The 55,918-nt window shown below is 65.6% G+C and carries 63 protein-coding genes and 1 pseudogene (2 of these 64 cut by a window edge); 53 read left to right on the top strand and 11 right to left on the bottom strand.

Annotated features, from left to right (window positions below; all coding sequences use genetic code 11):
• From AB0362_RS08715 to AB0362_RS08690, 6 genes are all read left to right on the top strand, one after another.
• Positions 1–1,446 carry the 3' portion of a nucleobase:cation symporter-2 family protein gene (locus AB0362_RS08715; protein WP_366235460.1) on the top strand. Its footprint begins 3 nt before the window's first position, so the window shows 1,446 of its 1,449 coding nt (coding positions 4–1,449); its start codon lies off the left edge, out of view; it ends in the stop codon at positions 1,444–1,446.
• A gap of 71 nt (positions 1,447–1,517) precedes the next feature.
• Positions 1,518–2,609 carry a BMP family ABC transporter substrate-binding protein gene (locus AB0362_RS08710; protein WP_300520106.1) on the top strand — a complete coding sequence of 364 codons (1,092 nt, stop codon included), beginning with the start codon at positions 1,518–1,520 and terminating at the stop codon, positions 2,607–2,609.
• A gap of 3 nt (positions 2,610–2,612) precedes the next feature.
• A complete protein-coding gene (locus tag AB0362_RS08705; protein WP_366235459.1) occupies positions 2,613–4,115 on the top strand; it encodes an ABC transporter ATP-binding protein in 1,503 nt (500 codons plus the stop codon).
• A complete protein-coding gene (locus AB0362_RS08700; RefSeq protein ID WP_366235458.1) occupies positions 4,099–5,346 on the top strand; it encodes an ABC transporter permease in 1,248 nt (415 codons plus the stop codon). The genes AB0362_RS08705 and AB0362_RS08700 overlap by 17 nt, the downstream gene beginning before the upstream one ends.
• Positions 5,343–6,611 carry an ABC transporter permease gene (locus AB0362_RS08695; protein WP_366235457.1) on the top strand — a complete coding sequence of 423 codons (1,269 nt, stop codon included), beginning with the start codon at positions 5,343–5,345 and terminating at the stop codon, positions 6,609–6,611. The genes AB0362_RS08700 and AB0362_RS08695 overlap by 4 nt, the downstream gene beginning before the upstream one ends.
• A 100-nt stretch (positions 6,612–6,711) precedes the next feature.
• Positions 6,712–8,301: an AMP-binding protein gene (locus tag AB0362_RS08690; RefSeq protein ID WP_366235456.1), complete on the top strand. Its 1,590-nt coding sequence runs from the start codon at positions 6,712–6,714 to the stop codon at positions 8,299–8,301.
• Positions 8,302–8,439: 138 nt separating this feature from the next.
• On the opposite strand, the gene AB0362_RS08685 is transcribed toward AB0362_RS08690, so the two are convergent.
• Positions 8,440–8,721, bottom strand: a complete 282-nt coding sequence (locus tag AB0362_RS08685) for a hypothetical protein (RefSeq protein WP_366235632.1) — start codon at positions 8,719–8,721, stop codon at positions 8,440–8,442.
• Between AB0362_RS08685 and AB0362_RS08680 the strand changes: the two genes are divergently transcribed.
• From AB0362_RS08680 to AB0362_RS08655, 6 genes are all read left to right on the top strand, one after another.
• Positions 8,630–9,085 carry a DUF3558 family protein gene (locus tag AB0362_RS08680; protein ID WP_366235623.1) on the top strand — a complete coding sequence of 152 codons (456 nt, stop codon included), beginning with the start codon at positions 8,630–8,632 and terminating at the stop codon, positions 9,083–9,085. The genes AB0362_RS08685 and AB0362_RS08680 overlap by 92 nt on opposite strands.
• A gap of 97 nt (positions 9,086–9,182) precedes the next feature.
• A complete protein-coding gene (locus AB0362_RS08675) occupies positions 9,183–9,506 on the top strand; it encodes a hypothetical protein (RefSeq protein ID WP_366235455.1) in 324 nt (107 codons plus the stop codon).
• A gap of 187 nt (positions 9,507–9,693) precedes the next feature.
• Positions 9,694–9,834 carry a hypothetical protein gene (locus AB0362_RS08670; protein WP_366235454.1) on the top strand — a complete coding sequence of 47 codons (141 nt, stop codon included), beginning with the start codon at positions 9,694–9,696 and terminating at the stop codon, positions 9,832–9,834.
• The gene (locus AB0362_RS08665; RefSeq protein WP_068046501.1) at positions 9,831–10,586 is read left to right on the top strand and encodes a phosphoglyceromutase; all 756 of its coding nucleotides are present in this window, start codon (positions 9,831–9,833) and stop codon (positions 10,584–10,586) included. Before AB0362_RS08670 ends, AB0362_RS08665 begins: the two co-directional genes overlap by 4 nt.
• A gap of 137 nt (positions 10,587–10,723) precedes the next feature.
• The gene (locus AB0362_RS08660) at positions 10,724–11,896 is read left to right on the top strand and encodes an ATP-binding protein (protein WP_317533412.1); all 1,173 of its coding nucleotides are present in this window, start codon (positions 10,724–10,726) and stop codon (positions 11,894–11,896) included.
• Positions 11,893–12,582 carry a response regulator transcription factor gene (locus AB0362_RS08655; protein ID WP_032380369.1) on the top strand — a complete coding sequence of 230 codons (690 nt, stop codon included), beginning with the start codon at positions 11,893–11,895 and terminating at the stop codon, positions 12,580–12,582. The genes AB0362_RS08660 and AB0362_RS08655 overlap by 4 nt, the downstream gene beginning before the upstream one ends.
• A gap of 67 nt (positions 12,583–12,649) precedes the next feature.
• Here the strand turns inward: AB0362_RS08655 and AB0362_RS08650 are convergent, their stop codons facing one another.
• Positions 12,650–13,402 carry a hypothetical protein gene (locus AB0362_RS08650; protein WP_179276371.1) on the bottom strand — a complete coding sequence of 251 codons (753 nt, stop codon included), beginning with the start codon at positions 13,400–13,402 and terminating at the stop codon, positions 12,650–12,652.
• A gap of 113 nt (positions 13,403–13,515) precedes the next feature.
• Here AB0362_RS08650 and AB0362_RS08645 point away from each other — a divergent pair.
• The 10 genes and pseudogenes from AB0362_RS08645 to AB0362_RS08600 all read left to right on the top strand — a co-directional run.
• Positions 13,516–13,755: pseudogene (locus tag AB0362_RS08645) on the top strand (hypothetical protein); the annotation flags it as partial.
• Complete coding sequence (locus tag AB0362_RS08640) at positions 13,752–14,918, top strand: hypothetical protein (RefSeq protein WP_317533413.1); 1,167 nt, start codon at positions 13,752–13,754, stop codon at positions 14,916–14,918. The pseudogene AB0362_RS08645 and the gene AB0362_RS08640, both read left to right, overlap by 4 nt.
• Before the next feature lie 12 nt (positions 14,919–14,930).
• Positions 14,931–15,773 (top strand): sugar phosphate isomerase/epimerase, encoded by an 843-nt coding sequence (locus tag AB0362_RS08635; RefSeq protein ID WP_283347893.1) that lies wholly within the window; start codon positions 14,931–14,933, stop codon positions 15,771–15,773.
• Between the two features lie 22 nt (positions 15,774–15,795).
• Positions 15,796–16,653: a thioesterase family protein gene (locus AB0362_RS08630; RefSeq protein ID WP_317533414.1), complete on the top strand. Its 858-nt coding sequence runs from the start codon at positions 15,796–15,798 to the stop codon at positions 16,651–16,653.
• An 18-nt stretch (positions 16,654–16,671) separates the two neighbouring features.
• A complete protein-coding gene (gene proC, locus AB0362_RS08625; protein ID WP_068282380.1) occupies positions 16,672–17,487 on the top strand; it encodes a pyrroline-5-carboxylate reductase in 816 nt (271 codons plus the stop codon).
• Positions 17,488–17,614: 127 nt separating this feature from the next.
• Complete coding sequence (locus tag AB0362_RS08620) at positions 17,615–17,851, top strand: helix-turn-helix domain-containing protein (RefSeq protein ID WP_008713658.1); 237 nt, start codon at positions 17,615–17,617, stop codon at positions 17,849–17,851.
• 219 nt (positions 17,852–18,070) lie between these two features.
• Positions 18,071–18,172, top strand: coding sequence for an AURKAIP1/COX24 domain-containing protein (locus tag AB0362_RS08615; RefSeq protein WP_003402602.1), 102 nt, complete (start codon positions 18,071–18,073; stop codon positions 18,170–18,172).
• A 144-nt stretch (positions 18,173–18,316) separates the two neighbouring features.
• Complete coding sequence (locus AB0362_RS08610; protein ID WP_317533415.1) at positions 18,317–19,444, top strand: NAD-dependent epimerase/dehydratase family protein; 1,128 nt, start codon at positions 18,317–18,319, stop codon at positions 19,442–19,444.
• The gene (locus AB0362_RS08605; protein ID WP_317533416.1) at positions 19,441–20,490 is read left to right on the top strand and encodes a lysophospholipid acyltransferase family protein; all 1,050 of its coding nucleotides are present in this window, start codon (positions 19,441–19,443) and stop codon (positions 20,488–20,490) included. Before AB0362_RS08610 ends, AB0362_RS08605 begins: the two co-directional genes overlap by 4 nt.
• Before the next feature lie 22 nt (positions 20,491–20,512).
• Positions 20,513–21,001, top strand: coding sequence for an N-acetyltransferase family protein (locus AB0362_RS08600; protein WP_317533417.1), 489 nt, complete (start codon positions 20,513–20,515; stop codon positions 20,999–21,001).
• A gap of 19 nt (positions 21,002–21,020) precedes the next feature.
• Here the strand turns inward: AB0362_RS08600 and AB0362_RS08595 are convergent, their stop codons facing one another.
• A complete protein-coding gene (locus AB0362_RS08595) occupies positions 21,021–21,956 on the bottom strand; it encodes an HAD-IB family hydrolase (RefSeq protein WP_068046474.1) in 936 nt (311 codons plus the stop codon).
• Positions 21,957–22,162: 206 nt separating this feature from the next.
• Here AB0362_RS08595 and AB0362_RS08590 point away from each other — a divergent pair, with 206 nt between their 5' ends.
• The 17 genes from AB0362_RS08590 (at position 22,163) to AB0362_RS08510 (ending at position 34,604) form a co-directional block, all read left to right on the top strand.
• Positions 22,163–22,444, top strand: a complete 282-nt coding sequence (locus AB0362_RS08590; protein ID WP_068046471.1) for a glutaredoxin family protein — start codon at positions 22,163–22,165, stop codon at positions 22,442–22,444.
• Between the two features lie 157 nt (positions 22,445–22,601).
• Positions 22,602–23,432, top strand: a complete 831-nt coding sequence (locus AB0362_RS08585; protein WP_317533418.1) for a redox-sensing transcriptional repressor Rex — start codon at positions 22,602–22,604, stop codon at positions 23,430–23,432.
• Positions 23,429–24,841 carry a glutamyl-tRNA reductase gene (locus tag AB0362_RS08580; RefSeq protein ID WP_317533419.1) on the top strand — a complete coding sequence of 471 codons (1,413 nt, stop codon included), beginning with the start codon at positions 23,429–23,431 and terminating at the stop codon, positions 24,839–24,841. Before AB0362_RS08585 ends, AB0362_RS08580 begins: the two co-directional genes overlap by 4 nt.
• Complete coding sequence (gene hemC, locus AB0362_RS08575; RefSeq protein WP_300517569.1) at positions 24,838–25,815, top strand: hydroxymethylbilane synthase; 978 nt, start codon at positions 24,838–24,840, stop codon at positions 25,813–25,815. The genes AB0362_RS08580 and hemC overlap by 4 nt, the downstream gene beginning before the upstream one ends.
• Positions 25,808–25,978, top strand: a complete 171-nt coding sequence (locus AB0362_RS08570; RefSeq protein WP_156516050.1) for a hypothetical protein — start codon at positions 25,808–25,810, stop codon at positions 25,976–25,978. Before hemC ends, AB0362_RS08570 begins: the two co-directional genes overlap by 8 nt.
• Complete coding sequence (locus tag AB0362_RS08565) at positions 25,975–27,537, top strand: bifunctional uroporphyrinogen-III C-methyltransferase/uroporphyrinogen-III synthase (protein WP_068046447.1); 1,563 nt, start codon at positions 25,975–25,977, stop codon at positions 27,535–27,537. The genes AB0362_RS08570 and AB0362_RS08565 overlap by 4 nt, the downstream gene beginning before the upstream one ends.
• 46 nt (positions 27,538–27,583) lie before the next feature.
• A complete protein-coding gene (hemB, locus tag AB0362_RS08560) occupies positions 27,584–28,558 on the top strand; it encodes a porphobilinogen synthase (protein ID WP_317533420.1) in 975 nt (324 codons plus the stop codon).
• Positions 28,555–29,178, top strand: a complete 624-nt coding sequence (locus AB0362_RS08555; protein ID WP_317533421.1) for a hypothetical protein — start codon at positions 28,555–28,557, stop codon at positions 29,176–29,178. The genes hemB and AB0362_RS08555 overlap by 4 nt, the downstream gene beginning before the upstream one ends.
• An 80-nt stretch (positions 29,179–29,258) precedes the next feature.
• Positions 29,259–29,432, top strand: a complete 174-nt coding sequence (locus tag AB0362_RS08550) for a hypothetical protein (RefSeq protein ID WP_317533422.1) — start codon at positions 29,259–29,261, stop codon at positions 29,430–29,432.
• A gap of 70 nt (positions 29,433–29,502) precedes the next feature.
• Positions 29,503–29,943 (top strand): hypothetical protein, encoded by a 441-nt coding sequence (locus tag AB0362_RS08545; RefSeq protein ID WP_317533423.1) that lies wholly within the window; start codon positions 29,503–29,505, stop codon positions 29,941–29,943.
• Between the two features lie 13 nt (positions 29,944–29,956).
• Positions 29,957–30,445: a hypothetical protein gene (locus AB0362_RS08540; protein ID WP_317533424.1), complete on the top strand. Its 489-nt coding sequence runs from the start codon at positions 29,957–29,959 to the stop codon at positions 30,443–30,445.
• Positions 30,442–30,693, top strand: a complete 252-nt coding sequence (locus AB0362_RS08535; protein ID WP_317533425.1) for a hypothetical protein — start codon at positions 30,442–30,444, stop codon at positions 30,691–30,693. Before AB0362_RS08540 ends, AB0362_RS08535 begins: the two co-directional genes overlap by 4 nt.
• A gap of 16 nt (positions 30,694–30,709) precedes the next feature.
• Entirely contained in the window at positions 30,710–30,991 is a 282-nt protein-coding gene (locus tag AB0362_RS08530) for a metal-sensitive transcriptional regulator (protein ID WP_032393890.1), read from the top strand.
• A 19-nt stretch (positions 30,992–31,010) separates the two neighbouring features.
• Positions 31,011–31,214 carry a heavy-metal-associated domain-containing protein gene (locus tag AB0362_RS08525; protein ID WP_269595737.1) on the top strand — a complete coding sequence of 68 codons (204 nt, stop codon included), beginning with the start codon at positions 31,011–31,013 and terminating at the stop codon, positions 31,212–31,214.
• 88 nt (positions 31,215–31,302) lie between these two features.
• Positions 31,303–32,520, top strand: coding sequence for a PQQ-dependent sugar dehydrogenase (locus tag AB0362_RS08520; protein ID WP_317533426.1), 1,218 nt, complete (start codon positions 31,303–31,305; stop codon positions 32,518–32,520).
• A gap of 111 nt (positions 32,521–32,631) precedes the next feature.
• Positions 32,632–33,807 (top strand): PQQ-dependent sugar dehydrogenase, encoded by a 1,176-nt coding sequence (locus AB0362_RS08515; RefSeq protein ID WP_317533427.1) that lies wholly within the window; start codon positions 32,632–32,634, stop codon positions 33,805–33,807.
• Positions 33,807–34,604 (top strand): cyclase family protein, encoded by a 798-nt coding sequence (locus AB0362_RS08510; protein ID WP_317533428.1) that lies wholly within the window; start codon positions 33,807–33,809, stop codon positions 34,602–34,604. The genes AB0362_RS08515 and AB0362_RS08510 overlap by 1 nt, the downstream gene beginning before the upstream one ends.
• A 31-nt stretch (positions 34,605–34,635) precedes the next feature.
• On the opposite strand, the gene AB0362_RS08505 is transcribed toward AB0362_RS08510, so the two are convergent.
• The 3 genes from AB0362_RS08505 to AB0362_RS08495 are packed head-to-tail and all read right to left on the bottom strand — an operon-like array spanning position 34,636 to position 38,243.
• The gene (locus AB0362_RS08505) at positions 34,636–36,603 is read right to left on the bottom strand and encodes an acyl-CoA dehydrogenase (protein WP_317533429.1); all 1,968 of its coding nucleotides are present in this window, start codon (positions 36,601–36,603) and stop codon (positions 34,636–34,638) included.
• A 43-nt stretch (positions 36,604–36,646) separates the two neighbouring features.
• Complete coding sequence (locus tag AB0362_RS08500) at positions 36,647–36,853, bottom strand: inositol 2-dehydrogenase (protein WP_317533430.1); 207 nt, start codon at positions 36,851–36,853, stop codon at positions 36,647–36,649.
• Between the two features lie 46 nt (positions 36,854–36,899).
• The gene (locus tag AB0362_RS08495; protein WP_317533431.1) at positions 36,900–38,243 is read right to left on the bottom strand and encodes a serine hydrolase; all 1,344 of its coding nucleotides are present in this window, start codon (positions 38,241–38,243) and stop codon (positions 36,900–36,902) included.
• A 72-nt stretch (positions 38,244–38,315) separates the two neighbouring features.
• Here AB0362_RS08495 and AB0362_RS08490 point away from each other — a divergent pair, with 72 nt between their 5' ends.
• From AB0362_RS08490 to AB0362_RS08475, 4 genes are read left to right on the top strand one after another with little or no spacing between them, the layout of a single operon-like run.
• A complete protein-coding gene (locus AB0362_RS08490) occupies positions 38,316–39,602 on the top strand; it encodes an adenosylmethionine--8-amino-7-oxononanoate transaminase (protein WP_317533450.1) in 1,287 nt (428 codons plus the stop codon).
• Positions 39,603–39,626: 24 nt separating this feature from the next.
• Positions 39,627–40,790: an 8-amino-7-oxononanoate synthase gene (locus tag AB0362_RS08485; protein WP_317533432.1), complete on the top strand. Its 1,164-nt coding sequence runs from the start codon at positions 39,627–39,629 to the stop codon at positions 40,788–40,790.
• Positions 40,787–41,485, top strand: coding sequence for a dethiobiotin synthase (bioD, locus tag AB0362_RS08480; protein ID WP_317533433.1), 699 nt, complete (start codon positions 40,787–40,789; stop codon positions 41,483–41,485). Before AB0362_RS08485 ends, bioD begins: the two co-directional genes overlap by 4 nt.
• A 46-nt stretch (positions 41,486–41,531) precedes the next feature.
• Positions 41,532–42,191 (top strand): hypothetical protein, encoded by a 660-nt coding sequence (locus AB0362_RS08475; RefSeq protein ID WP_317533434.1) that lies wholly within the window; start codon positions 41,532–41,534, stop codon positions 42,189–42,191.
• On the opposite strand, the gene AB0362_RS08470 is transcribed toward AB0362_RS08475, so the two are convergent.
• Positions 42,188–42,706, bottom strand: a complete 519-nt coding sequence (locus AB0362_RS08470; RefSeq protein WP_300517512.1) for a pyridoxamine 5'-phosphate oxidase family protein — start codon at positions 42,704–42,706, stop codon at positions 42,188–42,190. The two genes, AB0362_RS08475 and AB0362_RS08470, sit on opposite strands and share 4 nt — an antisense overlap.
• Positions 42,707–42,782: 76 nt before the next feature.
• On the opposite strand from AB0362_RS08470, the gene AB0362_RS08465 reads away from it, so the two are divergent.
• The 8 genes from AB0362_RS08465 to AB0362_RS08430 all read left to right on the top strand — a co-directional run bounded on the left by AB0362_RS08465 (position 42,783) and on the right by AB0362_RS08430 (position 51,148).
• Positions 42,783–43,211, top strand: a complete 429-nt coding sequence (locus tag AB0362_RS08465; protein WP_300517509.1) for a DUF1707 domain-containing protein — start codon at positions 42,783–42,785, stop codon at positions 43,209–43,211.
• Positions 43,212–43,282: 71 nt separating this feature from the next.
• Positions 43,283–44,602 carry a glutamate-1-semialdehyde 2,1-aminomutase gene (hemL, locus tag AB0362_RS08460; protein ID WP_317533435.1) on the top strand — a complete coding sequence of 440 codons (1,320 nt, stop codon included), beginning with the start codon at positions 43,283–43,285 and terminating at the stop codon, positions 44,600–44,602.
• Between the two features lie 52 nt (positions 44,603–44,654).
• Positions 44,655–45,317 carry a histidine phosphatase family protein gene (locus AB0362_RS08455; protein WP_068046369.1) on the top strand — a complete coding sequence of 221 codons (663 nt, stop codon included), beginning with the start codon at positions 44,655–44,657 and terminating at the stop codon, positions 45,315–45,317.
• Positions 45,310–45,897, top strand: a complete 588-nt coding sequence (locus AB0362_RS08450; protein WP_317533436.1) for a TlpA disulfide reductase family protein — start codon at positions 45,310–45,312, stop codon at positions 45,895–45,897. Before AB0362_RS08455 ends, AB0362_RS08450 begins: the two co-directional genes overlap by 8 nt.
• 8 nt (positions 45,898–45,905) lie before the next feature.
• Positions 45,906–46,715 carry a cytochrome c biogenesis CcdA family protein gene (locus tag AB0362_RS08445; protein WP_068046420.1) on the top strand — a complete coding sequence of 270 codons (810 nt, stop codon included), beginning with the start codon at positions 45,906–45,908 and terminating at the stop codon, positions 46,713–46,715.
• Entirely contained in the window at positions 46,712–48,331 is a 1,620-nt protein-coding gene (locus AB0362_RS08440) for a cytochrome c biogenesis protein ResB (protein WP_317810265.1), read from the top strand. Before AB0362_RS08445 ends, AB0362_RS08440 begins: the two co-directional genes overlap by 4 nt.
• A 3-nt stretch (positions 48,332–48,334) precedes the next feature.
• Complete coding sequence (gene ccsB / locus AB0362_RS08435) at positions 48,335–49,300, top strand: c-type cytochrome biogenesis protein CcsB (protein ID WP_094670925.1); 966 nt, start codon at positions 48,335–48,337, stop codon at positions 49,298–49,300.
• Positions 49,301–49,420: 120 nt separating this feature from the next.
• Complete coding sequence (locus tag AB0362_RS08430) at positions 49,421–51,148, top strand: AAA family ATPase (RefSeq protein WP_317810264.1); 1,728 nt, start codon at positions 49,421–49,423, stop codon at positions 51,146–51,148.
• Between the two features lie 13 nt (positions 51,149–51,161).
• Here the strand turns inward: AB0362_RS08430 and AB0362_RS08425 are convergent, their stop codons facing one another.
• Both AB0362_RS08425 and AB0362_RS08420 read right to left on the bottom strand, forming a co-directional pair.
• On the bottom strand, positions 51,162–51,359 hold the full coding sequence (locus AB0362_RS08425; protein WP_032393904.1) for a hypothetical protein: 198 nt from the start codon (positions 51,357–51,359) through the stop codon (positions 51,162–51,164).
• Between the two features lie 136 nt (positions 51,360–51,495).
• Positions 51,496–51,711, bottom strand: coding sequence for a BldC family transcriptional regulator (locus AB0362_RS08420; protein WP_037187021.1), 216 nt, complete (start codon positions 51,709–51,711; stop codon positions 51,496–51,498).
• 282 nt (positions 51,712–51,993) lie between these two features.
• Between AB0362_RS08420 and AB0362_RS08415 the strand changes: the two genes are divergently transcribed.
• Both AB0362_RS08415 and AB0362_RS08410 read left to right on the top strand, forming a co-directional pair.
• Positions 51,994–52,263: a DUF4229 domain-containing protein gene (locus AB0362_RS08415; RefSeq protein ID WP_068046413.1), complete on the top strand. Its 270-nt coding sequence runs from the start codon at positions 51,994–51,996 to the stop codon at positions 52,261–52,263.
• Positions 52,260–53,342, top strand: a complete 1,083-nt coding sequence (locus tag AB0362_RS08410) for a PLP-dependent cysteine synthase family protein (protein ID WP_269595751.1) — start codon at positions 52,260–52,262, stop codon at positions 53,340–53,342. Before AB0362_RS08415 ends, AB0362_RS08410 begins: the two co-directional genes overlap by 4 nt.
• Positions 53,343–53,348: 6 nt before the next feature.
• On the opposite strand, the gene AB0362_RS08405 is transcribed toward AB0362_RS08410, so the two are convergent.
• Positions 53,349–53,660 carry a hypothetical protein gene (locus tag AB0362_RS08405; protein WP_317784563.1) on the bottom strand — a complete coding sequence of 104 codons (312 nt, stop codon included), beginning with the start codon at positions 53,658–53,660 and terminating at the stop codon, positions 53,349–53,351.
• 5 nt (positions 53,661–53,665) lie between these two features.
• Positions 53,666–55,918 carry the 3' portion of an aminopeptidase N gene (gene pepN, locus AB0362_RS08400; RefSeq protein WP_317810262.1) on the bottom strand. Its footprint extends 207 nt past the window's final position, so the window shows 2,253 of its 2,460 coding nt (coding positions 208–2,460); the start codon falls outside the window, past its right edge; its stop codon occupies positions 53,666–53,668.

Raw genomic sequence — 55,918 nt, 5'->3', positions numbered from 1 at the left:
ACCAGGCCAGAGGACGCTCGCCCACCGGTGCTGCAGATGTTCGGCTACGGCCTGCAGCACATTCTCTCGATGTTCGGCGGCGTCATCGCCGTTCCGATCATTGTCGGTGGAGCGGCCGGACTGTCGGGGACCGATCAGGCACTGTTGATCTCCTGTGCACTGTTCGTCAGTGGCGTGGCAACTGTGCTGCAAACGATCGGCATCCCGTTCTTCGGCTCGCAACTGCCGCTCGTGCAGGGCATTTCGTTCGCGTCGGTCTCGACGGTTCTGACGATCATCGGTAGCGCGGAGGACGGGCGAACCGGACTGCGCACGGTACTCGGAGCCGTTCTGGTGGCCGCGCTGATCGGATTGGCCATCGCTCCGTTCTTCTCCAGAATCGTTCGCTTCTTCCCGCCGTTGGTGACCGGAAGCATCATCACCGTCATAGGACTGTCCCTGATGCCGGTGGCCGCGCGCTGGATCACCGGCCAGGAGATGGTGGGCGGAGCACCGAACCCGAACTATCTGGACCCCGGCAACATCGGGCTGGCGATGTTCACCCTCCTTGCCGTGTTGGTGATGACCAAGATCCCCGGACTGTCGCGGTTGTCGATCCTGCTCGGACTCGTCGTCGGCACCATCGCGGCCCTGATCGTCGGCAGGACCGACTTCGACGGCGTCGCCGACGCGTCCGTGGTGGCCGTCCCGACACCCTTCGCTTTCGGCTCACCGATCTTCGCGATCGGCGCGATCGTGTCGATGACCATCGTCATCCTGGTGATCATGGTCGAGACCACCGCCGACATCCTCGCCGTCGGCGAAGTGGTCGGAACCGATGTCGACTCCAAGCGCGTCGGCGACGGCCTGCGCGCCGACATGGTCTCCTCTGCCGTCGCCCCGATCTTCAACACCTTCCCGGCCACGGCCTTCGCGCAGAACGTCGGCCTGGTCGCGATGACCGGCATCAAGAGCCGCTTCGTCGTCGCGATGGGCGGTGGCGTGCTTGCGCTGCTGGGCCTTTCGCCGATTCTCGCGGCCGTCGTCGGGGTCGTCCCGTTGCCCGTGCTCGGCGGCGCAGGAATCGCCCTGTTCGGAACCGTCGCCGCCAGCGGTATCCGCACCCTCGGCAAGGTGAACTACGACAACAACTCCAACGTGGTCATCGTGGCGGTGACCTTGGCGTTCGGTCTCATACCTGTTGTCGCGAGCGACTTCTGGGACGAGTTCCCGGACTGGTTCGTCACGATCTTCCACTCCGGAATCAGTGCCGCCAGCATCGTGGCGGTGGTACTCAACGTATTCTTCAACGTGTTCAAGCCCGGTACTCCGCCGAACCCCTCGGTGGTGGCAGCGGGGCCGGCAGTGATGGTGCGTGAGGACGAAGCACGAATACTCCGTGAAGGCGGCAGCTTGCCCGACGATCTCTCTTCCGAGAAGGCCGTGCCCGACAAGACACCTGAGTGAAATCCTGCGCACCCTCGCCCGCGCGAGTAGCGTCCCGACCCAGACGAAGTACACCTAAATTGGAGGACATCTTGTCATTCGTTACCCGCACGAGTACGCGGAAGGCAGCACTCGGCGGCGTCGCGTCGCTCGGTGCCATCGCCCTGATCGCAGGCTGTGGATCTGCACCCGAAGACGAAGGATCGGGCGGAGGCGGATCGAGTGACTTCCTGCCCTGCATGGTCTCCGACAGTGGCGGATTCGACGACAAGTCGTTCAACCAGCTCGGGTTCGAGGGCCTGACCGAAGCCTCCGAGGAGCTCGGCGTCGAGCCACGCACCGTCGAGTCCGCGTCGCCCACCGACTACGGCCCCAACATCAACAACCTCGTCGATCAGGGCTGCAACCTCATCGTCACCGTCGGATTCGATCTGGCCGACGCCACCAAGGTCGCCGCCGAGGCCAACTCCGACATCGACTTCGCGATCATCGACGACTCCACCATCGATCTGCCGAACGTCAAGCCGCTGACCTACGACGCGTCGCAGTCCGCATTCCTCGCCGGCTACGCGGCCGCCAGCTACAGCACAACCGGAGTGGTCGGTACGTTCGGTGGCTCCCAGCTGCCGACCGTCACCATCTTCATGGACGGTTTCGCCGACGGCGTGAACTACTTCAACGAGCAGAAGGGCGAGGCAGTCCGCGTCATCGGCTGGGACGTGCCCTCGCAGAACGGCTCGTTCACCGGCGGATTCACCGCCAACGAGGTCGCCAAGAACACCGCCCAGGGTCTGATCGACCAGAACGCCGACGTCATCTTCCCGGTCGGTGGACCCATCTATCAGAGTGCGGCACAGGCAATTCGGGACTCATCGCGCCCGGTCGCCCTCATCGGTGCCGACGCCGACGTCTTCGAATCCGACCCGTCGGTCGGCGACCTGTTGCTCACCTCGGTGACCAAGGGCCTCAAGACCAGCGTGAACGAGGTCGTCGCCAACTCCGGTGCCGATGCATTCGACAACACCCCGTACGTGGGCACCCTGGAGAACGACGGCGTCGGAATCGCACCGTTCCACGACTTCGAGTCCGAGGTCGACCCCGCACTGCAGGGCGAGCTGGACACGATCAAGGCCGGCATCATCGACGGATCCATCACCGTCGAGTCTCCCTCGGCACCCAAGTAGTTCATGAAGCTCGAACTTCGCGGTATCACCAAACGATTCGGCTCGTTGGTTGCCAACGACCACATCGATCTGACTGTCGAATCCGGCGAGATCCACTGCCTCCTCGGCGAGAACGGTGCAGGCAAGTCCACGTTGATGAACGTGCTCAGCGGCCTGTATCGCGCCGAGGAGGGCCAGATCCTGCTCGACGACGTCGAGCAGAACTTCGCCGGACCGGGCGAGGCCATGACTGCCGGGATCGGCATGGTGCATCAGCACTTCATGCTGATTCCGGTGTTCACCGTTGCCGAGAACATCGTGCTCGGCAACGAAACCACCTCGCTCGGTGGACGACTCGATCTCGTGGCAGCGCGGAAGCTGGTGCGGGAGATATCCGCGAGGTTCGGCTTCGACCTCGATCCCGATGCTCTCGTCGACGACCTCCCCGTCGGCGTGCAGCAGCGGGTCGAGATCGTCAAGGCACTCTCTCGTGAGGCCAAGGTGCTCGTGTTCGACGAGCCGACGGCCGTCCTGACGCCGCAGGAAACCGACGATCTGATGCGGATCATGCGGGAACTCGCGGCGTCGGGCACCACGATCGTCTTCATCACCCACAAGCTGCGCGAAGTACGCGAAGTAGCCGACAAGATCACCGTCATCCGGCTCGGCAAGGTCGTCGGAGAAGCGAAGCCGACCGCCAGCAACACCGAGCTCGCTGCACTGATGGTGGGACGCGATGTGCAGCTGACCGTTTCGAAGGATCCGGCCACGCCGGGGGCCGCGGCACTGGTCATCGAGAACCTGTCGGTCTTCGACGCCCAGGGCAACAAGACCGTCGACGACGTCAGCCTCGAAGTCGCGGCGGGGGAGATCCTGGCCATCGCCGGTGTGCAGGGCAACGGTCAGACCGAGTTCGTCGAAGCCCTACTCGGGTTGCAGGACAACGTATCCGGACAGATCAGCCTCGACGGCCGATCGCTGGTCGGGTCGACGGTGCAGGACGTGCTCGACGCGGGCGTCGGCTTCGTTCCCGAGGATCGGACCGTCGACGGACTGGTGGGTGAATTCTCCATCGCCGAGAACCTGATGCTCGATCGTTCCAACAGCATGCCGTTCGTGCGGCGCGGCGCGGTGCAACGCGAGTATCTCGAGACGTTCGCATCGGAGAAGCTCAGCGAATTCGACGTGCGCGCACCGGGAATCGGTACCGCCGTCGGACGCCTGTCCGGTGGCAATCAGCAGAAGGTTGTGCTCGCGCGAGAGCTGAGCCGAGACCTGCGTCTGTTCGTCGCAGCGCAGCCCACTCGCGGAATCGACGTGGGATCAATCGAATTCGTACACAAGCGCATCGTCGCCACCCGGGATTCGGGGATCCCGGTCATCGTGGTGTCGAGCGAACTGGACGAGGTCGCCGCACTGGCCGACCGCATCGCCGTCATGTATCGAGGAGCAATCGTGGGAATCGTCCCCGGGGATACGTCCCGCGAAACACTCGGCTTGATGATGGGCGGTGAGCGTGGTGAGTGAGGCCGAACAGCCCCCCAAATCCCAGGAACCGTCGAAAGCGCATGTGGTGCTTCGGCAGATCTTCACCGGCAGTGCGATCATCTCGGTCCTCGCAGTGCTCCTCGCGCTGATCGTGGGTGCGGTGCTCATCGCCGCCACCAACTCCGGCGTCCAGGAATCGGCCGGGTACTTCTTCTCCCGTCCCTCGGACATGCTGACGGCGATCTGGGATTCTGTCTCCGGGGCGTACTCGTCGCTGTTCCAGGGTTCGGTCTACAACTTCCGTCGACCCGGATTCGAGAACGGCATCCGGCCACTGATGGAGACGCTGACCTTCGCCACCCCGCTGATCGTCGCCGGACTCGGTGTGGCCCTTGCCTTCCGTGTCGGCATGTTCAACATCGGTGGTCGAGGCCAGATGCTCATCGCCGCGGCGTGCGCCGGCTGGGTCGGGTTCGGCGTGAACCTGCCTGCCGGGTTGCACCTGTTGGTCGCCGTTCTCGCCGGTGTTCTCGGCGGCGCGGTGTGGGGCGGCATCGCCGGATTCCTCAAGGCGCGCACCGGCGCTCACGAGGTGATCGTCACCATCATGCTCAACTACATCGCGTTCTATCTCGTCGCGTACCTCCTGCGTACTCCCGGCGCTCTGCAGGCCCCGGGATCGAACAACCCCAAGACCGCGCCCATCGCGTCGACGGCGGTGTTCCCGAAGCTCTTCGGCGACCGATACAGCCTGCACCTCGGTTTCGTGCTGGTGATCTTCGTGACGATCGCGGTGTGGTGGCTGCTCGAGCGATCGAGCCTCGGATTCCGTTTTCGCGCCGTCGGTGAGAACCCGCACGCGTCCCGCGTGGCCGGTATGAACGTCAACCGGATCTACCTGTACGCCATGATCATGTCCGGTGCGCTCGTCGGTCTGGCCGGAGTGTCGCAGGTACTGGGCACCGTCACCACCGGCTTCAGCGCCGACATCGACGCAGGCATCGGATTCGACGCCATCACCGTCGCACTGCTCGGCCGATCGAAACCGTGGGGCGTGTTCGTCGCGGGAATCCTGTTCGGCGCGTTCAAGGCCGGCGGATTCGCGATGCAGGCAGGAGAGGGCATCCCCATCGACATCGTGCTCGTCGTGCAGTCCGTGATCGTGCTGTTCATCGCCGCACCGCCGCTCGTGCGAGCGGTGTTCCGATTGCCGAAACCAGGAGAAGAGAAACTCGCGAAAGCCGAGACCGCGAAGGTGGGTGCACTGTGACCACCTCGACCGACACCGCCGCTGAAGCGGTACTCGGCCGGAGCTGGAAGGTCCCGTCGATCCTCGGTCTCGTGACGCTGCTGGCCCTGCTGCTGTTCGTGGTCCGAAAGGGCTCGGGAACAAGCACATTCGCACTGGCGTCGGAGGACGACTTCTTCGCACTGCCGGCGGTTGGCGTGCCGTCGTACGGCACCGGTCTCGTCGTGGTCGTGCTGCTCGCCGTCATCACCGCGTACGCGGCGTTCCTCGCCTCGCAGTACCGCTCGGCGCCGCTGTGGCTGCTGGCAGTGTTCGCGGTGCTGTTCGTCTTCGGTTTCCTCGCCTGGGCAGCGGATGGCGAGACCATCCCGGTGCCCGGATTGCTCATCGGCGCAGTCGCTTTGAGCACGCCACTGATCTTCGGTGCCATGGGCGGCGTCATCTCCGAGCGAGTCGGCGTCATCAACATCGCTATCGAAGGTCAGCTTCTCGCAGGTGCTTTCGTCAGCGCCGTCGTCGCGTCGATCACCGGTTCGACCTACGTCGCACTGCTTGCCGCTCTGATCGCCGGAGCGCTGACCGCGTCGTTGCTGGCGGTGTTCTCCATCCGCTACTTCGTCAACCAGGTCATCGTGGGTGTGGTGCTCAACGTGCTGGTCGTCGGATTGACCAGCTTCCTGTACTCGGTGGTGCTGACCAAGAACGCCGAGACGCTCAACTCGCCACCACGGTTCGGGCGCATCGACATCCCGGTGCTCTCGCAGATTCCGATTCTCGGACCGGTCCTGTTTCGGCAGACACTCATCGTGTACCTGATGTACATCGCCGTCGCGCTCGTGTTCTTCGGCCTGTTCCACACCAAGTGGGGACTGCGACTGCGCGCCGTCGGCGAGCATCCACAAGCCGCCGACACCGTCGGAATCAACGTCGCACGCACCCGGTTCTGGAACGTCTGCCTCGCCGGTGCCATCGCCGGACTCGGTGGTGCGTACTTCACCCTCGGTTCCGTCGGTGCCTTCGGCAAGGAGATGACAGCCGGTGCCGGCTACATCGCTCTCGCCGCAGTGATCTTCGGCCGCTGGGATCCGGTACGCGCGACGCTGGCCGCACTGCTCTTCGGATTCGCGTCGAACCTGCAGAACGTACTGGGCATCATCGGCTCGCCCGTACCCAGCGAATTCATGCTGATGCTGCCCTACGTGGTGACCATTTTCGCCGTCGCGGGCCTGGTGGGCCACGTTCGCGGGCCGGCCGCGGCAGGCAAACCGTATGCGTCGCGAAGTTAGCGCCAGCACCACCTGACTCAGCGGTAGGGTCGCTGTCCGTTGTGACCGCTTTCACTGTAGGGTTCGGGCATTGTTGCCGCAGTTTTTTCGAAGGAGAGCCATGAGCTTCCGCAGTCCCTTTCCCGACGTCGAGATTCCCGACCTCAGCGTCTACGACTTCCTGTTCGGATCGATCGCCGAGTCCGACCTCGACAAGCCTGCACTGATCGACGGAACCTCGGGTGACGTCACCACGTACAAGACGCTGATCGGTCAGATCGACGCCATCGCGGGTGCTCTGGCCGCACGTGGACTCGAAGTCGGCGACGTCGTCGGACTCCACTCGCCGAACGTGCCCGCGTTCGCGTCGGTGCTGCACGGCATCCTGCGCGCAGGCGGAACCGCAACGACCATCAACGCGCTGTACACGGCCGAGGACATCGCCAAGCAGCTCACCGGCTCCGGCGCGAAGTTCCTGTTCACCGTCTCCCCGCTGTACTCGCAGGCCAAGGCTGCCGCGGAGAAGGTCGGCCTGGACGCCGATCACGTCATCGTGCTCGACGGTGCAGAGGGCCACCCGAACCTGCGGGACCTGCTCACCCAGGGTGCACCTGCCCCCGAGGTCTCGTTCGATCCGGCGACACACGTCGCAGTGCTGCCGTACTCCTCCGGTACGACGGGTGTGCCGAAGGGCGTCATCCTCACCCACCGCAACCTCGTCGCGAACGTGGCGCAGATGGAACCGCGCGTGGGCATCGACAGCAACGACGCGATCCTGGCGCTGCTGCCGTTCTTCCACATCTACGGCCTGACGGTGCTGCTCAACATCGCCCTCAAGCTGCGCGCGCACCTGGTGACGATGCCGAAGTTCGACCTCGTCGAATTCCTCCGCATCATTCAGGACCAGAAGCTGACGTACCTGTTCATCGCACCGCCGGTGGCCGTCGCGCTCGCCAAGCACCCGTTGATCGATCAGTACGACCTCTCCAGCGTGCACACCATCTTCTCCGGTGCGGCACCGCTGGACGAGGAGCTCGGCAAGGCCGTCGCGAAGCGTCTGAACACGCGGGTGCGTCAGGGCTACGGCATGAGCGAGCTCAGCCCCGTCAGCCACGCCATCCCGTTCGATCGCGACGACATGCCGCTCAGCTCGGTGGGTCAGCCGCTGGCGAACACCGAGAACAAGCTCGTCGACCCGGGCACGCTCGAGGAGATCGAGCTGCCCACAGAGGGATTGAGCAAGCCCGGTGAGCTGTGGGTCAAGGGACCGAACGTGATGGTCGGGTACCTCAACAACCCCACCGCCACCGCCGAAACCCTCGACTCCGACGGTTACCTGCACACCGGTGACATCGCCGTCGTCGATCCCGAGGGCGTCGTCTACATCGTCGACCGCCTCAAGGAACTGATCAAGTACAAGGGCTACCAGGTGCCCCCGGCCGAGCTCGAAGCTCTGCTGCTGACACACGAGGAGATCGCCGACGCCGCCGTCATCGGCGTGCTCGACGACGAGGGCGAAGAAATCCCCAAGGCATTCGTGGTCCGCCAGCAGGGTGCCACCATCGACGAAGAGGGCATCATCGCCTTCGTCGCCGAGCGCGTGTCACCGCACAAGAAGGTACGACGCGTCGAGTTCATCGACATCGTCCCGAAGTCCGCGGCCGGCAAGATTCTGCGCAAGGATCTGCGCGCCGCGGAGGCCGGAAAGTAAGACTCCGATTCACATCGACACCCCGTCCCACACTCAGTGGGGCGGGGTGTTGTTCGTGTGCAGTTGCTGGGGGACCTCACACCCTTTTTGTGGACTGCGCGGCTGTGATCCGAGCCGAGTGTGGGCGCGCGGTTGGCACTAGGTGTGTGAGGTTGCTGGAACCGGGTGGGTGTTCGCCGCGTCCAAGGGGTGGGTGGGTTCGACGAAGGGGAGCGGTGTGAGCGTGACGCGGTGGTGGGTGGCAGGTCTGGTCGGGGTGGTGGCGTCGGTCGCTGGATGTGGCGGGGCGACCGAGGATGCGCCGGTTGCGGAGTCGTCGACGAGCTCGGTGGTTGCGACACCGGTGGCCGACGAGCCGTGGGATCCCTGCGCCATTCCGGACAGTGCCGTCGAGGCTGCGGGGTTGGATGTGGAGAGCAAGAGTACGAATCTGTTCGGAGACGCGCCGCTGTCCGACGATTGGATGACCTGTATCTGGACGGATCCTGACCCCGGGTCGTGGTATTTCCTGGGAGTGTTCTCCTCTCACCACGACCTCGCTTATCTGCAGGCGAACGAGCAGTTCGGTGACTTCTCGGCACCCAATAGTGCTGGTGCTGTGCAGTTTCGGCGAACTGCGAGTTACGACGAGGTCAGCTGTGGTGTCGCGTACGAGGTGGTTGGGGGAATCGTGTACTTCATTCTCGACGGTAGGGCCGGGCGCGAGCCTCGGAGCGAACCGTGTTCGGAGATCGGTCGAGTCACGGAAGCTTTGCAGACCAACCTGCCGGCGCGGGCACGGTAGATCGAAAGGTATAGGTTCGATGGCATCTGGAAACGGCGATCTATTCGAGTCGATGCAGTATTGGAAGAACCTCTCGGAACGTGCAGAGGCAGGGTTGATGGAGATCCCGGAGAACGTTGCTGCCCAGTGTGATCAGGTCTGCGCTGAATACATCGACCATCTTGCTGAAATGCTGGGGAAGACCAAATTTCTCGTGGATCTCGAAGCCTTCGGCACGCTTCCGTCAGCCCAACAGCTGGGTCGCAAGTTCAAACGACTTGCCGATGGGGAAGAAAGGTCGGCGGCTGTGGCGATCAGGCAACACATCGAGGTCGTTCAATTGATGCGATCGGTGTTTCGACGCTATTTCGTCGAGACCGAACAAGTCGATCGGAGTGTGGGAGCTCGGATCGGCGATATCGGGTCGGGTCTGGGCGGATAGCCCGCAACCTCACACCCTTTCTGCACACCTCACACCGCTGATTCGACGTGAACCCCGGCGCGCGGTCGGCAAAAAGGGTGTGAGGTCCCGCGATTCCCGCGACCCCCGCAGCGAAGCGTCGAACATTGTCTGAAATGTCCGTATTGGGAACTCTCACAACACAATCGAGGCAACATTCGCGAATCGCATGACCTGGTCTGCGATCGTGTTGTTCGACCCCGTCATCCCCATTCCGATCACCCTCACCGCCGTCGTGATGATCGTCGTCGTCGCGGTCCTGGTCGCACGCGGGCCAACGCGAGTGGAACATGAGAAACTGACCACATGAGTATCGGAACCCTGATTCTGCTTCGTCACGGCGAGAGCGAATGGAATGCGTCCAACCAGTTCACCGGTTGGGTGGACGTGCGACTGACCGAGAAGGGCGAGGCCGAGGGCAAGCGTGCCGGTCAGCTCCTCGCCGAGGCAGGCATCCTGCCCGACCTGCTATACACCTCGTTGCTGCGCCGCGCGATCAGCACCGCCAACCTCGCACTCGACGCCGCCGACCGGCACTGGATTCCCGTCGTCCGCGACTGGCGTCTCAACGAACGGCACTACGGCGCACTGCAGGGACTGAACAAGGCCGAGACCAAGGACAAGTACGGCAACGAGCAGTTCATGCTGTGGCGTCGTAGCTACGACACCCCGCCGCCGCCCATCGAGATCGGCAGCGAGCACAGCCAGGACGCCGATCCGCGCTACGCGGACCTTGACAGCGTTCCGCTGACCGAATGCCTCGCAGACGTCGTCGAGCGCCTGATCCCGTACTTCGAGGAGACGATCGTCGCCGATCTGAAGGCCGGCAAGAACGTCCTCGTCGCCGCGCACGGCAACTCGCTGCGCGCTCTCGTGAAGTACCTCGACGAGATCTCCGACGCCGATATCGCCGAGCTCAACATCCCCACCGGCATTCCGCTGAAGTACGACCTCACCGAGGTAGACGGCAAGCTCAAGCCCACCAACCCGGGCGGCACCTACCTCGACCCCGAAGCAGCGGCTGCAGGTGCAGCTGCCGTGGCAAACCAGGGCGGTAAGTAGCTCCACCACGCCCAAACCGACGTTTTGTCGTAACTGCAGGTGAACGATCGAAGAACACTGCCGACGGGGACTATGACGACCAGGGAAATGCCTGCACCCTGCGTATGTGAGCTGTCCATCGAACGTACGATTCCGGTGTGAGTGTTGCATCGGCCGTACTACTGGCTATCGCCGCGGCCTTCGTGGGATACCTCGTCGGCGGTGTTCTGATCCCGTACCTCAACACTCGACACTCGGAGCGCCGCCGAGCTACGTCCGGCCTGACGATGTCGCAGGTACTGGACCTGATCGTTCTCGCATCGGAGAGCGGCATCGCCGTCGTCGATCAGTTTCACGACGTCGTCCTGTCGAATCCGCGAGCCGAGGAGCTCGGGCTGGTGCGTAACCGTCTGATCGACGACCGGGCGTGGGATGCCGCGCTCAAGGTCCTCGCCGACGGCAACCCCGTCGAAGTGGACCTCAGCTCGAAGAACCCGAGAACCGGCCGCGACAAGATCGCCGTCCGCTGCGTAGCCCGGTTGCTCAGCAAGGAAGACAAACGCTTCGTCGTGCTGTTCGCCGACGACGATTCCGAGCAGGTCCGGATGGAGGCGACGCGTCGGGACTTCGTGGCCAACGTCAGCCACGAACTCAAGACTCCCGTCGGCGCGATGAGCCTGCTGGCCGAGGCGCTGCTCGAATCCGCAGACGACCCGGACTCGGTGAGGCACTTCGGCGGCAAGGTCGTCGCCGAATCCAAACGGCTCGGCAACATGGTGACCGAACTGATCGCACTGTCCCGCCTGCAGGGTGCCGAGAAGCTACCCGACCTCGAGGTCGTCGATGTCGACACCGTCGTCAACGAGGCGATGGATCGATCCAAGCTCGCCGCCGAGAACGCCGGAATCTCCGTCACCACCGACCATCCGAGCGGCCTCGAAGTTCTCGGCGACCAAGCGCTGCTGGTGACGGCCCTGGCCAACCTCATCCAGAACGCCATCGCCTACTCCTCCGACGGTGCACCGGTGTCGGTGAGCCGAGCCCTGCGCGGAGACAACGTGGCGTTCGCCGTCACCGACCGCGGCATCGGCATCGCCAAGGAAGACCAGGAACGCGTCTTCGAGAGATTCTTCCGCGTCGACAAAGCTCGGTCGCGGGCAACCGGCGGCACAGGTCTGGGCCTGGCCATCGCCAAACACGTCGCAGCCAACCACAACGGCAGCATCTCGCTGTGGAGCAAGCTGGGCACCGGATCCACCTTCACCCTCCAGATCCCTGCGTACTTCGAAGAAGAAGACGACGCTTCGGTTACAGAAAGAGAGAATCAGTGACCAACGTTCTGATCGTGGAAGACGAAGAGTCGTTGGCCGATCCATTGGCCTTCCTGCTCCGCAAGGAAGGCTTCGAGGCCACGGTCGTCGGAGACGGACCGTCGGCACTCGCGGAATTCGATCGCGCAGGAGCAGACATCGTGTTGCTCGACCTCATGCTCCCCGGCATGAGCGGAACCGACGTGTGCAAGCAACTGCGTTCGCGCTCAGGCGTTCCCGTGATCATGGTGACCGCACGTGACAGTGAGATCGACAAGGTCGTCGGACTCGAACTCGGTGCCGACGACTACGTCACCAAGCCGTACTCGGCACGCGAACTCATCGCCCGCATCCGTGCAGTTCTGCGGCGCGGCTCCGACGCCGAGGTCGACGGTGGAGTCGATACCGGAGTGCTCGAAGCCGGACCGGTGCGCATGGACGTCGAACGCCACGTGGTGATGGTCGGATCCGAGCAGATCACGTTGCCGCTCAAGGAATTCGATCTGCTCGAGTACCTGCTGCGCAACTCCGGTCGAGTGCTGACCCGCGGACAGTTGATCGACCGCGTGTGGGGAGCCGACTACGTGGGCGACACCAAGACCCTCGACGTGCACGTCAAGCGACTGCGCTCGAAGATCGAAGCGGACCCGGCCAAGCCGGAACACCTCGTCACCGTGCGCGGACTGGGCTACAAACTCGAGGGGTAGTGCGCTGCGCGCAGTGGCGCGGTTAAGTGCCCTCTGCGGCACTCAACCACGCCACTGCCGGAGGCACTTATCGGCGCTGCGCCTCACGAGTGGCGGGATGCACCGCGATCAGACCCAGACCGCGGCGACGCTTGCACAGCGATGCCAGTTCGTCGTACGCCGCCTTGCCGAGTAGCTCGGTCAATTCCGGCTTGTACGACTCGAACACCTGCTTCGAGCCGACGTGCGCATCGGGCGAGCCCGAGCAATACCAGTGCAGATCGAGACCGCCTTCGCCCCAGCCGCGTCGGTCGTACTCACCGATCGTGGTCTTGAGAATCTCCGAGCCGTCCGGCCGCGTCACCCAGTCCTGGGTACGTCGGATCGGCAGCTGCCAGCACACGTCGGGCTTGACCTCGAGCGGCTCGATGCCCTTGCGGAGCGCCATCGAGTGCAGGGCGCACCCGATTCCGCCCTCGAACCCGGGACGGTTCTGGAAGATGCAGGCACCCTTGTAGCGCCGCGTCCGCAGCGACTGCTCGTCGTCGAGATCGTCGTATTCGACGTATCCCTTCTTGCCCAGACCCTTGTCCATGAGCTGCCAGTCCTGCGGAGTGAGCAACTTCACGGACTCGTCGAGCTTGCGTTTGTCGTCCTCGTCGGACAGGAACGCGCCGTGGGAGCAACAACCGTCGTCGGGGCGGCCCTCGACGGTTCCCTGACAGGCCGGAGTTCCGAACACGCAGGTCCAGTTGGACAACAACCACGTCAGATCCGCAGCGATGAGGTGTTCCGAATTGTCGGGGTCGGGAAACTCGACCCATTCTCGCGGGAAATCCATCTCGACCTCTGCAGCGAACGACTGCTGCTCACGACCTGCTGTCACAAACGTCGACGGTAGACCCAGTACCGTGGGCATGTGCGAATAGGGGTGCTCGACGCCGTAACGGACGCGGCTCGAGGCGACTCGTAGCGTTCGTAACGCGGATCGTTGTGGCCGACCGTGCAGAATTGGAAGGTGTCAGCGCCGACAGGTCGCCACCACTGGTGGCCGGGGCTCTGGTAGCGGAGGCGAGCATGCGGGCATCGACAGCGGAGTCACCCGAGATATGCCCGTGGGCGCTGAAGGAAGGTTTGATGTTGAGGAAGCTGGACCCCGAAACCGACGGCGATCCGGTGGTGAGCTCGAGATGAGCGACACCAACCCGGAGGACACCGGACAGATCTCGGTTGCCGAGCTGCTGGCTCGAAACGGTCAGAAGACGAACCTGAGCGCAGGCGGTCGCCGTCGCCGCGGCGTCAAGGGCGGCATCTCCGTCGCCGAGCTGACCGGTGAGATCCCCGTCGTACGCGACGAGCCCGGTAACCGCAGCGCCCCGGTGGTCGAGTCCCCGGCTCCCGACGCGTCCGGGCCCGAGACGCCCGAGACGCCCGAGGTCGCCCCGGCAGCGCCGCAGAGCAGCGATGCGGCCGAGGACGATGCACCCGCCGCCGTCTCTTCCCGGCCGCAACCGGCCAAGCCGCAGACCACTCGCCCCACCCCGTTCCAACCGGCAGGCAAGCGCGAGAAGCAGCAGCCCGAGCCGGAACTGCTGTCCGGCTCCACCACGGTTGCCGGTGACCTGCTCAACCGCTCGCACGACGACACCGAACGGTCCAAGCGCCCGGCTGCGCCCACGGCACCGGCGTCGGATCGGCTTCCGTACGGATCCACCGCGGCCGAGCAGGGCCGGGCCCGCAAGCCTGTGGGATTCCGAGCCTCGCGGCAGGTCGAGGTGGTCGAGCCGAACACCGACGTCGCTCCGCGTGCTGCGGTCATCGACGTCGACGACCTGGCCAAGACCGCGGTGTCTCCGCGCATTGCGCGCGCCGACGACACGACGGCCGAGTCGGCCGACGAGTCGGCGAAGGTCGATACGTCCGCCGCCACCGAGGTCGTCGATCTCGTGAAGCCGGAGATCGACGACGAACCGAAGACCGCGACCGACGTCGAGGCCGACACCGACACCGAAGACGCACCGGACGCGGAGGCCGACAGCGCTACTGCGGCCTCGCGGACCGACCGCCGGGCAGCGGCCGTCAAGGGCAAGGGCGGTGCCGTCCGGCAATGGCTGGTGCTGATCGGTCAGGCCGTGGTGTCGATCGCCGTCGGCGCGCTGCTGTTCAAGGGCTTCGAGCAACTGTGGGACGTGTTGCCGTGGGTCGCTCTGGTGCTGTCGGTGCTGGTCATCGTCGGGCTCGTCGCGGTGGTGCGGATTCTGCGACGCACCGACGATCTGATCTCGATCGTGATCGCGATCGCGGTCGGTGTCTTCGTCACGCTCGGTCCGCTCGCCTTCCAACTCAGTACCGGCTGAGTCGGCACACCGATGGGCGCGAAGCGAATTCAGGTAGGACTGTCCACGGCCTCGGTCTACCCGCAGAACACCGAGGCGGCGTTCCGATACGCGGCAGAGCTCGGGTACGACGGCATCGAATTGATGGTGTGGGCCGAGTCCGTCAGCCAGGACGTCGACGCGGTGGCCGCGCTCTCGCGGGAGTACTCGATGCCGGTGCAGGCCATCCACGCGCCGTGTCTGCTGATCTCGCAGCGAGTGTGGGGATCCGATCCGGTCACCAAACTCGCACGCTCGGTCGAGGCGGCCGAGAAGCTGGACTCGGCGACGGTCGTGGTGCACCCACCGTTCCGGTGGCAACGCAAGTACAGCGACGGCTTCGCCGATCAGGTCGCCGAACTCGAATCGAACTCGCACGTGGTGGTCGCCGTCGAGAACATGTTCCCCATGCGTGCCGACCGCTTCTTCGGGCGCAAGGAGAAATCCGCGCAGCGACTCGAACGACGCGGTGGTCCGGGCGCGGCACTGTCGGCGTTCTCGCCGTCCTACGACCCGACCGACGTCGGCCACGGGCACTACACCCTCGACCTCTCGCACACGGCCACCGCAGGCTCCGACGCGCTCGAGATGCTCGACCGGATGGGCGAGGGCATCGCGCACCTGCATCTGGCCGACGGCCGGGGCGCATCGGTGGACGAGCACCTGATTCCCGGCCACGGCAGCCAACCGTGCGTGGAGGTGTGCACCGAACTGGTGCGCCGCGGCTTCGAAGGGCAGGCGGTCATCGAGATCAACACACAGAACGCGCGGACGGTCCCCGAGCGTTCCTCGATGCTCGGGCAAGCACTGCAGTTCGCCCGCGCACACCTGTCCTGAGACCGCCGGTAAGTTGTCGGAAATGAGTTCCGCCAGCCCCTTCACCGCCGCCACCACCCTGACCGCGCTCGAGGTCGCCGCCGACACCGCGTCGTTCGCGGGCGCGATCGACTCCACCTGGACCATCGGTCCGAAGGTGCACGGCGGCGTGATGCTCGCCGTCTGCGCGGCAGCAGCGCGCAAGCACATCGTCACGACCGACCCGGACCAGGCCGAGATCCAGCCGCTCGCGGTGAGCGTCAGCTACCTGGCCGCTCCCGATCCCGGCGACGTCGCGCTGACGACGGTGGTACGCAAGCGCGGCCGTCAGGTCTCGCACGTCGACGTCGAACTCACCCAGGCCGGACGCGTTGCCGTGCGGGCGGTGGTGACCCTCGGTCGTCCCGATTCCGAGGAACCCCACCACGAGACGCCCACGTCTCTGGCGTCGATGGCAGCCGAGCCGCCGGCCGAGACCCTCGCGGTGGCGGGCGATCATCCGATGGCGTCGATCGTGCACGTCGCCAAGGGCTGCGAGATGCGGATCGACGCGGCGTCGGCGTCGTTCCTGACCGGCCAGCAGGGCGAGGCGGAGATTCGACTGTGGGTGCGTCCCTTCGCGGGCGACGAGGCCGACCTCGACACCGCAGTGCTGTTCGCACTGATGACCGGAGACATCTCGGCTCCGGTGACCATGAACCGCGGAATGTTCGGTTGGGCTCCGACCGTGCAGTTGACGACCTACCTGCGACGCCGTCCGGCACCGGGGTGGCTGCGGGTGGCGGCGACCAGCACCGTCATCGGCAGCACCTGGTTCGAGGAGGACCACGTGGTGCTGGATTCGACCGGTGCCGTCGTGGTGCAGAGCAGACAGTTGGCGATGGTGCCGCGCTCGAACTGACATGGCAGGCTTGGTCGTATGACGAGAATTGCAGTGATCGGCGGCGGACGGATCGGTGAGGCGTTGATTGCGGGACTCCTCGAGTCCGGCCACGCAGTGCGCGATCTGGTGGTCGCCGAGAAGTCCGAGGCCCGCGCCAAGGAGATCGCCAAGGAATTCGGAGTACTGACCACCACCGTCGGCGACGCATCCGAGGGAGCCGATGTGATCGTGCTGGCGGTCAAGCCGGCCGACGTCGAAGCGGCACTGACCGAGATCACGAAGATCGAACTCGACGGCGATCGCGAACAACTCATCGTCTCGCTGGCCGCAGGCGTTCCCACCGCCAAGTTCGAGCCCAAGCTCCCCGCCGGCTTCCCGGTCGTTCGAGTCATGCCCAACACCCCGATGCTGGTGGGGGAGGGCGTCAGCGTGTTGGCACCGGGCAAGTACGCCCGCGCCGAGCACCTCGAACTCGTGCGGTCGATCCTCTCGGCCGTCGGCAAGGTGGTCGTGGTCAAGGAGAACCAACTCGACGCCGTGACCGCCGTGTCCGGCTCCGGGCCGGCCTACTTCTTCCTCGTGGCCGAGGCCATGATCGACGCCGGAGTGGGCCTGGGATTGAGCCGCGACGTGGCGTCGGCGCTCGTGGTTCAGACGATGGTGGGGTCCGGAGCGATGCTCGATCGCTCCGACGAGAGCGCGAGCGAGCTCCGGTACGCCGTGACTTCTCCCGGCGGAACGACAGCCGCAGCAGTGCGTGAATTGGAGAGAAAGGGCGTCCGAGCAGCGTTTTTCGATGCCCTCGGTGCCGCGAATGCCCGATCCATTGAGATGGGCATCACAGCAGAATAAAAAATCTTTTCCCCACACCCGTCGCAGTAACCCCATCTGTCCCTATAGGCTCGGGGGCAGCACGTGCGTGTCTGTTCGGCAGGAGGGGAAGCCTGCCGCATGAGACGTGCCGGAGGTATGTGGATTGATGGCGTCTATAAACAAGCCGTCCAAGGGTTCGTCCCCGGATGGTCAACCGGCCCTGGCCGGAACGCAGTTCCTCACGGTCGCCGAAGTGGCGACGCTGATGAGGGTTTCGAAAATGACCGTGTACCGGCTGGTGCACGGCGGAGAATTGCCCGCTGTACGAGTGGGTCGATCTTTTCGTGTGCACGCCAAGGCGGTCCACGACTATCTCGAGACCTCGTACTTCGACGCAGGCTAGTAGTGCACGTGGGGCCGGTTTCGTAAGTCCTGGTTCACACCGGTAGGATTGGCGCTCGTCGTGCCAGCCAGCCGGTGTGCAGCCGTGGGCGAGTACGTGGCCCCAGCGCCAGCTCGGTGACCAAGGCTTTTGGCTCGAAGCCCTCAGGGCTTGGTTGTCAGGTAGGCGTACGCAAACGGCGTGCGCGAAAACGCTAGAGAAGAACGTGAGGACACCCGCATGGGTTCAGTGATCAAGAAGCGTCGCAAGCGCATGTCGAAGAAGAAGCACCGCAAGTTGCTTCGTCGTACCCGCGTGCAGCGCAGGAAACTCGGCAAATAAGCCTGCCGTCATCTGCTTCATGGGGAAGCCCGTCACCATCGGTGGCGGGCTTCTTCCGTTCGAAGAACGGGCTTTGCTTCTCACCCGCGCCGAGCCCGGTCGATCCAGTAGGCTTTGCAGCGGAACCGACGTTGGGGGTGCGCAGTGAGTCCGAGCGATCGTGGATCGTCTGCGCCCCGAGTGGTCCTCGTGACCGGAGCGAGCCGATTCCTCGGCGGCTACCTCGTCACCAGACTGGCCCAGAATCCCAACATCGAGCGCGTCATCGCCGTCGATGCAGTCTCGCCAAGCAAGGATCTGTTGCGCCGCATGGGACGCGCGGAATTCGTCCGCGCCGACATTCGTAATCCGCTGATCGGCAAAGTGATTCGCAATGCCGGCGTCGACACCGTCGTGCACGCCGCCACCGTCGCCAAGCCCCCGAAATCCGGCGGCCGCGCGACGATGAAAGACCTCAACGTCATCGGCGCGATGCAGCTGTTCGCGGTCTGCCAGAAGTCACCGACCGTCGAGAGGGTGGTACTGCGTTCGTCGTCCGCGGTGTACGGCTGCAGCGCGAAGGATCCGGTGAAATTCACCGAGGAGATGAGTGCTCGACGCCCCCCGAGCGGTGGGTACGCGCGGGACTCGATCGACATCGAGGGATACGTGCGCGGTCTCGGGCGTCGACGACCGGACATCGCGGTGTCGATCCTGCGCATGGCACCGCTGATCGGTCCACGACTGAACGGCACCATCTCGCGCTACATGACCTCGCCGCTGATTCCCAGCATCGTAGGTCGCGACGCACGCATGCAGTTGCTGCACGAGGAAGACGCTCTGGCTGCGCTCGAGCGCGCGACTCTCGGTGGGTCGGCCGGCACGTTCAACATCGGAGCCGACGGCACGATCATGCTGTCCCAGGCAATTCGTCGAGCCGGCCGCGTTCAGGTGCCGGTACCGTTTCCGCTGTTCAAGAGCGTCGGCCGCGCACTGATGGGCGGCATGATGCGCGAGTTCACCACCGAGCAACTCGACTACTTCCACTTCGGCTGCGGACTGGACACCACCCGTATGCGGTCCGTCCTTGGCTTCGAGCCGCGGTGGACTACGGTTCAGGCATTCGACGACTTCGTCCGAGGCGCAGCGCTGCGGCCGGTCATCAGAACCGAATGGGTGGACAGCGTCGAAGATCGACTGGTCTCGGCCGTCGAGACAGGCGCGTCCACGGCGCGGGCGCTGGCGGCACTGCGTAGTTCGGGAGCGGTGCGTAATTCGGGAGGGGACAGGTGAGCGAAGTGGCCAAAGTGATTCCATTGCACGGCGGCACGTCCGGCCGCTCGGCGCGAGCGGCTGCGGGCTCGCGTGAACGGCACCCCTCCGCCTACGCCGATCCGCGCGAGCCGACGCCGTTGCCGGCCCCGGCTCCTGCCGACGCGTCGGCAGTGACGCCCTCGCTCCCGACTCCGTTGCTGTCGATGATCGACGACACCAAGTCGACGATCGTCGACCAGATCTCCTCGGTCGCCGAGTTCGTTCGCAGGCGGCTGGCCGGTGACTACAGTGTCGACGAGTTCGGCTACGACCCGCACTTCGCCGACGCGGTCTGGCTTCCGTTGCTGCGGCCGTTGTTCGACAAGTGGTTCCGCGTCGAGGTCAAGGGCATCGAGAACATTCCGTCCGACGGCGGCGCGCTCGTCGTCGCCAACCATGCGGGCGTCGTGCCCGTCGATGCGCTGATGGCGTCGGTCGCCGTGCGAGATCACCACCCGGCGCACCGCCCACTGCGAATGTTGGCCGCCGACATGGCATTCGAGATGCCAGGCGTCGGCACGATCGCGCGCAAGGCCGGGCACACGCTGGCGTGCAACCCCGACGCCGAGCGTCTGCTGCGTACCGGCGAGGTCGCCGCCGTGTTCCCGGAGGGGTTCAAGGGCATCGGTAAACCGTTCAGCGAGCGCTACAAGTTGCAGCGATTCGGTCGCGGCGGATTCGTCTCGGCTGCTCTGCGGACGGGTGTGCCGATCATCCCGTGCTCCATCGTGGGCTCGGAAGAGATCTACCCCAAGATCGGCGACATCGCACCACTGGCCCGGTTGATGGGCGTGCCGTACTTTCCGGTGACGCCGTTCTTTCCGCACCTCGGCCCGCTGGGTCTGATCCCGTTGCCGTCCAAGTGGTACATCGAGTTCGGCAAGCCGATCCCCACCGACGGGTACGACTCCACCGCATTCGAGGATCCGATGGTGCTGTTCGAGTTGACCGACCACGTGCGCGAAACAATTCAGCACACGTTGTATCGACTGCTTGCCAAGAGGCGCAACGTCTTCCTGGGTTAGACGCTCGGGTTATCGTGTGGCCGTGCAAATTCGCGACACTTCCGCTGCCGATCTACCCGAGATTCTCGACATCCACAACGATGCGGTCGCCAACACCACCGCCATCTGGGACGAAGAACAGGTCGACCTCGCCGATCGCACGGCCTGGTTCGAGGGGCGGATCGCCGCGGGATACCCGGTACTCACCGCAGAGGTCGACGGCCGGGTGGCCGGATACGCGTCGTACGGGCAGTGGCGGGTCAAGAGCGGCTACCGACACTCGGTGGAACATTCGGTGTACATCCACCGAGACTTCTACCGTCGCGGGCTGGCCAGTGCGCTACTGAGCGAGTTGATCGAGCGAGCGAAAGCGAGCGACATTCACGTGTTGGTGGGATTCATCGAGTCCGAGAACACCACGTCGATCGCTCTGCACGAGAAGTTAGGGTTCGCCACCGTCGGACAGATGCCACAGGTGGGCGTCAAGTTCGGTCGGTGGTTGGACCTGACGCTGATGCAGCTCACTCTCTGATCGCCCGCGGTCGGACGGATCAGGCCTTGCGACGGCCGATCACCGCAGCGAGCCCGCCGCCCACCGCGCCCAACGCCAACGCCGTGGGCACACCGATCTTGGCGGCCTTGCGTCCGGTGCGGTAGTCGCGGATCTCCCAACCCCGGTTCTTGGCCAGCTCACGCAGATCGGTATCGGGGTTGATCGCCACGGCGGTGCCGACCAGCGAGAGCATCGGCACGTCGTTGTGGCTGTCCGAGTACGCGGTGCAGCGCTTGAGATTGAGACCTTCACGCACCGCCAGCGAGCGCACCGCGTGCGCCTTGCCGATGCCGTGCAGGATGTCGCCGACGAGACGGCCGGTGAACACTCCGTCCTTGCTTTCGGCGACGGTTCCGAGCGCGCCGGTCAGGCCGAGACGCTTGGCGATGATCTGGGCCAGTTCGAGGGGAGTGGCCGTCACCAGCCAGACCTGCTGACCGGCGTCGAGGTGCATCTGCGCCAGAGCCCGGGTGCCGGCCCAGATCTTGTCAGCGATCATCTCGTCGTAGATCTCCTCGCCGAGCCGGGTCAGCTCCGAGGTGGGACGGCCGGTGATGAACGAGAGCGCCTTCTCGCGTCCGCTGGCGACATCCTCGCTGTTCTCCTTGCCGCTGACCCTGAATTTGACCTGCTGCCAAGCGAATTGGGCCAGATCACCGCTGGTGAAGTACTTGCGGGCGGCCAACCCTCGAGCGAAGTGAATGATCGACGCGCCCTGCACCATCGTGTTGTCCACGTCGAAGAAGGCGGCAGCAGTCAGATCCCGCGGAACGGCCCCCTCGGACTCGATCTGCAACGCCAGAGCGGCATCGGCACTGGCCTGGCCTGCAACGTTGGCGCGAACCTCGGCGTCGCTCGGACCGAACGGATTGCGGATTCTGCGGATGCGGCGCTTGAACTGCTTGTCCTCGCGCGGATCGTTCGTATCGACCATGTCGATATCGGGCGTGTTCTCGATCGGCAGGTCTGTTCCCCCGTCACTCACTTCTGTCCACCTCCCAGTCGAGTCGCTCGCCGCAAGCCTAGTCGGGGTTGTCCGGACGACAGGCGAAGGGCAGCACTCGACCCCTGTCGTTCGGCCCCACGTGGGACCGGGGACTGTGACCTTCGTCTCCGTTACGGCCGTGTCACAGTGGAGGCATGCAGACGACCCCCACCGGCGTGGCTCTTCTCACCCGTGCAGGCTGCCATTCCTGCACTCACGCGCTCGAGGTCCTGAACGAGGTGTGCCGCGAATTCGACGTGGCAGTGACCGTCGTCGACGTCGACGAGGCGGCAGCGGAATCGCCTGACCTGCGTGCGGAGTACGGGGATCGAGTGCCCGTGGTGCTGCTCGACGGCATCGAACACAGTTACTGGGAGGTAGACGTGCCGCGGTTGCGGGCCGATCTGACCCGGGCAGGGCACCCTAAGAACGTGTGATTGCTCTCGCGTGTGCAGGTGAGGGCCGGTGTGCGCAACTTTGTTCATTCGTTCACAAGCAGTTACCGTGGTGTGAACAGCGTCCGTGAAATAGACACGAACGCAGGATCAGCGTGAAGATCGGCCGTCGTTGCCGTTCGGACGAGGAGCCCCAGACGTGACCGAAGAGCGCCCGTCGCCCAGCGGCGTAGAGCGGGTCATCCCTCAGGCTACGGTCACCCGTCTGGCGACGTACCTGCGGGTCCTCTCGATCCTCGCAGACGAGGGCGTTCTCATCGTCTCCAGTGAAGAACTGGCCACCGCAGCAGGCGTCGGATCGGCGAAACTGCGCAAGGACCTCTCTTTCCTCGGCCCCAACGGCGTCCGCGGAGTCGGCTACGACGTGGCTCGCCTGCGCGCCAAGATCGACAGCGCACTCGGACTCGACCGCGGCCACCGCGTCGTCCTGGCCGGAGTCGGCAACCTCGGGCAGGCGCTGGCCGGCTACGGCGGATTCGCTCGACGCGGCTTCACGATGGTCGGCCTCTTCGACAGCGACCCGGCGCGAGTGGGCACCGACGTCGACGGCCTCACCGTCCGGCACGTCGACGAACTCGTCGTCGCCTGCCGCGAACTCGAAGCGACCATCGGCGTCATCGCCACCCCCGACGAGGCCGTGCACAGCGTCGCCGAGAAGCTCGTCTCCGGTGGCGTCGAATGCATCCTGAGCTTCTCGCCCATGGTTCTCGACGTCCCCGAACACGTCGAGGTGCGGCGCGTCGACCTGGCCGTGGAGATGCAGGTGCTCTCCTTCAACAGCTCCCGCAACGTCTCCGGACCTGCCGATATCGCCGGTCCGGCCATCGTCACCGCGCCCCGACCGCAGCCGGTCTCGCCGCCCCCGCTCACGTCCACGGCACGTCTCGGCCGCAGTCACGGCCCGCGCATCGCCGGCAACCCAAGCCCAGTCAACAGTTCGACAAGAAACGGATCGGTGATTGCACCGTGAGTGTCCTTCTCGTCGGGATTTCGCACCGTAGCGCTCCCGTCGCAGTCCTCGAGCGTGTCGCCATCACGGACACCGATCGCCCGAAACTGACCGACAAGCTGATGGCCAGCGGAAGCATTTCCGAGGTCATGGTGGTATCCACATGCAATCGCGTCGAGATCTACGCCGTCGTGGACGCGTTCCACGGCGCGCTGACCGCCGTCGGCGAAGTTCTCGGTGAGCACTCCGGGCTCGAGGTCGCGGACCTGACCAAGCACGCCTACGTCCGCTACAGCGAGGCCGCCGTCGAGCATCTCTTCGCCGTGGCCAGTGGCCTCGACTCGATGGTCATCGGCGAGCAGCAGATCCTCGGCCAGATCCGCTCGGCGTACGCCGCCTCGGACGGGCAGCAGGCATCGGGCCGGGTGATGCACGAACTGGCTCAGCAGGCCTTGCGCGTGGGAAAGCGCGTGCACAGCGAAACCGGAATCGACGCCGCCGGAGCCTCGGTGGTCTCGGTCGCCCTCGACCGCGCCGCGGACCTGTTCGGCGGTTCCCTCGCGGGCCGCAAGGCCGTCGTCCTCGGGGCCGGTGCGATGGGCGGACTCGCCGTCGCTCACCTGGGCCGCGCCGGCATCGGCAGCCTGACCGTCGTCAACCGCACTCGCGAGCGAGCCGACCACCTGGCCGAGAACGCCGTCTCCAACGGCATCACGGCAACCTCGGTCGCGCTCGAGAACCTGGCCGACGCAGTCGCCGAGGCCGACATCCTCCTCACCTGTACCGGAGCGGTGGGGGCCGTGGTCTCCATCGCCGACGCCCACCTCGCTCTCGCCCGCCGCGGCTCCGATCGACCGTTGGTGATCTGCGACCTCGGTCTGCCGCGCGACGTCGACGCCGCGGTGTCGGGTCTGCCGGGCATCACCGTCTTCGACATGGAGTCCCTGCAGCGTGATCCTGCTGCCGGTGCCGCGGCGAACGACGCGTCGGCGGCTCGCGAGATCGTCTCCAGCGAACTCTCGGGATACCTTGCCGGACAACGACTTGCCGAGGTCACCCCCACTGTCACGGCACTGCGTCAGCGTGCTGCCGAGGTGGTCGAGGGAGAGCTGCTGCGGCTGGAATCGCGGCTGCCCGGGCTCGACTCGCCGCAGCGCGACGAGGTGGCCCGCACCGTGCGCCGCGTCGTCGACAAGCTGCTGCATTCGCCCACCGTGCGGGTCAAGCAGCTCGCCAGTACGCCGGGCGGGGATTCCTACGCCGCTGCGCTGCGTGAGTTGTTCGAGCTGAGCCCCGGCTCGGTCGACGCGGTTGCCATGCCGATGGAGATCGGCTCGCTGGAGCTGGTGGACGATTTCACCGCCAGTCGTACCGATCTGCGCTCGGACTCTTACCCCGGCGAGACCACCGGTCAGGAGCGTGCCGAATGACCGACATCGTCAAGATCGGCACTCGCGGAAGCCTTCTCGCGACCACCCAGGCCGACACCGTTCGGGTGGCCCTCGCGGCAGCCGGAGTCGAGGCGGAACTGGTGATCGTCAAGACCGCGGGCGACCTCTCTGCTGCGCCCGTGCAGACCATCGGCGTCGGTGTCTTCACCGCGGCGCTGCGTGAGGCGCTGGCCGACGGCACCGTCGACATCGCCGTGCACTCGTACAAGGATCTGCCGACTGCGGCCGACGACCGGTTCACCATCGCCGCCATCCCCGCTCGCGAGGACCCGCGCGACGCCCTGGTCGCCCGGGACGGACTGGTACTCGGTGAACTGCCCGCCGACGCGAAGGTCGGCACGTCCGCACCCCGCCGGATCGCTCAATTACGTGCTCTCGGACAGGGATTGAACGTTCTGCCGTTGCGCGGCAACCTCGACACCAGGATCGGCAAGGTCGCGTCGGGTGAGCTCGACGCCGTCATCGTCGCCCGCGCCGGTCTGTCCCGTATCGGCAGGTTGGATGTCGTCACCGAAGCGCTCGACCCGGTGCAGTTGCTTCCGGCACCCGCCCAGGGCGCGCTGGCAGTCGAATGTCGCGTCGAGGACACCGATCTCGTGACCGCGATCGCCACCCTCGACGACGCACACTCACGCGCCGCGGTGGCGGCCGAACGTGGACTGCTCGCCGAACTCGAAGCCGGCTGCACCGCTCCGGTCGGCGCGATCGCAGAGGTCGTCGAATCCATCGACGAGGACGGCCGCATCTTCGACGAACTGTCGTTGCGGGGCTGCGTCGCCGCCATCGACGGCAGCGACACCATCCGCGCGTCGATCGTCGGATCACCCGACCGAGCCGAGGAGCTGGGCCGCGAACTGGCCCGCGAACTGCTCGATCTCGGTGCGCGCGAACTCGTTTCAGTCACCGAACCAGCACAGGCCGGTTCTCAGGTACAGGGTGGATCTCATGTCTAGGGCCATAACGGCACCCGTCCGCGGACGCGCCAAACGCAAGGCGACTCGTCCGGTGGTGCGAAGAGAGTCGATCGCCACCGCTCGACTGATTCCGAAACGGGGCACCGCAACCCCGATAGAACTGCAGTACCCACACAAGACAGCACTGGAGAACAACCGATGAGCCCAGTCCGCAAGAACACCAACGGACGGATCCTGTTCGTGGGATCCGGGCCGGGTGACCCGGCTCTGCTCACGGTCCGGGCACGGGAAGTGCTCGGAGCGGCCGAGCTCGCGTTCACCGATCCCGACGTCGACAAGGGTGTCACCGCCCTCGTCGGTGCCGACGTTCCGCGTGACCCAGAGACGGGTGAGAACGGTGTCGAGGTTCGTCCGGCACTCGGCGAACCGGCCGAGGTCGCCAAAACCCTTCTCGCCGAGGCCAAGAACGGCCACGACGTGGTTCGCCTGGTCTCCGGTGATCCGCTCACGACCGACTCGGTGATCGCCGAGGTCAGCGCCGTCGCTCGCACGCACGTGCCGTTCGAGGTGCTCCCCGGCCTGCCGTCGGGATCAGCCGTCCCCAGCTACGCAGGCATGGCACTCGGCTCGGGTCACACCGAGGCCGACGTCCGCGGCGAGGTCGACTGGGCAGCACTCGCAGCTGCTCCTGGCCCGCTCGTACTGCACGCCACGTCGGGCCACCTGGCCGAAACCGCCAGTGCCCTGGTCGAACACGGCCTCGCGCCGCAGACGCCCGCGGCCATCACCGTCCGCGGCACCACCCGTCAGCAGCGCACCGTCGAGGCCACCCTCGCCACCCTCAACGATGCTGGATCCGAGCTCGTCGGATCACTCGTCGTCACCGTGGGCAAGGTCGTCTCGGGCCGAAACAAGATGTCCTGGTGGGAATCTCGCGCACTGTACGGCTGGACCGTGCTGGTGCCCCGCACCAAGGATCAGGCCGGGGAAATGAGCGATCGCCTCGTCACCCACGGAGCCATCCCCATCGAGGTCCCGACCATCGCCGTCGAGCCCCCGCGCAGCCCGGCCCAGATGGAACGCTCCGTCAAGGGCCTGGTCGACGGCCGCTACCAGTGGGTCGTGTTCACCTCCACCAACGCCGTGCGCGCCGTGTGGGAGAAGTTCGAGGAGTTCGGTCTGGACGCTCGCGCGTTCTCCGGCGTCAAGATCGCGTGTGTCGGTGAGGCAACCGCGGCGAAGGTGCGCTCGTTCGGCATCAACCCCGAACTGGTGCCCTCGGGTGAGCAGAGCTCGCTCGGACTGCTCGAGGACTTCCCGCCGTACGACGAGGTCTTCGACCCGGTCAACCGAGTTCTGTTGCCCCGCGCCGACATCGCCACCGAAACTCTCGCCGAGGGCCTGCGCGAACGGGGCTGGGAGATCGACGACGTCACCGCCTACCGCACCGTCCGGGCAGCACCGCCCCCCGCCGAGACCCGCGAGATGATCAAGACCGGCGGCTTCGACGCAGTGTGCTTCACGTCGAGTTCCACCGTCCGGAACCTGGTCGGCATCGCCGGAAAGCCACACGCCCGCACGCTCGTTGCATGCATCGGACCCAAGACCGCCGAGACGGCCGTCGAATTCGGTCTGCGCGTGGACGTGCAGCCCGAGTCGGCTCAGGTCGGACCGTTGGTCGAGGCACTCGCCGAGCACGCGGCTCGCCTGCGCGCCGAGGGTGCGCTGCCCCCGCCGCGGAAGAAGTCACGTCGGCGCTAGGTCCCACCAGAAGAGCCGAGTAGCACCCGGTCCGTAAGGAGTTCGCTTGTTCCCCACCGACCGTCCCCGACGCCTGCGCCGTACCCCGGCACTGCGTCGACTCGTGGCCGAGACCTCGCTCGAGCCACGGCATCTGGTGCTGCCGATGTTCGTGGCCGACGGCATCGGCGAGCCTCGGGCGATCAGCTCGATGCCGGGGGTGTATCAGCACACGCTGGATTCGCTGAGCGCTGCAGCCGAAGAGGCCGTCGCGGCCGGCGTCGGCGGCGTCATGCTGTTCGGGGTACCGAGGACCGAGGACAAGGACGAGACCGGCTCGGGTGCAACCGACCCGGACGGAATTCTCAATCGGGGTCTGGCGCGGCTGAAGACCGACCTCGGGGATTCGACCGTCATCATGGCCGACACCTGCCTGGACGAGTTCACCTCCCACGGGCACTGCGGAGTCCTGGGGGAGAACGGATCCATCGACAACGACGCCACCCTGCTGCGGTACGTCGACATGGCCGTCGCGCAGGCGGAGTCCGGTGCGCACCTGCTCGGACCCAGCGGAATGATGGACGGGCAGGTCGGTGCCATCCGCGCCGGACTGGACGCAGCCGGACACGTCGAGGTCGGTCAGCTGGCGTACTCGGCGAAGTACGCCTCGGCGTTCTACGGTCCTTTCCGCGAAGCCGTCGGCTCGTCGCTGCAGGGCGATCGCCGGACGTACCAGCAGGACGCAGCCAACCGTCGTGAGGCCACCCACGAAGTAGAGCTCGATCTCGCCGAGGGTGCCGACATGGTGATGGTCAAGCCGGCCATGTCGTATCTCGATATTCTTCGCGACGTCGCCGAGATGTCACCGGTTCCGGTTGCGGCGTACCAGATCTCCGGGGAATATGCCATGATCACCGCCGCCGCTCAGAACGGGTGGATCGACCGCGACGCAGCGGTACTGGAATCGCTCGTCGGCATCCGGCGCGCCGGTGCCGATGTCGTACTGACCTATTGGGCTACCGAAGTGGCGGGCTGGTTGTGAACGAATATCCTCCGAACAACAACCCCGACAGCAACACCCCGGGTAACCAACCGCCGCAGCCGGATTGGCAGCGCTGGGAGATGGAGCACGGGTTCCCGCAGCCAGGACCGGAGCTGGAGCCGACCCCGCGTCCGGCCCCCGTCGACGTCGAGACCGCTCGCCACCTGTGGTGGGGAGTGGCGCTGATCGGAGCGCTCTCGGCACTGTTCTCGGTGTGGACGCTGTTCGGGGCGCGCGAGGAATTTGCGCAGTCCTTGCTCGACGACCTCGCAGCGCAGGACGCGGCCGCCGACATGACGGTGGAGTCCACGCAGTCGATGGTGACGGTGATGCTCGTCGTCACGGTGTTCGTCGTACTCGGTTTCGGGGCGTTGTTCCTGTTCTGGGTCAAGCGGATGCGTGCGGGCAAGATGTGGGCGCGCATGCTGCTCACCGTCATCGGATCGTTCACCGTGTTCACCACGGTCCTGGAACTGTTCTCGATCGCGTCGAGCGCGGGCGCGATGAACATCGTGATGAGTGTGCTCGGCATCGGTCAGGGAGTGCTGGCCGCCGGGGCGATCTACCTGATGCACCGTCGGGAATCCAACGAATACTTCGTCGCTTCGGGAGAGCGATAGTTTCGGGCGTGTTCTCGGCGGCGGTACCGACTGTGTGACTAGCATCACTCTCGATATCTTCTCGAGTGATCGGAACCGACATGGCAGACAACATCCCTGCAGCAGCGAGCATGGCGCAGCCGACCGCAGTACCGGCCGTCGACCGCGAGCCCTGTCCCGCCGAGAGCGGTCGCCCCGGCTGGGCCCTACTGGGGCTGCTGCTCGCCGTCTCGGCCGCCATCGCGATCATGGCGCTGGGAATCTCTGCAGGCTGAGCGCGTCGCGTCGGCGCAGAATTTCTGCCGGCCGGACTCACAGCTCGCCGACGGTGGCAGGATGTCTGGCGTGAGCGCAGACACCGACGCACCGACCGCCCGGCCCCGAGTGGTATCCGCCGCCTACTGGCTGTGGTTGTCCTCGGCGGTGCTGCTGATCGTCCTGTGCATGATCGCCCTGACGCTGCCGGCCGATCAGATCCGCGCATCGTTCACCACCGGCGGTGCGACCGACGAACAGATCGACTCCTTCCTGACGGTGTTCCGCGGACTCGGCGTCATCTTCGGAGTGGTCGGCTTGGCCGTCGGTCTGATGTCGGGCCCCGTCCGCGCCGGAGACCGCAGGTTCCGACGCGCCCTGGTGGCACTGTCCGGAGCCGTGGCGCTGCTGCTGACGTTCGCCGCGCTGGTGTTTCCGTTCGTGCTGCTGGTGATCACCGTTGCGCTGGTGGTCGCAGCCGTTCTGGTCTACCGGCCGTCGGCGCGGGAGTGGTTCGTCCGTGAGCAGTGAGATGAACAGTGACATGAACAGCGAGACTCCCATCGACGAGCCCGTGCTCTTCCACGAGCCCGGTGGTCGGTGGCGCATGCTGGCGTGGGGGCCGGTGTTCTGCCTGGTGGTACTCGCAGTCGAACTCGCATCGGGACCGGTGATCCACTGGTTCGCACTCGCACTGTTCTCGTTGATCCTCCTCGGTCTCACGTACGTCCAGCTGCGCGCCGCGCGGATGCACGTGAGCGTCGAACTCACCACGCGTCGGCTGCGGCAGGGGACCGAGACCGTCGATCTGGACGAGATCGACGACATACTGCCGCCGGCGGAGTACGCCGACGGCGACTACGAGCCGAAGAGGTGGGAGACCGCGCGGGTACTCGGGGAGCTGTCGGGTGTGCCGCGCAAGCGTCACGGCATCGGGCTGCGGCTGGTGGGCGGTGGGCTGGTGCAGGCCTGGGCGAAGGACGACGACGGTCTGCGTGCGGCTCTGGAGACGGCGAAGCGGGAGTACCTGTGAGGAAGTCCCTCGGGTGGGCGGAGCTGGGGCTGGCTCTGCTCGCGGTGATCGGAGCTGTGGCGTGCTGGAATGCGGGCGTGCGCACCACCGAGTTTCCCGCGGTTGCCGACGTGTCCCCGGCATATTCGGGGACGTTCTACTCGGGGTCCTGGATCGCGCTGGCCGCTCTGGTCGTCACGGCGGCCGCACTGTTGATGGTCGACGGCGTCCGTCGGGTCCTCTCGGGACGTGCACCCCATACCGGGTAGGGGTATGGTGGGCGTTATGAGCAGCTACAGCGCCGAGCAGGACGATCTGCTGAAGCGATTGCGCCGAATCGAGGGCCAAGTGGCCGGCATTTCGCGAATGGTCGCAGACGACCGCTATTGCATCGATGTCCTCACCCAGGTGTCTGCGGTGACCAAGGCGCTGCAGTCGGTCTCGTTGAAGCTGCTCGACGCCCACCTCGCAGGATGCGTCGTGGAAGCCGCGAAACACGGCGGACCCGAGGCGGACGCGAAAGTGAAAGAGGCCTCCGAGGCCATCGCGCGCCTGGTTCGTTCCTGACGGAAGAGGGGAAATTCAGATGCAGACGACGTATTCGGTCGAGGGCATGACGTGCGGGCATTGCGCCGCGTCGGTGAAAGAAGAAGTCTCGGAGATCGCAGGAGTCACCGGCGTTGACGTCGATGTGGATTCCGGGGCAGTCGTGGTGAGCAGCGATTCGGCGCTCGATGACGCGACGGTGGACGCCGCGGTCGTCGAAGCCGGGTATCGACTGGTGTCCTGAGCACGATTGCGATCCGTCGGTGGTTCGGAAGTCGCGAAAACGGTGATACCGGAGGAATGGGACTTACCGAACATCGTCAGGAGAGCTCGTGAAGAAACCGGTCACCGGCGCAGCGGTCATCGCCATGAGCGTGGCCTTGGTAGCGGCCTGCTCGACGGACACCACCGAACAGGGCAGCAGTGCAGAGCCGACCGAGTCGTCCGCGACCTCGTCGTCGCAGGGCTCCGATTCCGACGCTGCTCCCTCCCCGGCCGCGCCTACCGGACCGCTGCCGAACCTGTCGGTCACCACCGTGCTCGACGGCCTCGACAAGCCCTGGGACGTGGTGGTTGCTCCCGATGGCACGGTGCTGACCGGAGAGCGCTCCGGTCGGTTCGTCATCCGCGACTCCGCAGGAGTCCAGCGTGAACTGAACGCGGACCTCGGTGATCTCTACGCCGCCGGTGAGACCGGGCTCATGGGTATCGCACTGGCGGTGGATTTCGAGTCCTCTCGAACCGTGTTCACCTGCCAGGGGCGCCAGGGTAGCGGCGAGAACAGCATTGCCGTCGTGTCGTGGACCGTCGATCCGGGGTGGACTGCCCTGACGAGAACCGGCACTGTCGTCGACGACATTCCGGTCGCCGACGGCGGACGGCACGGAGGCTGCCGAATCTTGGCCCACCCTGACGGCACTCTGTACATCGGCACCGGCGACAACGCGAACCCGACATTTCCTCAGGATCGGAACTCACTGGGCGGCAAGGTGTTACACGTCAACGCCGATGGCACCGCCGCAGCCGACGCGCCGGATCGCATCTTCACTCTCGGTCACCGCAATGTGCAGGGACTGGCGATCCGTCCCGGCACCGATCAGATCTTCGAGGTCGAGCAGGGGACGAGCCGGGACGACGAGCTGAACCTGTTGGTGCCAGGCGGAAACTACGGCTACAGCCCCGATCGACGCCCGTCGGTCTACGACGAATCGGTCCCCATGACCGATCCCGATCGGGTTCCCGGTGCCCTGCCTGCAGTGTGGAGTTCGGGTGATCCGACCATCGCCACCCCCGACGTCACGTTCACCGACGGTGAGCAGTGGGGCTCCTGGAACGGTGCCGCGGTGATCTCGAGTCAGCAGGGGCAGAAGCTCGTCTTCCTGGCCTTGTCGGAGGACGGAACCGAGTACGTCGCCGAGGCGGAGGCACTGGACGGCACCTACGGCAGGTTGCGTTCGCTCACCCCCTTCGGAACCGACGGCGGCTTCCTGCTCACCACCGACAACGGATCCGACGATCAGGTGCTGCTCGTCACGCCCGAGGTCGGCTGACCGCCGACCAGCGAATTGCGTCGTGAGTCGGCGAGCATCCCCTCGACTGTGTTTAAAATCATGTGATATCGGTCATATCGGACCGGTCGCGGATCGTCGTCAGGAGTGTGGATGAACAAGCTGGTGTCCAGTTCCGGAGTACTCGCCGCCAGCGTCTTCCTGACGCTCGCGGCTACGACCACCGCGACGGCACAGGCCGATCCGCTACCCGGCCTGACGGTCACCACCGTGCTCGACGGACTCGCGAAACCGTGGGACGCGGTGGTCGCGCCCGACGGAACGGTGCTGACCGGGGAGCGTTCCGGCCGGTTCGTGATCCGCGCCGTCGACGGGACCGTCCGCGACCTCGCCGCCGATCTCGACGACCTCTACGCGTCCGGCGAGACGGGCCTCATGGGCATCGCCCTCGCGACGGATTTTGCAGCATCCAGAACCATCTACACCTGCCAGGGCGTACAGGGCTCCGCAGGCGGAACCGGTAGCGCCGGAACAGGAAGTGCCGGCGGCCGCAGCGACAACCACATCGCCGTGCTCTCGTGGACCGTCGATCCGGAGTGGACCGCACTGACGCGCACCGGCACCCTCGTCGATGACATTCCCGTCGCCGACGGCGGTCGCCACGGCGGCTGCAGAATTCTGGCCCACCCCGACGGCACCCTGTACGTCGGCACCGGAGACACGGCGTCGCCGACGGTTCCGCAGGATCGGAACTCGTTGGGCGGCAAGGTTCTACATATCAATGCCGACGGTTCTCCGGCCGCGGGATCACCGGATCGCATCTTCACTCTGGGGCATCGAAACGTGCAGGGCTTGGCGATTCGTCCCGGCACCGATCAGATCTACGAGGTGGAGCAGGGCACCTCCCGAGACGACGAGCTGAACCTGCTGGTGCCCGGCGGCAACTACGGATACCGCCCCGATCGACTTCCGTTCATCTACGACGAGTCGGTACCGATGACCGATCCCACCCGCGTGCCCGGAGCACTCGCCGCGGTGTGGAGCTCGGGTAGCCCCGCCATCGCCACGCCCGGTCTGACCTTCGCGGACGGCGCTAGTTGGGGTTCCTGGAACGGGGCCGCAGTGATATCGAGTCAGCAGGAAGAGAAGCTCGTGTTTCTCAAGCTGTCCGAGGACGGCACAGAATTCGTCGACGAGGCCGACGCCCTGGTGGGTACCTACGGACGACTGCGCTCACTCACCAGCTTCGGCGGCGCCGGCGCATTCCTGCTGACCACCGACAACGGATCGGACGACAAAGTTCTGCTCGTCACCCCCGCTGCCGACTGATGTGCGGCCCAGAGGTCGTCGAGACAGTTAACCGCAGAATCGGACGTAGGGCACTGTTCGGGTCGTTGGGGGCCGCCGCGTTGACCGTTGCGACGGCCGGAGCGGTGCGCGCCGAACCCGTTGTGGCGTCGGCGATTCCAGCGGGCCGACTCGTGGACCTGACCCACACCCTGAGCTCGACCTTCCCGGTGTGGCCGGGGAGCGAACCGTTCTCGATGCGGCCGGTCGCCGCCTACGAGTTGGGCGGCTTCCTGGTGAACAAGCTCTCGTACTGGGAGCACACGGGCACGCACATCGACGCCCCGGCACACCGCGTTCGCGGCGGCGCGACGGCCGACATCCTGCCCCTCGAAGATCTGATCGCTCCGCTGGTCGTACTGGACATCTCGGCCAGGGCAGCATCGGATCCAGAAGCTGTGGTGACGACCGAGGACATCGCGCAGTGGGAGCGCGAGCACGGTCGAATACCTGATCGCGCATTGGTGGCGATGCACAGCCGATGGCAGAACAGGCTTGCCGAGCGTGCTGCCCCCGGCTTCGGCGCAGACGCGGCACAGATGCTGGTGCGCGAGCGCAACGTCGTCGGGATCGGCGTCGACACTCTGAGCCTCGACCGCATGAACGACCGCGAATACCCGGCTCACACAGCAGTTCTCGGGGCAGGCCGATACGGAGTCGAGGCACTGGCGAATCTGGACGCGGTGCCCCCGGCAGGGGCGACGGTCGTCGTCGGCGCACCGAAGCACGCGGGCGCGACCGGCGGACCCTGCCGGGTCTTCGCGATAGTTCCCGGCTGACCCGGGTTTCCGGCTGAACCCCGGCTACGCGTCAGTGCGCGTGGCTGGGGTTCGCGGCCGGCTCTTCCTCGGTTCCCGCCCCTGGCTCTCCGAGCATCGCGGCACCGACCAACGCGTCGGGTACTCCGAAGCCGTCGACGAGCAGTTCGGCGTGCGGACGCAGCGTGCGGCACCGCTCGTTGATGGCACGGGTGACGGCCTTGGATCGCTCGGTGGACAGGTAGCGGTGCTCGATGAACCAGGCCTTGTCCGCCTCGATCACCGACAGCGCGTACAGGTCGCAGACCTCGTCGAGCAGTTCCTTGGTGGTGGCGTCCTCGCAGGATTCGATGCCGGCGATGAACGCCTCGAAGATGATCCGATCGATGTGCGCACTCGCTGCATGCAGCACGTGATCCTGCACCGCGTTGAACGCCTCGAAAGGAGTGGTGTCCTTGGACTTCGACTGCAACCGGCGCGCGACGGTGGAGAGCAGGTACTCCTCACGATCTTCGAACATCTTGACCTGGGTGCCGCGGTTGAACAGCGAGCCCTCCTCCTCGTTGTCCTGACGGCGGTCGAGGATGGTCTGCATGATCGCCTGAGCCGCAGTGCGTTTGACGACGCGGTCGCCCACCATGTCGGCGGCGAACTTGACCCATTCGACCGGGCTCATGGACTTGACGTCGTCGGCGTACGCGGTGAGCAGTTCCTTGGCCACCAGCTGCGTCAGCACATGGTTGTCGCCCTCGAACGTGGTGAACACATCGGTGTCGGCCTTGAGGGAGATCAACCGGTTCTCGGCGAGATAGCCTGCGCCGCCGCAGGCTTCGCGGGCTTCCTGGATCGCGGCGGTCGCATGCCAGGTGTTCGCGGCCTTGAGACCTGCCGCCCTTGACTCGAGCTCGCGCTGCTCCTCGGCGTCGGGGTTGTCCGCGGTCTGCAGCTCGTGCATCTTCGACACGAGCTCGTTCTGCGCGAACTGCAGGGCGTAGGACTTGGCGATGAGCGGGAACAGTCGACGCTGATGCACCAGGTAGTCCATGATCAGGACCTCCTGATCGGAATCCGGTGCGGCGAACTGCCTGCGCTGCAACGCATATCGCGTCGCGATGTCGAGGGCGACGCGGGCCGCTGCAGCGGCGCTGCCGCCGACCGTGACGCGACCGCGGATCAACGTTCCGAGCATCGTGAAGAACCGTCGAGACTTGTTCTCGATGGGGGAGGAGTACGTACCGTCGTCGGACACATCGGCGTACTTGTTGAGCAGGTTGTCTCGCGGGATGCGGACGTGATCGAACATCAGGCGGCCGTTGTCGACGCCGGGGAGACCGCCCTTGTACTGACAGTCCGAGGTGGTGACACCGGGCAGGTCGTCACCGTTCTCGTCGCGGAGCGGAACGAAGAAGCAGTGCACACCGTGGCTCTCGGGCTCCTCGCCCGGGCCTGCAGTGATGAGCTGAGCGAACACCGCTGCGACGGTCGCGGTCTCGGCGGCACCGCCGATGTAGTCCTTGCGCGAGGACGGCGTCGGCGAGTTGATGACGAACTCGTCCGTCTTCGGGTCGTACGTGGCCGTGGTCTCGAGGGACTGCACGTCGCTGCCGTGTCCGGTCTCCGTCATGGCGAAGCAGCCGAGCAGATCGAGACTGATGATCTTGGGGACGTAGGCCTCGTGGTGGCGTTCGGTGCCGAGATTCTCTATGGCACCGCCGAACAGCCCCCACTGGACGCCGGCCTTGACCATCAGGGAGAGGTCGCTCATCGCGAGCATTTCGATCATCGTCACGGCGGCGCCGACGTCTCCGGTGCCGCCGTGCTCCTTCTTGAAGCCGTTGTCGGCTGCACCGGCAGCGGCGAGCAACTTGAGCTGCTCCATTGCCTTGGTGCGGGCGATGACGGTGTTCGGCGTGTAGTGCGGACGGAACTCGTCGCGTGCAAGTTGCTGACGCGCCTGGTTCTTCACATCTCGCCAGCGGCCGTCCAGAGTGTTCCGAAGGTGATCCGTTGTGGTTGCCATACTCGACGGTAACCTTTTGCGGCCGCCTGTGAAGGCCGGAAAGTCAGACCGGCCAGACGAATTCTCGGAACACGGCCCGGCAGCTGCGCCAGAAGCCCTTTTTCGCGTACGGACCGTCGCGGAACAACGACGCGCAGTTGTCCTCCATGGCCCTGTTCACCAGGGGACTGAAGTCGGTTAACTCACCGACCAGGAACTCCTTGAAACCCTCCGGCCACGCGTGCTGGGCTGGTTCGTGTTGTGCCTCCACGACCGCGAGTGTAATGCAGCGGTAACACCGATGTTACAAATCCCAATCATTTCAGCAGCGCGAACGCCTGCTGCGCGACGAGGAACGCGTAGCTGGACGGAATCAGATCGATCGCGCCGTCGGCCCGGAACTGCTCGGTCACGATCCAGTCCTGGCCGGCCGCGTCCGTGGCGAGGAATGCGCCGGCCAGATCACCGGGAGCGCTGCCGCCCTTGAAGCCCGAGTACGGCCACAGCGCCGCGTCGAGCTGCACGCCCGGGGTGATCGCGAGAATGCGGCGGTTCTCCTCCGCTCCCGGGCCGTTGGCCAGATAACCCATGGCAGCGCAGACGTCCTGCGCATTGGCGAACCATTCGACACCGTCCGCCGACGCCGGATTGTCGAGGAAGTTCGCGAAGTCGATCTCGAGCGGCCTCGCGTCCGCCCGTTCGAGCAGCTCTGCCCGAGTGGCGGGGTCGGCTCCGGACCACTCTTCTCGCATGTCGGGATCGCCGAATCCGATGACGAAGAACTGCCGGGTATCCATCATCGGCGTCATGACGGACGGGTCGTGATGACCCATGACGCCGAGTTGGCGTTCGACCCGGTCGCGGCCGAGGCGTTGCATCAGCAGGTCGGTTGCGGTGTTGTCGGACAACGAGATCATCTTCTCGGCCGCCTCCCGAACCGACACCTTCGTGCCGTCGGGCAGATTCTGCAGTTCACCCGACGGCGCGCTCTTGGTGGCATCACGAACGGTGAGCTGGTCTTCCCAGCGGATGTTGCCTGCGTCGATCTCGTCGGTGAGCGCGCCGAGAACGTACAGCTTGAACACCGATCCGAGGGGAAGCACCGAGTCCGCGTTGACGGAGTAGATCGATTCGCAGTCGCCGCCGTTGAGCCGAGACGCGCTGTAGGAATAGTTCGGGGCGACCTTCGACAGTGCCGCATCGAGATCGTCGAACGACGAGATCGTGGGGGTGTCCGGCCGGGCCAGGAAGCCGTCGAGCTTGCCGTCGGTGCCGATCGACGTCGTGATCGTGGCCGGGATGCCCGCGGTGGTGAAGTGCAGGACGCCGGAGTTCGGACCGGCCTCGAAGCTCGTGGCCACGTTCGGTGCGCCTGCCCGCAACTGTTCGAGTGGGGCGGCGAGCCCACCCAGCGGTGCGACGGCCTCGGCCAGCTCGGGGCCGGTGACTGCCTCGACCTCGGCGGGGTCGGGTGTGTTCTCGGCGTTGATCCACCGCAGGATGCGTTCGTTGACTGCGCCCACGGGAGTGGAGGTATCGACGGCGAAGTCCGGAGCGGTCGTGGTGGGCACGGGCGCAGCGGACGTGCCCCCGCAGGCGGAGAGCGCCAGAGTGGCGGCAACGACCACTCCCACGATTCTCGTCACGGTGCGCGTCGTCATGCTGCGATGCTAATGGATTCGGACATTTCGCCACCCGTCCAGTCTCGGTACGGCCGGACGGGCGCTGTGGCAATGTGCTCTGGCGTGCTGACTTCCGAAGACGTCCGTCGAATCGACTCCGACCATCTCTGGCACCCCTACAGCCGGTTCCCGGCGGATGCGACGCCGCTGCTGGTCGACAGCGCGTCGGGAGTGCGACTGACGTTGGCCGACGGCAGGCAACTCGTCGACGGCATGAGCTCGTGGTGGGCGGCGGTGCACGGCTACCGGCATCCGGTGCTCGACGCCGCCGCGCACGATCAGCTGGGTCGAATGAGCCACGTCATGTTCGGCGGACTGACACATGCTCCGGCGGCCAGGTTGGCCGAACTGCTGGTCGACATCACCCCCGCAGGGCTCGAGAAGGTGTTCCTCGCCGATTCCGGATCGGTCTCGGTGGAGGTCGCGGTGAAGATGGCGCTGCAGTACTGGCGCGGACGCGGCGAGAACGGTCGCACTCGGCTGTTGACCTGGCGCGGCGGATACCACGGAGACACGTTCGCGCCGATGAGCGTCTGCGACCCGGACGGCGGCATGCACACGCTGTGGACCGATGTGCTCGCGAAGCAGGTGTTCGCTCCTGCTCCGCCCGCGGAGTTCGACGCCGGCTACGTCGCCGAATTCGAGTGGGTACTCGCCGAGCACGCGCACGAACTGGCGGCGATCATCGTCGAGCCGATCGTGCAGGGCGCAGGCGGAATGCGGTTCCACGACGCGCGCTATCTGCTGGAACTGCGCCGATTGGCCGACGAGTACGGGGTATTGCTGATCTTCGACGAGATCGCAACCGGATTCGGTCGGACCGGGGAGCTCTTCGCCGCCGATCACGCAGGTGTCGCGCCCGACATCATGTGCATCGGCAAGGCATTGACCGGCGGATATCTGACCTTGGCGGCGACGCTGTGCACCACCGAGGTGGCCGAAACCGTATCGGGCGGCGAGGCCGGTGGTCTGATGCACGGGCCGACGTTCATGGGTAATCCACTGGCGTGTGCGATCGCGGTGGCGTCGGTGGAACTGCTGCTCTCGCGTAATTGGCGCGCCGAGGTCGCACGTCTGGCGTCGGGGTTGGCCGACGGCCTCGCGCCCGCCAGTTCCCTGCCGGGAGTCGCCGATGTTCGCGTTCTCGGCGGCATCGGCGTCGTCGAGATGCGCAGTCCGGTGGACATGGTTCGAGCCACGGCAGCGGCCGTCGACGCGGGTGTGTGGCTGCGGCCGTTCGGCTGTTTGGTCTACGCGATGCCGCCGTACATCTGCACCGAGGAGGACGTGGCGGCCATTGCAGGCGCGATGCTGGCGGTGGCCCGAAGCCATAATTGAACAGCGTTCAAGTATGGTGCTGCCATGACCGCTCTGGAGTGGCTCGACGCCACCGCGCACGCCCGACGCGAGGCCGGCCTCGAGCGCGTCGTGATCCCCCGCACAGCCGAGGAGGCGATCCTCGACCTGGCTTCGAACGACTACCTCGGCCTGTCCAGGCATCCGGCCGTCATCGACGGAGCCTGCGCTGCCGTGCGCCGGTGGGGCGGCGGATCCACCGGATCGCGGCTGGTCACCGGTACCACGACGGCACACGAGCGACTCGAGGAGAACCTCGCCGACTTCGTCGGAGCAGAGGCGGGACTGGTGTTCTCCTCCGGCTACACCGCCAACCTCGGGATCGTGACGGCACTGGCGGGCCGAGACGCGCTGGTGATCTCCGACGCCGCGTCGCACGCCTCGCTCATCGATGCCTGTCGCCTGTCTCGGGCCCGAGTGGCCGTCTCTCGGCACTGCGATACCGGCCATGTCGACGAGCTGTTGCGGGAGCGTCCCGAACAGCGGGCCCTGGTGGTGACCGACTCGGTGTTCAGCGCCGACGGCGATCTCGCGCCACTGGCCGAGCTGTACGCGGTGTGTCGGAGGCGGAATGCGGTGCTCGTCGTCGACGAAGCGCACGGGTTGGGCGTACGCGGGGATGGTGGCCGGGGAGCCGTTCACGAAGCAGGACTCGCCGGCGCACCCGATCTGGTGATCACCGCAACGCTGTCCAAGGCCCTCGGATCGCAGGGCGGAGTGGTTCTCGGGCCGGCCGCGGTGCGCACTCAGGTGCTGCACGGTGCGCGCACCTTCGTGTTCGACACCGGCCTCGCGCCTGCCTCCGTGGGCGCGGCAGCGGCCGCGTTGACCGTCCTGCGCGGCGAACCCGAACGGGTGCACTCGATCGGTGTGCGAGCAACGCAACTGGCCGCCGCAGCGGGCGTCGAAGCGACCGAATCGGCGGTGGTCCCGGTGGTTCTGGGCGACGCGCAGCGTGCGGTGCAGGCGGCCGCGGACTGCCTCGAGCTCGGCGTCCGCGTCGGATGCTTCCGGCCACCGTCGGTTCCGGCCGACGGGTCTCGACTCCGACTGACCGCGCGCGCCGATCTCACCGACGCCGATGTCGACCGTGCCGCGTCGGTCCTCGCGGCTGTGTTGAATGCGGCTGTCTTGAATGCGGCTGTGTCGAATGCGGCGGTGCTGTGGTGACGGTTCTGCTCGTGACCGGAACGTCGACCGGCGTCGGCAAGACCGTGGTGACCGCAGGTATCGCGGCGGCCGCGCGCGCAGGCGGATGGACGGTTGCGGTGTGCAAACCGGCGCAGACCGGCGTCGGAGGTGACTACCCGGACGAAGCCGATATCGATGTGGTGCACCGGCTTTCGGGTGTTCGGGGAGTCGAGCTGGCGCGATACCCCGAGCCGCTGGCTCCGGACGTTGCGGCGCGCCGATCGGGTCGGCCGATGCTCGAACTCGCCGCTGTGGTCGACACTGTGCGCACGCTCGACGCGGCCCACGACCTCGTGCTTGTCGAAGGTGCGGGTGGAGTGGCGGTGCGTCTGGGCACAGGAGGGTTCACCGTGCTCGACATCGCCGGGGCCGTGTCTGCGCCGATCGTCGTCGTGGCCGGTGCAGAGCTGGGAACGCTCAACCACAGCGCGCTGACCACTGGCGCGGCGCGGGCGGTCGGGGTCGACTGCGCAGGGCTGGTGATCGGATCGTGGCCCGCCGAGCCGAGCCTTGCCGCGCGGGTCAACCGCGACGAGCTTCCCCTCGTGACGGGGGTCGGGCTGATCGCGCGCATCCCGGAAGGAGCCGGCCGACTCACAGCGCAGGCCTTCGAAGCCCTGGCCGTGGGTGCCTTCGGCGAGTTTACCGAGTCGTTACTCGGGTACCCGCCGTAGAGAATCTGCCGTCTCGGCATTCGAAAACAGACGGGAAATAGACACCATGAACACCACAATATGGATCATCGTTGCAGTAGTAGTCGTTCTGTTGGTCATTGCCATCGCCGTGGTCGTTGCCCGCAAGGGCAAGGAACGTAAGAGAGTGGAAGCGAACGAGATTCGCGAAAAGGCTGCCGATCAATCCTCCGTCGTCGAGGAGCGTGAACTGATGGCGCGCGAAAGCGAAGCCAAGGCACGCCGCGCGCAGGCAGAGGCCGACGTCAAAGCAGCCGAGGCGGAGAAGCTCGCACAGCAGGCGCAGTCTCACCAAGGAGTTGCGGCGTCGTCACGCGACGAGATGGAATCGCAGTTCGAGCGTGCAAATCGGATCGACCCGGACGTGAAGAACGGCAAGAACATGACAGGCGATCGGAACGTCACAGGTGACAGGAACGTCGCCGGTGACCGGAATGTGGCGGATGACCGCACTGTGGCAGATCACCGCACTGTGGCAGATCACCGCACTGTGGCAGATCACCGCACTGTGGCAGATGACCGCACTGTTGCACATGACCGGACCGTGGCAGACGACCGGAACATTGTCGGTGACAGGAACGTCGTCGGCGACCCGAATGTGGCGGATGACCGGAACGTCGCCGGCGGTCGAAACGTGATGGGCGATCCGGACGTGCCCCCGACGGCACCCCGGCACGAGCGGAACTAGTCGGTCGAGTTGTGCGGTAGTTCGAGCTCGACGACATCGTGCTCGCCCAGGTTCGGGCGCTCGTTGGTGATCTTCGCCTTGGCGTAGGCCAGCAGGTTCGACACCTTCGAGCCGGGCGTGGACCAGTACTCGGCTCCCTCGGCGGCCACATGGATCAGAGCGACCTCGCGCGAATCGGGGTTCTTCTCGAACCATGCGGCCGCCCGGGTGTTCCACAGCTCCTCGGCCTTGGTGGTGTTCTCGACCACCGCGGCCGTACCGGACAGCGACACCCAGCCCTCACCGGACTGGAACGAGACGTTGACCGTCGGGTTAGCCGCGATATCGGCCACCTTGCGGGAGTCGTGGGCGGCGAAGAACCACAGGTCGCCGTCGAACTCGGCTTCCTGCAGCGCCATCGGGCGCGAAATCAGGTGGCCGTCTCGGCCGACGGTGGTGAACATGCACAGTCCGGCTTCGGACATCAATTCGGCGACTTTGGATACGCCATCAGCGCCGTTGTCTGTATTTCTCATCCAAACCGACTACCCGGTGTTCTCTCTGCCCAACCTATAAACTGGCAGAACGGACTTCGTGGTGAGGAGCCTGCGGATGGCGAAAAATCTCGACAGGAACGATCGACCGGATCTCCGCGTGAGCAACGGCGAGCGTGAGGATGCCGCAACCACGCTCGGCGTAGCCATGAGCGAAGGGCGCTTGACCCTGGTCGAGTACGAGCAGCGGCTGGACGCGGTGTGGGCGTCGACCACCCGCGGCGATCTGGCCGAAGTGATGCACGACCTGCCGGGCGTCGAACTGCCGGGAACGAAGGACGTCGACCGTTCCCGGAGCGAGTGGCGCGAGTACCTCGACGAATGGCGCTGGTGGCTCGGTGGCGCAATCGTCATGAACGGCATCTGGGCCGTGCAATGGATCTCCGACGGAGAGCCGAACAATTACTGGCCGCTGTGGCCACTGGGCATCTGGGGTGTCATTCTCATCGCGATGGCATTCATGCCCGAGGACAAGCACGACGACTGACGCAACGCGTAGCCGATGGATTATTACGCCCTGTAGTTGGCGATTTCGCCGAACCTGGGACACTGGAAGTCGTGACTGTTTCTCCCGGCGACGACGCCCCCGTATCTGCCCAACTGTTCGCCCGCGCGAGCGCGGTGATTCCCGGTGGCGTCAACTCGCCGGTGCGGGCATTCGCATCGGTCGGCGGCACGCCTCGCTTCATCACGCAGGCCAGCGGATACACGATGACCGACGCCGACGGGAAGTCCTACGTGGACCTCATCTCGTCCTGGGGTCCGATGATCCACGGACACGCCCACCCGGCCATCGTCGAGGCCGTCCAGAAGGCAGCCGCAACAGGCCTGTCTTTCGGTGCACCCACCGAGCGCGAAATCGAACTCGCCGAGGAAATCGTGCGTCGCGTCGGCCCCGTCGACCAGGTTCGCCTTGTGAATTCGGGCACAGAGGCCACCATGAGCGCCGTGCGCCTGGCCCGTGGATTCACCGGCCGAACCAAGATCCTGAAATTCTCCGGCTGCTACCACGGCCACGTCGACGCCCTCCTGGCCGACGCCGGCTCGGGACTGGCCACCTTCGGCCTCCCGACCTCCCCGGGAGTCACCGGCGCACAGGCGTCGGACACGATCGTCGTTCCCTACAACGACCTCGCCGCCGTCACCGCGGCCTTCGAGGCCAACCCCGGCCAGATCGCATGCATCATCACCGAGGCAGCCGCAGGCAACATGGGAGCAATCCCGCCGGTCACCGGCTTCAACGAGGGACTGCGCCACCTCGCGACCGAGCACGGCGCGCTGCTGATCATGGACGAGGTGATGACGGGATTCCGCGTCAGTGCCTCCGGTTGGTACGGCATCGACGGTGTTGCCGGTGACCTCTACACCTTCGGCAAAGTCATGTCGGGCGGATTGCCTGCCGCCGCATTCGGCGGTCGAGCAGACGTGATGGCCTACCTCGCGCCCGCCGGACCGGTGTACCAGGCAGGGACGCTCAGCGGTAACCCCGTCGCCGTCGCGGCCGGTCTGACAAGTCTGCAACTGGCAGACTCGGCCGTCTACGAGAAGCTGCAGAACAACTCGCAGCGACTCGGAACACTGCTCGGCGACGCCCTCACCGCCGAAGGCGTCACCCATCACGTCCAGTTCGCGGGCACTATGGTGAGTGTGTTCTTCGCCGATGGACCCGTCACCGATTACGCGCAGGCCAAGGCCGCGCAGACGTGGCGATACCCGGCGTTCTTCCACGCCTTCCTCTCTCGCGGCGTGTACCCGCCGCCGAGCGCCTTCGAGGCCTGGTTCGTCTCGGCTGCTCTCGACGATCGAGCCTTCGAGATCATCGCCGACGCAGCCCCCGCCGCTGCGAAAGCAGCGGCCGCCGCCACCGCTCCTCAGTGACGTCTGCACCGAACTGATTGCCCACCCGACTAGCGAGAAACAGGACCCCGACGTGACCGAGGCCCCCGCAACACATCCGCACTCGACGACGCGCACCATCGTGCACGTCCTCCGGCACGGAGAGGTGCACAACCCCAAGGGCATCCTCTACGGGCGGTTGCCGGGCTTCAAGCTGTCGGTGACGGGCCAGGCTCAGGCCAGGTCGGTCGCGGACGCGCTCGCCGGCCACGACATCACCCACGTCGTGGCATCGCCGTTGCTGCGCGCACAGGAAACCGCCGGACCCATCGCCGCAGCGCACGGCCTGACCATCGCCGAGGACGAGAACCTCATCGAAGCAGGCAACGAGTTCGAGGGACTGCGCGTGGCCGTGGGCGACGGTGCACTGCGTAGGCCCCGGCACTGGTGGAAGCTGCGCGACCCGTTCACCCCGTCCTGGGGCGAGCCGTACCTGCAGATCGCACACCGCATGCTCGCCGCAGTCAACGCGGCCCGCGTCGAAGCCGTCGGGCACGAAGCCGTATGCGTCAGCCACCAACTCCCGGTGTGGACACTGCGCCGCTTCCTGCAGGGCGACCGGCTCTGGCACGACCCGCGAAACCGTCAGTGCGGTCTCGCGTCGCTCACCTCGTTGGTCTACGAGGGGGACCAGCTGGTCGACCTCGTCTATTCCGAGCCCGCGGGAGCGTCCGATCCGAGGATTTCCGGTGCGTAGGTTTCTGCTGGGTGTGGCCGCAGCGGCCCTCGTCGCGGGATGCTCCACCGGCACCGACGCGGTGGCGCAGGGCGGAACCTTCCAGTTCGTCTCACCGGGCGGACAGACCGACATCTTCTACGAGCCCGACGAGCGCGGCACCATCGGCGAGCTGTCCGGGCCCGACCTGATGACCGAGGGCAAGACGACCTCCCTGTCGGACTACGACGGTGACGTCGTCGTCCTCAACGTCTGGGGCCAGTGGTGCGGACCGTGCCGCGGTGAAGCCGACGACCTCGAAGACGTCTACGAGGCCACCAAGTCCTTGGGCGTCGAATTCCTCGGGATCAACGTGCGCGACGAGTCGCAGACCGCCGCGCAGGACTTCGTCGTCAGCAACAACGTCAGCTACTCCTCGATCTACGACCCGCCCATGCGCACCCTGACCGCGCTCGGCGGCGTCCCCACCTCCGTCATCCCGACGACCGTCGTGCTCGACCGGCAGCATCGCGTCGCGGCAGTGTTCCTGCGCGAACTGCTCGCCGATGACCTACGGCCCGTCGTCGAACGCGTCGCAGCCGAGGAGCCAGTGCAGCCGTGACCGAGACGATGTACCTCGCCGGGATAGGCGCGAGTTTCCAGGAAGCTGCGGCCTCCGGGCCGCTCGTCCTGGCCCTCGGAGCCTGCGTCCTGGCCGGGCTCGTCTCGTTCGCGTCGCCGTGCGTGGTACCCCTGGTGCCCGGATACCTCTCGTACCTTGCCGGAGTCGTCGGGGCCGACGCCCCTGCCGTCAGCGCCGACGAGGCAGCCGTGAAGACGAAGGTGCGCAGCGGGCGGTTGCGCGTGGCCGGAGCGGCGGGTCTGTTCGTCCTCGGATTCACGGTGGTGTTCGTTCTCGCCACCGCATCGGTGTTCGGAGCGATCTCCGTCCTGGCGATCAACCGCGAACTGCTCATGAGGATCGGCGGCGTCGTCACGATCGCCATGGGCCTTGTGTTCGTGGGATTGATTCCCGCGCTGCAGCGCGACGTGCGCTTCGAGCCGAAGCAGATCGGCTCACTGGCCGGAGCGCCACTGCTCGGGGGCGTGTTCGCGCTCGGATGGACCCCGTGCCTGGGGCCGACACTCGCGGGCGTCATCTCACTCGCCGCAGGGACCGACGGCACGACGGCAGCGCGGGGCGTCGTTCTGATCGTGGCGTACTGCCTCGGTCTCGGCTTACCGTTCGTGATCCTCGCGTTCGGTTCGGTCAGCGCGCTGCGTGGCGTCGGCTGGCTACGTACACATGCACGACAGATACAGGTGTTCGGCGGAATCATGTTGATAGCGGTAGGAATTGCACTGGTCACCGGTGCCTGGGATCAATTCGTCGGCTGGGTGCGCGACGCCTTCGTCTCCGATGTGGTGTTGCCGATATGACCACCGACGTCGAAGAGCGCACCGAGGCATCGCCGCCGCGCAAGCAATCCGTGCTGGGCAGGGGAGCGGCGCTGGTCCGTAACACCTGGCGCGGCCTGACCAGTATGCGAACCGCGCTGGTGCTGCTGTTCCTGCTGGCCTTCGCCGCGGTACCCGGTGCCCTGGTGCCGCAGCGCAGCCTCAACGCCGGCAAAGTCGACGAGTACATCGCCGACCGCCCGACGCTCGGCCCGATCATGGACAAGCTCGAACTGTTCGACGTGTTCGGCAGCTTCTGGTTCACCGCGATCTACGCGCTGCTGTTCATCTCGCTGATCGGCTGCATCCTGCCGCGCTGCATCGAGCACGCGAAGCAATTGCGCACCAAACCCGTTCGTGCGCCCCGCAACCTCTCCCGACTGCCGCACCACAGCCGCTACGACGTCGACGGAACACCGGAAGAGATCGCCGCACAGGTACGCACCCAGTTGCGCGGTTGGCGCGTCGCCCAACGAACCGAGGACGGCGGAGCAGTGACTCTGTCGGCGGAGAAGGGCTACGTCCGCGAACTCGGTAACCTCGTCTTCCACTTGTCTCTCGTTGGACTGCTCGCCGCGATCGCCATGGGCAAGCTGCTCGGGTACGAGGGCAACCGCATCGTCATCGCCGACGACGGCCCAGGCTTCTGCACCTCGACCCCGGCCAACTACGACTCGTTCCGCGCAGGCAACCTCGTCGACGGCACCGACCTCGAACCACTGTGCGTGCGCGTCAAGGACTTCAGAGCCGACTACCTCGACACCGGCCAGGCCGAGATGTTCACCTCCAACATCGAATACCAGGCAGGCCAGGACCTGACGAACAACGTCTGGCGCGACGACCAACTGCAGGTCAACCACCCGTTGCGCGTCGCAGGAGACCGCGTCTATCTCCAGGGCCACGGCTACGCACCCACCTTCACCGTGACGTTCCCGAACGGCGAAACCCGCACCGACACGATCCAGTGGCAGCCGACGGACGCGACGACCTTCCTCTCCAGCGGAGTGCTCCGCGTCGACCCGCCCGGCGGCTTGTACACCGACCCCCTGGACCGGCGAAAGAACCAGATCGCCATCGAAGGATTGTTCGCGCCGACGGCGTCGTTCCACGGCAGCCTGCTGTCGTCGAGCTTCCCCGCCATGAACGACCCCGCCGTCGCCATCGACATCTACAAGGGCGACACCGGCCTCGACACCGGACTGCCGCAGTCGATCTTCTCGCTCGATCAGGAAATGATCGCCCAGGGCAGGCTCGTGAAGCAGGACCGCGTCAACCTGATGCCAGGAGAATCGGCGACGCTGAGCGACGGAACGGTCGTCACCTTCGACGGAGCGAAAGAATTCGTCAACCTTCAGGTCTCACACGACCCGGCCCAGACCTGGGTGCTCGTCTTCGCACTCACGATGATGGGCGGTCTGCTCGTCTCACTGGTGATCAAGCGTCGCAGAATCTGGGTCCGACTCACCGCCGACACCCAAGCACGACGTACTGTAGTAGACCTCGGCGGACTTGCACGCACCGATCAGGCGGGGTGGGGCGAAGAGTTCGACCGCCTGTGCACCCGCCTGCTCGGCGACACCTCGAAACAGGAGAACTGACCGATGCCGATCAACGAGACCCTCTCGCAGTACAGCGACTGGTCCTTCGAATCAGCGTTCACCATCTACGTGCTCGCATTCGTCCTGCTCATCGCCCAGTACGCCTCTGCCAAGGCCACGGCCGCTCAGGCGAAGGAACTCGTCGGTGCCGGTGCGCCGGTGGCCCAGTCGCGACCGGGACTGGTTGTCGAAGCCCCGAAACGACCGCTGTCCGAGCGACTCGCAGGCATGGGCTTCGCCCTGCTCGCCCCGGCTCTCGCGCTGCACATCGCCTCGGTGGTGCTCCGCGGGTTCGCCACCCACCGCTTCCCGCTCGGCAACATGTACGAGTTCGTCACCATGGCCACCGCAGCCGCCGCCCTCACCTCCGTGATCGTGCTGCGCAAGAAGACCATGCGCCCGATGCTCGTGTTCGTTCTCGCACCGATCATCGTGCTGATGTTCTTCGCCGCCACCAAGCTCTACGCCGATGCCGCACCCGTCGTCCCAGCGCTGCGCTCCTACTGGCTGCCCATCCACGTCACCATCGTCAGCGTCGGCAGCGGCATCCTCCTGGTCTCCGGCGTCGCCTCCCTGTTGTTCCTGCTGCGCATCAAGCAGCCCATCGGCGAGGAGAGCGTTGGGTTCTGGGGCAAGTTCGCATCCAAGCTGCCCGACGCCCAGGCCCTCGACCGACTCGCCTACAAGACGACCATCGTCGCTTTCCCGCTCTTCGGAGCCGGCGTCATCCTCGGTGCAATCTGGGCCGAAGCCGCATGGGGCCGATTCTGGGGCTGGGACCCCAAAGAGACGATGTCGTTCATCACCTGGATCATCTACGCCGCCTACCTGCACGCCCGCGCCACCTCCGGATGGCGCAACACCCGCGCCGCCTGGATCAACATCGCCGGATTCACCGCCATGCTCTTCAACCTCTTCATCATCAACATGGTGGTCTCGGGACTGCACAGCTACGCGGGACTGAACTAGTTCTCGGCCGCTGGCAGCCTCCGCGCGAGACTGTCAGCTGGTAGCGTCCGATCCGGCTCGATGGGGGACACATCCGAGCTCGGATCTTCGATGTGGGACGCGAACTGGGGGGAATCGGTCATGGCCGATCGGCACGAGAACAACTGGCAACCCGTCCGGCCATTGGACGACGACGTGCCCGAAGAACACGTAGCTCCCCTCACTGAATCCGAGCCGGTCGTTGTCGTAGGGGCGGCGGAGGCCGCACCCGCACCGCCGCTGGAGCCCTTCAGATCGACCCCCATCACGATGCCGCCCGAAAGCATAGGCAATTCGCCCGTGCCGCAGTCCGAGGCCGCCCACACATCGCCGGCGCTTCCCGGGTCGCGGGACGGTGAAGCCCACGGTGGCGGAGACGGTAAGGCGGCGTCGGTCGCGGTGCCACCTGCCGGGATCGACAAGACCGTCGTCGCACCACCTCAGCCCGTGGAACCGCCGACGACTCCCGTGGCACCGACCGTGAAACCGACTCCTTCACATGCGCCGCCCGTCGCATCAGGCCCGCCGCCGTCCCAGAATCCGGTGCTGCAGAATCCGATGCCGCAGAACCAAGGTAGGCCACAAAACTATTGGGCTCCGCAGAATCAAGCCGGGCCGCAGAACTATTGGGCTCCGCAGAACCAGGGCGGCCCGCATGGGCAATGGTCGTCGGAGGGTCACCGGAATCCCCAGAATCAGTGGAACGGTCAGAATCAATGGGGGCCTCAGCCCGGCCAGTGGCCTGGGCCGGCGCATCAAAATCAGCAGCATCAAAATCAGCAGTATCGGGGTCAGCCTCAGCAGGTTCGGCAAGGCCCGGGAGACGCGTTGATCGCCGCACCGGGAGCGGTACCGACCATGAGCCCGAGTCGGTCGGATGAGCAGCCGGTGTCCTCGCTCGATCTCGGCAGTTCGTTGCTCGTCCGATCAGGGAATGCGCCGCCGGTGGCAGGGTGGCGTCGGGCGCTGTATCTGATGTCGCGTGGTCGTCTGAATGTGGGCAACAGTGCCGCTCAGCAGCGACGCCTGGTGCTGACCGCGGAGGTGGATCGGCCTCTCGTCGGGTGTCATCGCGTCGCGGTGCTGTCGCTGAAAGGGGGCGTGGGCAAGACCACGACGACGGCCACACTCGGCTCGACGTTCGCCGAGATCAGGGGTGATCGGGTGATCGCCATCGACGCCAACCCCGATCGGGGAACGCTGGGGCAGAAGGTGCCGGCCGAGACGACCGCCACCGTCCGTAATCTGTTGCGCGACATCGAGTCTTTGGACCGTTACAGCGACGTCAGGGCTTACACGTCGCAGAACGTGCATCGACTGGAGGTGTTGGCGTCCGATTCGGATCCGGCGGCTTCGGAGGCATTCAGCGGTGAGGATTACGATCGCGCCGTGTCGTTGTTGGAGAAGTTCTACAGCATCGTCATCACGGACTGCGGCACCGGTCTGATGCACTCGGCGATGGAGAGCATTCTCGAGGGAGCCGACACGCTGGTGGTGGTCAGTTCGGGCTCGGTGGACGGCGTGCGGAGCGCGTCGGCGACGTTGGATTGGCTCGATGCGCACGGCTACCGCGAGTTGGTCGCCACATCGGTCGCCGTGGTCAACGGCGTTCGGCCGAGAGCTGGAAAAGTGGACCTGCACAAAGTTGTCGAGCATTTCGAGCAGCGGTGCGCGCGAGTGCGAACGATTCCGTTCGACCCACATCTCGAGGAGGGGGCGGAAATCGAACTGGATCGTCTTCGTGGGCGCACGAGGAAGGCACTGTTGGAAGTCGCGGCGGCGGTGGCGGCAGGTTTCCCCGACGCGCCCACCGCTGCCCACCGCAACTGAGAACTACCGAACCCTATTCGCTGGGTTCGGTGCCTGCCTCGGTCCCGTCTTTCCCTCCGCGGCGAGCTTCACGGTTGATTCGCCACAGAAAATCGGGATCGTCATCGGGTCCGACAGTGCGGGTGGGTGGAGCCTGTGTGCTGGGTCCGAATGCCTTCCAGAACAGCACGATGACTGCCACCAAGCCGATCAACGCCAATAAATAGATCACGACGCACCTCCTACTACGAGGGTAGCCGCGATGCAACACCCTCCGCACCCGTCGAGCGTCGAAGATTCCTGAGAATGTTCGATGAGTTCGAGCGGGTGCGGAGATCGAGGGTATTTCCTACGTCAGGACGTCCGAATCAGTGGTGTGCGCCGGCTTCGGTGGTCAGAGAGGTCAGCAACTGCATGACCTCGGTCTCGCGGAATCGACGGTGCCCGCCCGGAGTGCGGAGCGATCCGAGGCGACCGGCGTGTGCCCAGCGTGTCACTGTCTTGGGGTCGACGTGAAAAAGCGCGGCTACCTGACCCGGCGTGAGAAGTGAGTCCTGAGCCTTGTGAAATGTGGGTGCGCTCATCTGTCGTGTCCTCCTACGATTCGGTTCGGTGCATATGCGTCGAACCGGAGATATCGGTCTGCTGCGTTCGAACCCCATGGTTGCACTCGAACCCCTAGGTACTCGACTGATACAAGGTTGGTAAAGGGGAGGTAATGGACAAATCGGTCACGCCGGGGGTGGGTCGGAGTGCTTGCCGAGCCCGGTAACCTGGGACCCGTGAGTGACGCGACGAACGCCGACAGCAGCGAACCTACCAGCGGAAACGGCGCGAAAGGTAGGTCGGCGAAGAAGTCTCTCGCCGTGAACCTGGGTGTGTACACCTTCGCGCGCCTGGCGCTCGTCATCGTGATCGGCGCACTCATCGTCGGCATCGGTTTACTCTTCGGCGTCGAGGTTCCGGTACTCGTCGCCGCGATTTTCGCCGTGCTGATCTCGCTACCTCTGTCGCTGCTCCTGTTCAAGAACATGCGCATCCGCGTCAACGAGTCCATCGCAGCAGTCGACGAGGACAGGCGCACCGCGCGTGCTGATCTGCAGTCGAAGCTGCGCGGTGAAGACGGCAAGAAATGACAAGGACGGTCGATCACTCGGGTTCACGGGCATGGGTCGACAATGCAGTCCGGTTGATCGAGGCCGATTCCCAGCGCAGCGCCGACACACACCTGTTGCGATACCCCCTTCCCTCGGCCTGGGGAATCTCGCTGTACCTCAAGGACGAATCGACGCACATCACCGGCAGCCTGAAGCACCGACTGGCTCGGTCGCTCTTTCTGTACGCAATCTGCAACGGATGGGTCACCGAACGCACCACGGTGATCGAAGCCTCGTCGGGCTCCACTGCCGTCAGTGAGGCCTATTTCGCCGGACTGCTCGGACTGCAATTCGTCGCCGTGATGCCTCGGAGCACCAGCCCGGCCAAGATCGCACTCATCGAGTCCCACGGCGGGAGGTGTCATTTCGTCGATCAGCCCGGCGAGATGTACACCGAGGCGCATCGACTCGCGGCCGAGCCGGACAGCCACTACATGGACCAGTTCACGCACGCCGAACGAGCCACCGACTGGCGCGGAAACAACAACATCGCCGAGTCGATCTTCGACCAACTTCGGCTAGAGGAATGCCCCATTCCAGACTGGGTGGTCGTCGGTGCGGGGACCGGAGGGACCAGCGCCACCATCGGCCGGTACATCCGATATCGCAGGCATGCAACGCAATTGGCGGTTGTGGACCCCGAGAATTCGGCGTTCATCGGCGGCTACGAGTCCGGAGACGCGTGCTACGAGACAGGGCTGTCCTCCCGCATCGAGGGCATCGGCCGACCGCGCGTCGAACCCTCGTTCGTAGGCCAGGTGATCGATCGAATGATCGCAGTGCCCGACGCAGCCTCCGTGGCCGCCGCACGATTCACCTCGGACGCACTCGGTAAACGAGTGGGCGGATCGACGGGCACCAACATCTGGGGTGCCTTCGGATTGATCGCGGAAATGATCGCAGCAGGCCGCAGCGGGAGCGTGGTGACTCTGCTGTGCGACGGCGGAGACAGGTACACGCAGACCTACTTCGACGACGCCTGGGTTTCGAGCCAGGGTATGGATCTCGACGAACCGACCGCAGCCCTCGAAAAGTTCGTTCGTACCGGGGTGTTCTGAGGAGATCTACTTGCTCACCGCCATCGACGCCGCGGCAGTTGCAGCGGCGACGGTGACGACCGCCGGCCAGGCACCGATCTTCTTGGCCAGCGGGTGCGAGGCACCGAACGCGACGAGATAGGTCCCGAGCAGCACACCGGCGCGGGCCGAGCCCGAGGACTTCTGCCACCGGGTCGTGCATGCCACACCCGCAGCGGCCAGTACGGCTCCGCCGAGCTGACGGTTGTGCGACTGCCGGGCGACGGCGAAGCCGCCGAGCAATCCACCGGCAGCGAGTGCGGACGTGGCGATCGAGCGTCGAGTGTCGTTGGTGGCCATGATCATCACCCTAGCCGCGCCTGCACCCGCAGGCTCCTCGCCAGGTGGTCTCGTTGCTCGATCACCAAGCGCCGCAGGGCAGCCGGTGCCCACTCGTGCTCGGCAAGCCAGCTGTCCGCGGCTACCGTCGACGACTGCTGAGGGAACAGGCGGACGACGATTCGCCGTGCGATTTCGATGCTGCGCGAGGTCCACAACGGCGCGATGGCTTCGAAGTACCGGTCGTGGTACCCCTGCGTCAGGTCCGGCCGGTGCCCGGCCCCGAAGCCGGTGATGAAGGCGTCGAGAACATCGTTGGACGCATCGTCGCGCTCGGTGATGGCAGCCCACGCCCTTGCCTTGACCTCGGCGTCGGGGATCGCCGTCGACGCCGCCGTGTGTGAGGTGCGTCCAGACGACGTGTTGTCGGAGGCCAGCTCTGCATCGAGCTCGGCCGAGGTCGCGTTTCCGGTCGCGGCCAGAGCCAGCCAGAACGACCAGCGCTGGTCGGGATCCAAGCGCAGACCTGGCACGGTCGCCGTGCCGTCGAGAAGTGCGCGTAGGTCTGCGGCGCGGGAGCCGTCGAGTTGGGCCGCGGCCGCGGTGGCTCGCGCCCACACCAACTGGGTATCGCTCCCTGGCTCACTCGCATGCAGCTGCGTCCACGACGCCTCGAGCCACTGCCGAGTGGGTTCGCGCCGTCGGTCCTCCGGGAGGTAATGCTCGAGGGCGTACGCCACATTGGCCGTGACTGCGGACAACAGACCGATCTTGGGCTCGTTGGGTGCGAATCTGGTTGCGATGTCGATGTATTCGAGTGCAGACAGCTCGGCGTCGCGGGTGGAGTTCCACAACGCTGACCACACCAGGCCCCGGGCGAGAGGGTCGACGATGCGATCGAGGTGGTTGCGCACGGTCGTACTGGAGCGCTCGTCGAATCGGATCTTGGCGTATGTCAGGTCGTCGTCGTTGAGCAGCACCAGCGCGGCCTCGGGAAGGTCGACCGGCGTTCGTTCCTCGGCGATGTCGAGTTCTCGTCGGTGGGTTCTCGTCAGATTTCCGGCCTCGTCGAGGTCGTAGAGCCCGACGGCAATTCGGTGAGGCCGCGGGTCCGTCTGCGCGATGGCATCGCCGGTGTAGCTGAGCGTGGAGACGCCGGTGGTCTGCAGCCATGCTGCAGCCCAGGTGTCGAGGTCGCGTCCGCTGGCGGTCGACATCTCGCTCAGCAGGTCCGTCAGAGTCGTGTTTCCGAAGGCGTGCGCGCGAAAGTAGTTGCGGGAGGCGGCGAAGAAGGCATCTGCGCCCACGAACGCCCCGAGTTGCTTGAGGACGCTCGCCCCCTTGGCGTAGGTGATGCCGTCGAAGTTGAGCTTCGCGGCCTCGAGATCGGTGATGTCGGCGACGATCGGGTGGGTGGTCGGAAGTTGGTCCTGCAGGTACGCCCACGCTTTTCGTCGGTTGGCGAAGCTGACCCAGGCGTCGGTGAATCGGGTCGCTTCGGCCGATGCAAATGCACCCATGAAGTCGGCAAAGGATTCCTTGAGCCACAGGTCGTCCCACCACTGCATCGTGACGAGGTCGCCGAACCACATATGCGCCATCTCGTGCAGGATCGTGTTCGCGCGGGCCTCGTACTGGGCTTCGGTTGCCGCAGAACGGAATACGTACGACTCGGTGAACGTGACGAGGCCGGGATTCTCCATCGCGCCGAGGTTGTACTCGGGGACGAAGATCTGGTCGTACTTTCCGAACGGGTATGAGTAGTCGAACTTGTCGTGAAAGAAGTCCAGGCCTCGTTTCGTGATGTCGAAGATGTCCTCGGCATCGAAGTACTCGGCGAGAGACGCCCGGCAATAGGCACCGAGGGGGACGGTGAGTTCGCCTCGCGTCCAAATTGATTGGACGCGATGATACGGGCCGGCCGCAACTGCGGTGATGTAGGTCGAGATCGGCAGGGTCGGCGCGAAGGTGGTGACCGTGTCGGCTGTGACTCCCTCGCGGTTCGACAGTACGGTCCATGTCGGCGGAGCCGTGACAGTGAGAGTGAAGGGAGCTTTGAGGTCCGGTTGTTCGAAGTTCGCGAACACTCGGCGTGCATCGGCCGGTTCGTACTGCGTGTAGAGATAGACGTTGTCGTCGACGGGATCGACGAACCGATGCAGTCCTTCACCCGACCGGCTGTATCGTCCGCGCGCGCGAATCCGCACGATGTTGTGCTCGGTGAGCCCGACCAGTTGAATCCGTGAGCCGTCGTAGTCGACCGGCGTGTCGATACCGTT

Source organism: Rhodococcus sp. NPDC079359, assembly GCF_040702585.1.
GTDB lineage: Bacteria > Actinomycetota > Actinomycetes > Mycobacteriales > Mycobacteriaceae > Rhodococcoides.
This window is presented reverse-complemented; position numbering and strand designations above follow the sequence as displayed.

Excerpts from the sequence above, each read along its gene's own strand:
- AB0362_RS08705 (WP_366235459.1), top strand. The coding sequence starts at position 2,613 with ATGAAGCTCGAACTTCGCGGTATCACCAAACGATTCGGCTCGTTGGTT.
- AB0362_RS08690 (WP_366235456.1), top strand. The coding sequence starts at position 6,712 with ATGAGCTTCCGCAGTCCCTTTCCCGACGTCGAGATTCCCGACCTCAGC.
- AB0362_RS08675 (WP_366235455.1), top strand. The coding sequence starts at position 9,183 with ATGGAGATCCCGGAGAACGTTGCTGCCCAGTGTGATCAGGTCTGCGCT.
- AB0362_RS08670 (WP_366235454.1), top strand. The coding sequence starts at position 9,694 with ATGACCTGGTCTGCGATCGTGTTGTTCGACCCCGTCATCCCCATTCCG.
- AB0362_RS08665 (WP_068046501.1), top strand. The coding sequence starts at position 9,831 with ATGAGTATCGGAACCCTGATTCTGCTTCGTCACGGCGAGAGCGAATGG.
- AB0362_RS08650 (WP_179276371.1), bottom strand. The coding sequence starts at position 13,402 with ATGGATTTCCCGCGAGAATGGGTCGAGTTTCCCGACCCCGACAATTCG.
- AB0362_RS08640 (WP_317533413.1), top strand. The coding sequence starts at position 13,752 with ATGAGCGACACCAACCCGGAGGACACCGGACAGATCTCGGTTGCCGAG.
- AB0362_RS08635 (WP_283347893.1), top strand. The coding sequence starts at position 14,931 with ATGGGCGCGAAGCGAATTCAGGTAGGACTGTCCACGGCCTCGGTCTAC.
- AB0362_RS08630 (WP_317533414.1), top strand. The coding sequence starts at position 15,796 with ATGAGTTCCGCCAGCCCCTTCACCGCCGCCACCACCCTGACCGCGCTC.
- proC (WP_068282380.1), top strand. The coding sequence starts at position 16,672 with ATGACGAGAATTGCAGTGATCGGCGGCGGACGGATCGGTGAGGCGTTG.
- AB0362_RS08620 (WP_008713658.1), top strand. The coding sequence starts at position 17,615 with ATGGCGTCTATAAACAAGCCGTCCAAGGGTTCGTCCCCGGATGGTCAA.
- AB0362_RS08615 (WP_003402602.1), top strand. The coding sequence starts at position 18,071 with ATGGGTTCAGTGATCAAGAAGCGTCGCAAGCGCATGTCGAAGAAGAAG.
- AB0362_RS08595 (WP_068046474.1), bottom strand. The coding sequence starts at position 21,956 with ATGGTCGATACGAACGATCCGCGCGAGGACAAGCAGTTCAAGCGCCGC.
- AB0362_RS08590 (WP_068046471.1), top strand. The coding sequence starts at position 22,163 with ATGCAGACGACCCCCACCGGCGTGGCTCTTCTCACCCGTGCAGGCTGC.
- hemC (WP_300517569.1), top strand. The coding sequence starts at position 24,838 with ATGACCGACATCGTCAAGATCGGCACTCGCGGAAGCCTTCTCGCGACC.
- AB0362_RS08570 (WP_156516050.1), top strand. The coding sequence starts at position 25,808 with ATGTCTAGGGCCATAACGGCACCCGTCCGCGGACGCGCCAAACGCAAG.
- AB0362_RS08565 (WP_068046447.1), top strand. The coding sequence starts at position 25,975 with ATGAGCCCAGTCCGCAAGAACACCAACGGACGGATCCTGTTCGTGGGA.
- AB0362_RS08550 (WP_317533422.1), top strand. The coding sequence starts at position 29,259 with ATGGCAGACAACATCCCTGCAGCAGCGAGCATGGCGCAGCCGACCGCA.
- AB0362_RS08540 (WP_317533424.1), top strand. The coding sequence starts at position 29,957 with ATGAACAGCGAGACTCCCATCGACGAGCCCGTGCTCTTCCACGAGCCC.
- AB0362_RS08530 (WP_032393890.1), top strand. The coding sequence starts at position 30,710 with ATGAGCAGCTACAGCGCCGAGCAGGACGATCTGCTGAAGCGATTGCGC.
- AB0362_RS08525 (WP_269595737.1), top strand. The coding sequence starts at position 31,011 with ATGCAGACGACGTATTCGGTCGAGGGCATGACGTGCGGGCATTGCGCC.
- AB0362_RS08515 (WP_317533427.1), top strand. The coding sequence starts at position 32,632 with ATGAACAAGCTGGTGTCCAGTTCCGGAGTACTCGCCGCCAGCGTCTTC.
- AB0362_RS08510 (WP_317533428.1), top strand. The coding sequence starts at position 33,807 with ATGTGCGGCCCAGAGGTCGTCGAGACAGTTAACCGCAGAATCGGACGT.
- AB0362_RS08505 (WP_317533429.1), bottom strand. The coding sequence starts at position 36,603 with ATGGCAACCACAACGGATCACCTTCGGAACACTCTGGACGGCCGCTGG.
- AB0362_RS08495 (WP_317533431.1), bottom strand. The coding sequence starts at position 38,243 with ATGACGACGCGCACCGTGACGAGAATCGTGGGAGTGGTCGTTGCCGCC.
- AB0362_RS08490 (WP_317533450.1), top strand. The coding sequence starts at position 38,316 with ATGTGCTCTGGCGTGCTGACTTCCGAAGACGTCCGTCGAATCGACTCC.
- AB0362_RS08485 (WP_317533432.1), top strand. The coding sequence starts at position 39,627 with ATGACCGCTCTGGAGTGGCTCGACGCCACCGCGCACGCCCGACGCGAG.
- AB0362_RS08475 (WP_317533434.1), top strand. The coding sequence starts at position 41,532 with ATGAACACCACAATATGGATCATCGTTGCAGTAGTAGTCGTTCTGTTG.
- AB0362_RS08470 (WP_300517512.1), bottom strand. The coding sequence starts at position 42,706 with ATGAGAAATACAGACAACGGCGCTGATGGCGTATCCAAAGTCGCCGAA.
- AB0362_RS08465 (WP_300517509.1), top strand. The coding sequence starts at position 42,783 with ATGGCGAAAAATCTCGACAGGAACGATCGACCGGATCTCCGCGTGAGC.
- AB0362_RS08445 (WP_068046420.1), top strand. The coding sequence starts at position 45,906 with ATGTACCTCGCCGGGATAGGCGCGAGTTTCCAGGAAGCTGCGGCCTCC.
- AB0362_RS08440 (WP_317810265.1), top strand. The coding sequence starts at position 46,712 with ATGACCACCGACGTCGAAGAGCGCACCGAGGCATCGCCGCCGCGCAAG.
- ccsB (WP_094670925.1), top strand. The coding sequence starts at position 48,335 with ATGCCGATCAACGAGACCCTCTCGCAGTACAGCGACTGGTCCTTCGAA.
- AB0362_RS08430 (WP_317810264.1), top strand. The coding sequence starts at position 49,421 with ATGGCCGATCGGCACGAGAACAACTGGCAACCCGTCCGGCCATTGGAC.
- AB0362_RS08420 (WP_037187021.1), bottom strand. The coding sequence starts at position 51,711 with ATGAGCGCACCCACATTTCACAAGGCTCAGGACTCACTTCTCACGCCG.
- AB0362_RS08410 (WP_269595751.1), top strand. The coding sequence starts at position 52,260 with ATGACAAGGACGGTCGATCACTCGGGTTCACGGGCATGGGTCGACAAT.
- AB0362_RS08405 (WP_317784563.1), bottom strand. The coding sequence starts at position 53,660 with ATGGCCACCAACGACACTCGACGCTCGATCGCCACGTCCGCACTCGCT.